Here is a 57,671-nt window from a genome sequence, read left to right on the forward strand (position 1 = left end):
GCATTTCGCTCTCGCCGGCGCTGAGCGGCACTGACGGATTTTACTTCTGCGCCATGCGCCGGGCGAACTGACGCTGCCGTTGACAGGTGCCGGCCGCGCCCCACTTGCAGATGCGCGGCGTCGGGCCGCCATGGGGTAAGGTCTTGCAAAGATATCCGTCGCTTCTGCTTTTTCTCGTTCTGGTGCTGGGCGGCGGCCTGCTGATCGGCTACGCCAATTTGCCGGGTGCCTGGTATGCATCGCTGGCCAAGCCTTCCTTCAATCCGCCCAACTGGGCCTTCGCGCCGGCCTGGACGCTGCTCTATGTGCTGATCGCCGTGGCCGGCTGGCGGACATGGCGGCGAGAGCCGGCGGGCACTGCGATGAAGATCTGGGGCGCCCAGCTCGTGCTGAATTTCCTATGGTCGCCAACCTTCTTCGGCGCGAAAATGATGGAACTGGCTCTGGTCGTCATCGTGTTTCTTCTCGCGAGCATCGTGCTGTTCATTGTGAGTGTCTCGACCCGCGATCGGCTTTCCGGCTGGCTGTTCGCGCCGTATGCGGCATGGGTGGCGTTCGCCACTCTGCTCAACGCTTCGCTTCTCTGGTTGAACTAGTTTTTCGTATAGTCAGGCCCAAACCGTGTCGGCAGGCCGTCGGCGAGTTTCAACCAAGGGAGCTTCTCCTCAAAAGCGACATGCAGCGTCGGTGCGAATTTTTCCGGCTCCTCCATCGCTGCCGAGAAAAAATGCATGACATTGGACATCTTCTTCGAGCGGAAGGACAGCGGCGTACCACAGTGATCGCAAAATGTTCTTTCCACACCGGGAGAAGAGTTGAACACCTTTGGCGGCTTGCTTAGCCATCGCCATTGGCCTTCCAGGACGCCAATGTAGGCGGTCATCGGCGCGGAACATTGCCGCCGACAACTTTCACAATGACAGACCACGCATGCTTGTGCCGGGCCGTCGACTTCAAAAGCAATAGCGCCACATAAGCAGTGACCACGCATGCAAATTCTCCTTGAGCCAACTGACCTGACCAATAATTTGTACCGGGCGTGGTGAGAGGGTCGACATGAGATGCGCCGAACTGGCGCTCAATTGCGACATTCGCGTGAGCGATTGTGCTCGCGTGCGCGAGCATGGCCTTGGCGGCCATCAGATTGTCGCTTCGCTTTCATGAGTCCGCAGCCCAGGACGCCTCGATGTCGTTTTGTTGCAGTGCAGCAAAAGCATTTGCCTGCCGCTTATGCCTCTGCGATAAGCTTTCCCGGCAAACGTGAAGGCAATGGCGATGGCAGCGAAGATCGTACCGGCTCCGGACTATGAGGATCGCGTCAGGGCGTCCTTCGCGCGCCAGCAGGCGATGGCGACGATCGGCGCCGAACTGACATTGGTGACGCCCGGCATCATCGAGATCGAGATGCCCTATTCGGCGGCGCTGACCCAGCAGCATGGCTTCCTGCATGCGGGGGTCATCTCGACGGCGCTGGACTCGGCTTGCGGCTATGCGGCGTTCTCGCTGATGCCGGAAAATTCCGGCGTGCTGACCATCGAGTTCAAGGTCAACCTTTTGGCGCCGGGCCGGGGCGAGCGCTTTCTGTTCCGCGGGTCGGTGACCAAACCCGGCCGCACCATCATCGTTGCCGACGGCCAGGCCTATGCCTTCGCCGCCGACGGTGAGGCCAAGCTGATCGCCACCATGACCGGGACGATGATGACGGTGGTCGGTCGCGACGGCATAGCAGGGTGAGGAGCGGTCCGCGCAGCGGACAAAAAGCCCCCAAATGGGCTTTTCGAGCGGCGAACGCCCGGAGCCATAGCGAAGGGCCGGGACAGGGAGAAGCAGATCATGACCGGCAACGTCGTGCGAATTGGTGGCAAGGATGTCCTCTTCGTCATGGCGGCGAAGGCCGAATACGGCCCGCATTTGCAGCGGCTGTTCACCCCGCTGATGACGGGTGTCGGGCCGGTCGAAGCCGGCGTACGGCTGGGTGCCGAGCTTTCCTGGTTGAAATCCGCAAAAGCATTGCCGGACCTTGTCGTATCGCTCGGCTCGGCCGGCAGCCGGACCCTGGAACAGACGGAAATCTACCAGGCGGTCTCGGCCGCCTATCGCGACATCGATGCCTCGCCGCTGGGCTTCGAGAAGGGCGCCACGCCGTTTCTCGACCTGCCGGTGACCGTACCGCTGCCGCTGCGTATTCCCGAAATCAAGCAGGCGACACTGTCGACCGGCGGCGCCATCATTACCGGCGCGGCGTACGAAGCGATCGCCGCCGACATGGTCGACATGGAAACCTTCGCCTGCTTGCGTGCCTGCCAGCTGTTCGACATCCCGCTCATCGGGCTGCGCGGCATTTCCGACGGTGCGGCTGATCTGAGGCACGTCGGCGACTGGACCGAATATCTCCATGTCATCGACGAGAAGCTGGCCGACGCCGTCATGCGCCTCGAACAGGCGATCGGTTCGGGTTTGCTGCGGGCGGCTTCATCCGACGATCAGCCCAGACCAGTCTGAAAGTCAGGCTACGCAACCCATTGCGCAGACTCGTTTCTTTCTCTAAACGCTCGCCATGACAACAGCCAATCACCCCGACACCGTCCTGATTGTCGATTTCGGCAGCCAGTTTACGCAGCTCATCGCCCGCCGCATCCGTGAGGCTGGCGTGTTTTCCGAGATCGTGCCGTTCCAGTCGGCCGAGGCGGCATTCAAGCGCATCAATCCGAAAGCGGTGATCCTGTCCGGCGGTCCGGCCTCGACATCCGATATCGGCAGCCCGCGCGCGCCCCAGATCGTCTTCGACGCCGGCGTGCCGGTGCTTGGCATCTGCTATGGCCAGATGGCCATGTGCGTGCAGATGGGCGGCGTCGCCGAAAGCTCCAACCATCGCGAATTCGGCCGCGCCTTCGTCGAGATCGAGAAGGACAGCCCGCTGTTCGAGGGCCTGTGGGCGACCGGCCAGCGCCATCAGGTGTGGATGAGCCATGGTGACCGCGTCATCGCCCTGCCACCGGGCTTCGAGGTGTTCGGCAAATCGGAAAGCTCGCCCTTCGCCATCTTCGGCAATGTCGAGCGCAGGATGTACGGCATCATGTTCCATCCGGAGGTGGTGCACACGCCGGACGGCGCGAGGCTGCTGAGGAATTTCGTCCACAACATCGCCGGCATCGAAGGCGACTGGACGATGCGCGCCTACCGCGAGCACGCGGTCGAGGCGATCCGCAAGCAGGTCGGCAAGGGCAAGGTCATCTGCGCGCTCTCGGGCGGCGTGGATTCCTCGGTCGCCGCCCTTCTGATCCACGAGGCGGTCGGCGATCAGCTCACCTGCATCCTCGTCGACCACGGCCTGATGCGCAAGGACGAGGCCGCCGGTGTGGTGGCGATGTTCCGCCAGCACTATAATCTGCCGCTGATCCTGGTCGATGCTTCGGAAAAGTTCATCACCGCGCTGGAAGGCGAGTCGGACCCGGAAAAGAAGCGCAAGACGATCGGCCGGCTGTTCATCGAGGTGTTCGAGGAAGAGGCGAAAAAGCTCGGCGGTGCCGATTTCCTGGCGCAGGGCACGCTCTATCCAGACGTCATCGAGAGCGTCTCCTTCACCGGCGGCCCGTCGGTGACGATCAAGTCGCACCACAATGTCGGCGGTCTGCCGGAGCGCATGAACATGCAGCTGGTCGAGCCGCTGCGCGAACTGTTCAAGGACGAGGTGAGGGCGCTGGGCAAGGAGCTCGGCCTGCCCGAAAGCTTCATAGGCCGCCATCCGTTTCCAGGCCCCGGTCTTGCCATACGCTGTCCCGGTGGCATCACGCGCGAGAAGCTGGAGATCCTGCGCGAGGCCGACGCCATCTATCTCGACGAGATCCGCAAGGCCGGCCTCTATGACGCCATCTGGCAAGCCTTCGCCGTGTTGTTGCCGGTGCAGACCGTCGGCGTGATGGGCGACGGCCGCACCTACGAATTCGTCTGTGCGCTGCGCGCCGTCACTTCGGTCGACGGCATGACGGCTGACTTCTACCACTACGACATGGCCTTCCTGGGTGCCGCCGCAACCCGCATCATCAACGAAGTGCGCGGCATTAACCGCGTGGTCTATGACGTCACCTCGAAGCCGCCTGGGACAATCGAGTGGGAATGATTCAGGCCTATCCGAACGCCGCCGAAAATACGCTGTAGTTCGACGCAAGCCATTGAAATCAAAAATAAATCCTCTCTAAGACATTCGGCATCTATCGGCAGGCAGGTTTTGGCGCTGGCGGTCCGCCTGACGGACCTCGCCCATTATTGCTCCCACCAATTTTTCAAAGTACCGTCACGACCAATGAGGCTCGTGACGGTACTTTTTTCGTTTTAACCTATTGAAGACAATAGGAAATCCCTGCCAAGAGCCCCCGAAATTGCGCTGACGGTACTTTTCAGGAGGCAGCAGGAATGCTGACGGACACAGCCCTCAAGGCATTGAAACCAAAAGATAAAATCTACAAGATTGCGGACCGCGATGGCATGTACATTCGCGTCATGCCGAGTGGCGCGATCTCGTTCCGGCTGGATTACAGGCTCAACGGCCGTCGGGAGACTGTCTACCTAGGCAAATACGGACGCGACGGCATCTCACTTGCCCTGGCGCGAGAGCGGTGCCTCGATGCAAGACGAGACATTCGCGACGGCCGATCTCCTGCGATTGAGAAGCAGCGGGAGAAGCGCCGTATCAAGGAGGCAAAGAGCTTCGGCGAGTTCGGTGAAAAGTGGTTGACTGCCGGACCCATGGCCGACAGCACGCGCGCGATGCGGCGTTCAATCTTCGAACGTGAACTGCTCCCGGTCTGGAGGAACCGCCTTCTGACGGAAATCACGCCTGACGACCTCAGGGTACTTTGCGGCAAGATCGTTGATCGTGGTGCTCCTGCCACAGCGATCCACGTGCGCGATATCCTCAAGCAGATCTACAGCTTCGCGGTTCTTCATGGCGAGAAGGTCGCCAATCCGGCTGACGACGTAGGGCCGGCCTCCATCGCCAACTTCGTTCCACGGGATCGCTCACTCACCCCTTCAGAAATTCGAGTGATGCTGAAGCAACTCGAGCATGTCGCAACGCTTCCGACCATCCGCTTGGGGATGCGCCTCTACCTCCTGACCATGGTGCGCAAGAGCGAGCTGCAGGACGCCGTCTGGGACGAAGTCGATTTTGAGAACGCAGTCTGGACGATCCCGAAGGAGAGGATGAAGCGTTCGAAGGCGCACAACGTCTATCTGTCGCGCCAGACGCTCGACATCATGATCGCCTTGAAGACCTGTGCAGGCAATTCAAGATATCTGCTGCCGTCTCGATATGACGCGGATGCATCGATGTCGCGCGCGACCTTCAACCGCGTGACCTATGCTGTCGTCGAACGGGCCAAGATGGAGGGGCTGCCCCTTGAGCCGTTTACGGTTCACGACCTGCGACGGACAGGTTCGACGCTGCTGAACGAACTTGGTTTCAACAGCGACTGGATAGAAAAGTGCTTGGCGCACGAAGACGGACGCTCGTCGCGTGGCGTTTACAACAAAGCCGAATATGAGGTGCAGCGCCGCCATATGATGCAGGAATGGTCGGACATCATTGATGCCTGGGTGGATGGCAAGAGGTACCTGCCGACGCTCGTTCCGCCGTCGCTGCCGATCCTGGCGCCCGATCCGGCGCTTTGACTGAACGAGCCCGTGCCGGTCTGAATGCGCGGAGAATTGGTTTTGGCGATGGACTGCAAGCCAGCGGTGGAATCTAGAGCACCTCGGTCTGAACAGCTTAAATACTAGCTATTATATTCTGATTTTCCTGAAAGAGCTGATATTTTAGTCGTTTGCTCGTGTTTCGTCCAAAACCCCCATCATGTGGATCGTCTTTCCCTGGCAAAGCGAGCGCACTCCGGCCTGCCATTCCCTAAGCATGTCTTCGCCGACCTCAGGGAAGCGGGATCCTTCAAAATAGGCCTTCACCCTTCCCGAAACGTCTGAGAGCGAGTCGCAGGTCTGCTCCACGATCTCTGCTACGCGCCCCGGTCGGAGGTTCGCGCGGGTGACGCCCAACCGGTCAAGCCTCTTTCGGTCGGGCCAGGCAGTGGTGCCGTCGAGGGTAAGCGCCATGGCATCGTTCTTGATGTAGGCCCTAGTCGTGATGAGGTCATACACGGGAGCCAGCCGTACCGGACTTTCCGCGTCTTTGTAGACGACGCCGAAATTCTTCAGGTGGGCATCGCCATTGCGGATGGCGCAGTTAATCACAAACAGGCGGAAAGCGGCTTCCAATGACCCGACGGCATTTTCGGGAGAGACGAACTCCCTGATCCGCTTGAAGAGCTTTGTTTCATACCCTCCGTTGTATTTGTCCTTGCTGGTTACGCCGTTCAGCGCACAGAAGTCCTCATATCCGAAGTACGATTCGTCGGTCAGGTCGAATCGCTCGACCACTAGGGCAAGCCCATCCTCGGATAGCCGGAAATCCGGCACCTCGAGGCCAACTTCCCGAGCTGCCATAAGACAGAAGAACTCATTTGCAGCCAATTCGGGATACTCGTCGGGATCCCACATTTTGACGATGTGGGTAGCTCCGCGGACGCTGAGCGACTGGCGTCCGTCCGACGGACCATCCTCCCTGGCTCGCACCAGGACCTTCGGCTGCACTCCGGCGACCCCTGAATGGACTGCGTATGTTTCCAGGAGTTCGTTATAGAGATCACCCGCCCGACGGGCACGCAGCAAGTCGTCAATGCTTCGGAAAGGGACGTCCTCCACCAGCTCCTCTTCCATGCCAGTGAAGCGGATACGGCCGATCTGCGACCGGCCGACTACGGCCAGCAGGTCGATGTCGTCGAACCGGCCCAATGCCTTCGCGAAGGCCGTCCTGATCTTCCCTTCAAGTGCCCCCTCAGGAAGGTTCATGTCGAAAATGGGAAGGAGCCCGAACTCCGAATTCCACGATTCGGTCCGCTTGGGCATTGTGAGCGACACGGCGTCACGACCATCGGTCTTCACATCGTACACGAAAGTCGAACCACGCTTGCCGGATCTGTCCAGGACGCCGACTGGCTTGCTACCTACCCAAACGCGCAGCATCGTCTTCCTCCATGATGTCTTCCAGTGTGGGGCGCTTGTTGTTGAAGGTCGTCAGTCGGAAATCGAGCCCTACAATGTTCATGAGCGTGAGCACGCCTTTGAACCCCATGTCGGATACCCTGCCGTTTTCAAACGCCTCGATCCTCGCCCGACTGACCCCGGAAAGTTCTGCGAGCTTTTCGCGTGTCAGCTTACGCTGCTTTCTGGCATTCTTGATCTCATTGCCAAGATCGTTCAGGTCGATCATTTTCGCCTCACAAATTAGCTGTTTATAGCTATAATGAGGAAAATAGCTTATATACTGGCTGTTTTCAAGGGTGCAATGACCGTAACCTTGAAACGGCATCATGCCTATCGTAAGCAGCAAGCCGTACGAGCTTTCCTGATCTTCGCCATCATCATCGGCATCATGCCGGCGACACGATCGTGCCGACATGACCATCGCTGATCTTCGGCAGGATGGATGGCCATGCGTCCGCGGCAACGGCAAATGTGCCCGAACGGATTGATCATCGACACCGTACCGTGGCGCTCGTCCCCCCTCAGCTTACGGTATTTGTGCCCGATCTCGCGCTCTGACACGAGAGGTTTTCCGTAAACGCACATCAGGAGGACTCGCACGGGAGATCGGAACCGCCCTGCGAGCCTGGAGCCAGGCTTCTACTTCGGCCAGATCCCAAACCACGCACCGAGGGGTGAGAGCGAAGCGTCGTGGAAATTGCCCGCGTTGTTCCATTTCATAGATTGTGCTGTCGGCCAGAGGCACGATTTCGCGCAGTTCCTTGCGGCGGATCGTCCGCTTTAGTGCACTTTCCCTGGGACCTGTCATAGCGCGATTCCTCCTTCGGTAAGCAGACGATTGAAGCCGATAGTCTTCACCGGTGGAAAGGGCGAAAGCCGGCAAGCGTATGCCGGGCGGTGATTTCGTATATATCGGCCGGCGAGGGATAGCCGTGGCCCGGATCGACCATGCGTCATGCGCGACGGCTTGCTCCCTGCTCTGCGCTCAAGTTTCATATGGCGCCCTTCGCCGGGGGCTGTCGGTCCCGCATCCCGCCTCACGGCGGCGCTATGCTGATGCTCCTTCGGCCGCCCTGTTGAACCGGTCTCAGGGCCACGAACCTGCTCCAGCACCGAACTGACTTATTCCCGCTGACGGACATTTCGCTGCTTCCGCCTTGTACGCCCTTTTTTTCACACTGGTCGGGAGAGCAGAGGGCTCTCCCGACGGAGAGTGAGAGGAGGGTCGGGTTTTTCGCGACGGGTTGAAAGCGGAAGGAAAGGCCTTCGGCGCCCGTCGCGGAGAACCGCGATGTCTGTCCGGAGCAATCGAAACCATGCCGTCGCCGACCGGTCTAATCTCTACGACGAGATCACCGGCAAGATAATTGCCGAGCTGGAAGCGGGTCGTTTTCCTTGGGTTCAGCCATGGGGGACTTCCGCGGCAAAAGCGTCGCTTTCCCTGCCGAAGAATGCCAGCACGCATCGCACGTACAGCGGGATCAACGTCCTTATCCTCTGGGGTGCCGTCGTCGAACGCGGGTTCCCAACGCAGAGTTGGCTAACCTATCGACAGTCTGCCGCGCTCGGCGGGAACGTCCGTAGAGGCGAGCGTGGGACAACGGTCGTTTATGCCGATCGTTTTGTCCCGGATCATGAGAGGAAGCGCGCTCGCGAGACAGGCGAGGATGCCCAGGCGATCCCTTTCCTCAAGCGCTTCACCGTTTTCAATATCGAGCAATGTGAAGGGCTGCCTGATGAAGTCGCAGTTTCGGCTCCGCTGCCGGTGGCAAGCTTGATCGAACCGCGGGTCGAGGCTCTGATCAAGGCCACCGGTATCGACTTCCGTATTGGTGGCGACAGGGCGTTCTATATGCCTGGCCGCGATTATATACAGGTGCCTCCGCCCCAAGCTTATTTCGAGCCGATCAACTGGCACCGGACGGCCTTGCATGAACTCGGTCATGCCACCGGTCACAGTTCACGCTTGGCCCGCGACTGCTCCGGTTCCACCGGCTCCAGGAAATATGCGTTCGAGGAACTCGTGGCAGAGATCAACGCTGCCTTCTGCTGCGCCGCCTTGGGCATCATGCCCACCGTTAGGCATGCCGACTATATCGGCTCATGGCTAGAGGTTCTGCGCGAGGACAATCGCGCTATTGTGCGTGCCGCCAGCCAGGCAAGCAAGGCAGCTGAGTGGCTTCTCGGTCACCTGCCGGAGGAGGTCGAAGCATCCGTCGAGTTGGATGAAGGCAAGGAAAGAAGGGCAGCATAACCTTCTTTGTCCGGAGCAGCGCAAGCGTCTTCCTGTCCATTGCGGCTCGGCTGTCGATCAACGGCGTGCCGGATCGCGCGGGGCGGGAGAGGAAGAGGGTTGGAGGGGGTTTCATGACGGGTTCAGGACCGAGAGAGAGGCTCTCGGCGGCCCGTCGCGGAGAAACCTCAATGACCATTGCCGTTCAAAAGATCACGCTGTCGTCCTCGCGCGATATTCCTTTCAATAAGCTGGTGCTTGCCCAGACCAACGTGCGGCGCATAAAGGCTGGCGTCTCGATCGAGGACCTGGCTGAATCAATCGCCCGCCGCGGACTGATCCAGGGCATACACGTTCGCCCCTTGGTCGGTGCAGACGGCCAGGAGACCGGGATGTTCGAGGTGCCGGCCGGCGGCCGTCGCTACCGCGCCCTCGAAATGCTCGTCAAACAGAAGCGGCTTGCCAAGGTAGCGCCTGTCCCCTGTGTCATCGGGAGTTCGTCCAGCACGGTTCTCGCCGAGGAGGTGTCCTTGGCGGAAAACATCGAACGTGCGCCGCTTCATCCTTTGGATCAGTATCGCGCCTTCAAAGTTCTCTGCGACCAGGGCATGGCCGAGGAAGAGATTGCCGCCGCATTCTTCATCTCGGTCAACATCGTCAAGCAGCGTCTGAAGCTCACAACCGTATCGCCGGCGCTTCTCGATGTTTACGCCGAGGACGGCATGACGATCGCCCAACTGGAGGCATTTTCCGTCAGCACCGACCACACCCGACAGGAGCAGGTCTGGGAGGCGATCAAGAACAGCTGGTCGAAAGAGCCATACCAGATCCGCCGCATGCTGACCGAGAATACCGTCCGCGCCTCCGACAAGCGGGCCGTGTTCGTCGGCCTCGAGAGCTATGAGGCGGCAGGCGGCGAAGTGCTGCGTGATCTGTTCCAGTCGGATGATGGCGGTTGGCTACAGGACATTCCGCTGCTTGAGCGGCTCGTCATTGAGAAGCTGCAGATGATGGTTGACGAAATCGCCAACGAAGGTTGGAAGTGGATCGAGGTCGCGGTGAGTTTCCCTTATGGCGCGGCGGACGGTTTGCGTGAGCTCGAGGGCGCGCCAATCGACCTCGGCAGTGATGAGCAGGCAACGCTCGACGCGCTGCGCAATGAATTTGACCAGCTCCAGGCGCAGTATGAGGAGGCCGACGAGTTGCCTGACGAGGTCGACCAGCGGTTTGGCGAGATTGAAACCGCTATCAAGTCGATCGAGGCGCGCCCCGTCCGCTTCAATCCGGTCGAAATCGCGTGTGCGGGTGTCTTCGTCAGCGTCGACACGGACGGAGCGCTTCTCGTCGAACGCGGTTACGTGAAGCCGGAGGATGAGGCGCTCGTTCCGTCCGACGGCAACAACGATCCCGGCGTCGACGGATCCGGCGTCTCAGCCACAGGCCCGGGTCAGCGGGCCGTCATCACCATCGGTGGCCAACCGGCCGACACGCAGGATGATGACGACGATGGCATCAAGCCATTGCCCGATCGCCTGATCATGGAGCTGACCGCGGATCGCACGCTGGCTCTGCGCGACAAGCTCGCCAACGATCCCGCGACCGCCTTCCTGGCCGTGCTCAACAAATTCGTCCGCGACGCTTTCTCTCGCTACAGCGCGCAAGGCGTGGCGATGGAAGTCCTTGTCCGCGGCACGGTCTTTCCCGTCCAGTCCGAAGGGCTTCGGGATACGATTTATGCGCGCTCGATCCAGGCCCGCCACGAGGCCTGGGAAAAGCGTCTTCCAACTGACGTCGCCGACCTGTGGAACGCGCTCTCTGCACTGACGGGCACCGAGCAGACTGAGCTGTTCGCCCATTGCGCATCCTTGGGTGTCAACGCCCTCTACGAAAGGGCCGATCGCTACGGCAACGGCGCTATCTCCACACACGGTGTGCAACAGCGCCTTGCCGACGCCGATAATCTCGCCAGGGCAGTCGGACTCGACATGATTGATGCCGGGTGGCGACCCACTGTCGGCAACTATCTCGGCCGTGTCACCAAGGCGCGCATCCTGGAAGCCGTTCGCGAGGGCGCCGGCGAGCGCGCCTCCCAGCTCATTGACCACCTCAAGAAGGGCGACATGGCCAAGGAAGCCGAACGCCTGCTCGCCGATAGTGGCTGGCTGCCTGAGCCTCTGCGGCTTGTCGACGTTGATGTGGAAGCAGTGGACACCAACGCTGGCGACGAAGATGAAGCTTTGCCTGAATTCCTGGCAGGTGACAACGATGTCGCCTTGGTCGACCAGGATGAAAAACAGCTAGACGCCGCCGAATAGGCCGTCTCCTTCCGCGTCCCATCGCCCGGCTCTCGCAAGAGGGCCGGGCGTTTTTGCGTTCTGTCGTGAGAGTGAGTGTCCGGCCGGGACGAGTTGAGCCCGTGCGGTCAGAGAGAGCGCCGATGGGCTTTTCCTGGCCTCGCTCTCCAGAGGATCTCCAATGAACTTTTTGTCACCCGCAGTAATCGGCGGTTCGGCCTCTTCCGCCACGCCTCTCGATCCAGCCGCAGCCGTCTACGCGGCAGCCCTGGTTCTTCTCCCCCACATCGAATGCGGCCGGCGCGTAGATGCCGTTGTCCTGCGAGCGGCGATGGAAGCCTCATTCGGGGCGTCCGACACAAGCGGCGCCTGGGACTGGAAGACGGCCTATGAAGCCTGCGAAGCCGCGACCGTTCTGTTCCTTCGCAAATACGGCAGGTCGCTTCTGCGCAAAGCCGGTTCCGCGACATCCGTCTTGCCGCTTCTCAGCCGGATTGCGGACCTGCTGCCCACGCATACCCGCCGCTCCGAGGAAAGCCAGGCGCTGCAGCAATTCTCGACACCCATCCCGCTCGGCCTCGCGGCCGTCACGGCTGCGGCCATAACGTCGGCTGACCGGGTGCTTGAACCTTCTGCCGGCACCGGTCTGCTTGCGATCCTTGCTGAGATTGCCGGCGGCTCGCTTGTGCTAAACGAGCTCGCGGAGACGCGTGCCGGCCTTCTGTCCAATCTCTTCCCGGGCGTCACGGTCACACGCTTCGACGCGGCGCAGATCCACGACCATCTTGATCCGGCGCGCTTGCCCACCATCGTGCTGATGAACCCGCCGTTCTCGGTCCTCGCCAACGTGCGGGGGCGGGTCGCGGACGCAACCTATCGCCATATCGCCTCGGCACTCGCGCGGCTCGCCGACGGTGGTCGGCTGGTCACCATCACCAGCGCGGGCTTCGGACCGGAGATGCCGGCGTGGCGCAATTCATTCGAGCGCCTGCAGGAGCATGGCCGCGTCGTCTTCACCGCCACGATCAGTGGCGCCGTCTACGCCAGGCATGGCACGGCGATCGACACCCGACTGACGGTCATCGACAAGACATTGGCTGGCGATCCGTCATTCATTCCGGCCTCGCCTGGCTTTGCGCCGGATGTCGCCACATTGCTCAGCTGGATCGAGAAGCACGTTCCCGCACGGCCGCCGATCGCCGAAGCTGCCAGGGTCGTTCCGGCCATCACCGCGCCCAGGACGGTCCGCGGTTATCTCGCCCGCACTGTCGCAAGCCCGGCTCAGCGGCAGCTATCCGAGCCGGTCGGCGTTGAACTGTCGTACGAGACGGTCGATTGGACGCCCGACGACGGAGCACGGCTGACCGACGCGATTTACGAGGAATACGGATTGCAGACGATCCGTATTCCGGGCTCCCAGGCGCACCCGACAACGCTGGTCCAGTCCGCGGCAATGGCGTCTGTCGCGCCACCGAGGCCCAGCTATCGGCCGACCCTGCCCGGCGACATCCTGACATCGCTCTCCGACGCCCAGCTCGAAACGGTGATCATGGCCGGCGAGGCCCATTGCGGGTTTCTCGCCGGATCGTGGTCAGTCGACCACACGCTTGATGTTGTCAAAGCGGCACCCGAGGACGCGCCAGGGGCCGTGCGCTTCCGGCGTGGCTTCTTCATCGGCGACGGGACCGGCGTCGGCAAGGGCCGGCAGTCGGCGAGCATCATGCTCGACAACTGGCTGCAAGGTCGACGCAAGGCCGTGTGGATCTCCAAGTCAGACAGGCTGCTTGAGGACGCGCAGCGCGACTGGGCCGCGCTCGGCATGGAGCGTCTGCTGGTCACGCCGCTGTCGCGCTTCCCGCAAGGGCGCACCATCACGCTTCCAGAAGGCATCCTGTTTACAACCTATGCCACGCTACGCTCCGACGACCGTGGCGAGAAGGTTTCGCGCGTCAGGCAGATCGTCGAATGGTTGGGTCCGGATTTCGACGGAGTGCTTATATTCGACGAGGCGCACGCCATGCAGAATGCCGGCGGCGGCAAGGGAGAGCGTGGCGATGTCGCGCCCTCACAGCAAGGCCGCGCCGGTTTGCGTTTGCAACAAGCGCTGCCTAGCGCCCGTGTCGTCTATGTCTCCGCCACCGGCGCGACCACGGTCGCCAATCTCGCCTACGCCCAGAGGCTTGGCCTGTGGGGCGGCGAGGACTTCCCGTTCTCGACCCGCGCGGAGTTCGTCGAGGCGATCGAGGCGGGTGGCGTGGCGGCAATGGAGGTGCTCGCCCGGGACCTTCGAGCGCTTGGCCTCTACACGGCACGCTCGCTCTCCTTCGACGGCGTCGAATATGAACTGGTCGAGCACGAACTGACGCTTGAGCAGCGGCGGATCTACGATGCCTATGCCGGCGCCTTTGCCGTCATTCACAACAATCTCGACGCGGCCATGCAGGCCGCCAACATCACCGGCGACAGCGGCACCCTGAACCGCCAGGCCAAGTCCGCCGCGCGCTCGGCTTTCGAAAGCGCCAAGCAGCGCTTTTTCGGTCACCTGCTGACGTCGATGAAGACGCCGACACTGATCCGCTCGATCGAGCAGGATCTCCAGTCCGGGCATTCGGCCGTGGTTCAGATCGTCTCCACCGGCGAGGCACTGATGGAACGCCGGCTGGCGGAGGTGCCAACGCAGGAATGGAACGACGTCCGCGTCGACATCACGCCGCGCGAATATGTGCTCGATTACCTCGAGCATTCCTTCCCAGTGCAGCTCTACGAGCCCTTCACGGATTCGGAAGGCAACCTGTCGTCGAGGCCGGTGTTTCGCGACGGTCAACCCGTTGAAAGTCGTGAGGCGGTCGCGCGCCGCACGGCCCTGATCGAGAAGCTGGCGAGCCTGCCACCGGTCCCTGGCGCGCTCGACCAGATCGTCCAGCGCTTCGGCACCGACATGGTAGCGGAGGTGACGGGCCGGTCGCGACGCATCGTCAGGAAGGGCGAACGCCTGATGGTCGAGGGCCGCGCGGCCTCGGCCAATCTCGCCGAGACGCAGGCCTTCATGGATGACGTCAAGCGTATCCTGGTGTTCAGCGATGCCGGTGGGACAGGCCGCAGCTACCATGCGGAGCTTTCCGCGCGTAACACGCGCCTGCGCGTCCACTATCTCCTCGAACCTGGCTGGAAGGCCGACGCAGCCATCCAGGGACTTGGCCGCACGCATCGGACAAATCAGGCGCAGCCACCGCTGTTTCGACCGATCGCCACCAATGTGAAAGCCGAGAAACGCTTCCTCTCGACGATTGCCCGACGCCTCGACACGCTGGGCGCGATCACGCGTGGCCAGCGCCAGACCGGCGGGCAGGGTCTGTTTCGGCCAGAGGACAATCTGGAATCGCATCATGCGCGCGATGCGCTGCGGCAACTCTATCTGCTGATCGTCCGCGGCAAGGTGGAGGGCTGCTCACTCGAGCTGTTCGAGCAGACCACGGGGCTGAGGCTGACGGACGAGAACGGCATCAAGGACGAGCTGCCGCCGATCACCACTTTCCTTAATCGCCTGCTGGCGCTCACCATCGAACTGCAGAACATCCTGTTCGCGGCTTTCGAGCAGTTGCTCACCGCGAAGGTGGAAGGCGCCATCGCGGCTGGGGTCTACGACCTCGGGCTCGAAACGCTGCGAGCGGAGAGTTTCGTCGTCACCGATAGGCGGGCTATCTACACCCATCCTGGCACCGGCGCCGAGACACAGCTTCTCACTATCGATCAGCGCCAGCGCAACCGGCCGATGCCCGTCGAGGAAGCTGTCGCCGAGCTCGACGATCAGCGCGCCATCCTGTTGGTCAACGAACGCTCAGGACGTGCGGCCGTCCAGGTTCCCGCGCCATCGTTTATGCTCGACGATGGCGAGATCGAGCGGCGGGTCCGGCTGATCCGGCCGATGGAGCAACACCATGCCTCGCTGCGCATGATGGAGGACAGTCATTGGCAGCATGTTGATCGAGAGACCTTCAGCGCTGCCTGGAGCGCCGAGGTCGCGGGCGTCCCGGCATTCTCGGACTCGACCATCCACATCGTCGCAGGACTGCTGCTGCCGATCTGGAAGCGTCTTCCAAACGAATCGAGCCGGGTCTATCGGCTTCAGACCGATGCGGGAGAGCGCATCATAGGACGCAGGGTCTCAGTCGCCTGGGCCGCCGGCGCGCTGGCAACCGGCATCAGCACGCTGACAGCGCAAGATGCCTTCAACGCTCTTGTGGATGGACGAACGATGCTCGACCTCGCGGAAGGTCTTGATCTGCGCCGCGTCCGCGTCATGGGCGCCAATCGCATCGAGCTGTCGGGCTTCACCGATACCATGCGCGAGCGGCTCACGGCCTACGGACTTTTCCACGAGATCATATCCTGGAAGCTGCGCATGTTCGTGCCCGCGGACGCGAGCGGGCCTACGGTGCTCGCCAAGGTCATCGAGCGTTATCCGGTGCAGCGCATCAGCGAGCGGGAGGCCAGCTGATGGCGCCGCACGATGCGTCCGTACTGGCAAGCCGTCTCGCCCGACGGGCGGAGGCGGTGTGCCGCCAATACCTGTCCAATGGTCGCCGCGTCGGCAATTACTGGCTGGTGGGTGATGTCAGCAATGCGCCGGGGCGTTCGATGTTTGTCCGCCTCAAGGGATCGGATTCCGGCAAGGGCGCCGCCGGGAAATGGACCGACGCCGCCACCGGCGAGCACGGCGACCTTCTGGACGTTATTCGGGAGTCGCTTGGCCTTGTCGATTTCAAGGACGTTTCCGACGAGGCGCGCAGCTTTCTGTCCATGCCCCGGGCGACGAGCGAACCGGACGAACACAGGGTGCCAGCCGTTCCCGCTGCCGGCGGCTCCCCCGAAGCGGCCCGGCGTTTGGTCTCCATTTCGCAACCCATTGGGAGAACGCTTGTTGAGACGTATCTGCGTGGACGCGGGATCACAGCCTTGCATGCGACCGGGAGCCTTCGGTTTCATCCGCGCTGCTATTACAGTGCCGAGCACGGCCCGACCGAAACATGGCCGGCAATGATCGCGTCGGTCACCGACCTCAAAGGCAAGCTCACCGGCGCCCACCGCACCTGGCTCGATCCTGGCGGTTTCACCGAGGCCCATCTCGGCCGCGCTCCAATCGACACGCCGAGACGGGCCATGGGCGAACTGCTCGGTCACGCCGTCCGCTTCGGCTGCTGCTGCGATGTCATGGTCGCCGGCGAAGGCATCGAGACCATGCTGTCGCACCGCACTGTCCTGCCCGCCCTGCCGGCACTCGCGGCCCTGTCGGCGGCCCATCTGTCCGCAATCCTGTTTCCCGACACATTGCGGCGGCTCTATATCGCCCGCGACAATGATCCCGCCGGCGACGCAGCTGTGGCAACCCTCATTGAACGCACCAAAGCGGCCGGTATCGAGGCGATGGTCCTGGCGCCGCAACTCGGCGACTTCAACGAGGATCTGCGCCTGCTCGGTGCCGATGCCCTCAGGGCGATCCTGCGGATCCAGATCGCGCCACAGGATGTGGCTCGCTTCATGGCACTGGCGGCCTGACCGGAAAGGGGGAAGAGAGGGGCGGCATGCCAGGATGCGTGGCCCGAGTGCTTAAGGTGGACCTTCGCTGGGGCGAGGGCCGGCCCACGGCCTTCCAGAGGGCGATCGGGCGCCGGCCGATCCGGACAGGCAATGGCTGCGCCCGGCTATTTTCCGGCGGCCCTTGCCACCCCACGCGGCGGGCCGCGCGAGGCCCCGTCTTCGGGCCTTTCCATCGCGAGACAAAATAGCCGGGCTTCGCCATCCTCCACTTCCGTTCCGGCCCTGCGCTGGCGCTGCGGGTGCAAGTCCGGATCATCCATCGCCTTCGTCGCCATGAAGGCCGCGATGGGCGCGGCCGATCCCACGAAGGCAAGCCGCCATGAGCACCGAGCACGATACCGACTTCGAGCCGCAACCCGCATCATCACCCACCGACTACGTCCTTCAAGAGCTTCAGCTCTACGGCTACCGTCCCTTCGACGACGAGCCCGATCCGCGCCCGCTGCCCGAAGGCCGGGTCATAGCGGCCAGTATCGCCGACATATTCGATGCTCTCGTGGTGGCGATGGCCGACACACGCCTTGAACCAGACCTCGAGGAACTGCTGTGGGGGACGGTCAACCTGTTCCACCGCGCGACCAAGCGGATTGAACGCGAGCTCGATGAAAACGAGCTTTGCCAGCAACGGCTGCAGCGCGAACAGGACGGATCCGAGGTCAAGTCGGTCGAACTCGAGCGGCAGATCGCCCAAGGTCAGACACTGCTCGAACGCCGCAACGCCTTCGAATTGATGCGTGACCAGTCCGCCGAGCACTACGAGCGGCACACCCACTCGATCTGGCGTCCGCGTTCGGGTTCTGTCGTCAACCATCGTCACCTCACCGCGGCCATGATCGACAGTCGGGACTTCGTCGCCGCGAGGAAGCATGCGGACAGCCAGGTGCTGTTGCCACCCGGACCCAAAGTCGCCTTCACCGGGGGGCTCGATTTCAACGATCATCGGCTAATCTGGGCCAAGCTCGACCAGGTCCATACCAAGCATCCGGACATGGTCCTGCTACACGGCGGATCACCAAAAGGTGCCGAGTTGATCGCGGCCAAATGGGCTCATAGCCGCAAGGTGCCACAAATCGCCTTCAAACCGGACTGGACGGGGCACGCCAAGGCTGCGCCCTTCAAGCGCAACGATGCCATGCTCGACACCTTGCCGATTGGCGTCATTCATTTCCCCGGCTCTGGCATTCAGGACAACCTCGCCGACAAGGCACGCAAGCTGGGCATCCCGGTCATGAAATTCGGCGCCTTTTAAGGGGGCAGCACTCCGCGGCCAAGCCGACGAAGGCAACTTCGTTGGCATCTCTTCGAGACTTGGGACCGGCCGTGGCAAAGCTGGTTCGGCTGGGATGAATGCGAGGGAGCGTGCTCCGAGCGACGGATTTCGCCGGCTGCTATTCTGGAAACGGGGAGCGATCCCCGCGTTCATGGGCGCAATTCCTTGATCCGGTCCGTGGGCCTGATGCCATCAACCCGTAAAGGGTCGGACTACACAAAGCGTGCCGCCGCTCGGCTTCGCCTTCACGGTGATTGCGGCCCTCGGCCGGACACATAGGGCGCCTGTCACGCGGGATCGCTCCCCGCTTCCAGAACAGGAGCCGGAACGATGTCGCTCATGGAAGCCAACGCCTTCGCCTTCAGCCTCGCCACCAGCCTGATGGTCAGCATCGTCATCTTCCGCGCCGGCGACGGTACGCTGACCGTCGTGCCAGCCGACGAGTATGAAGGAGAAGCCTCCGAGATCGTCCGCGAAATCGATCCACACGCGCGCTGATCCGGAGAGCCTGCAGCCGGGCTATCCCCCCGGCGTAGAGACACCCTACAATTCGAACCGCAGCTGACGCCGATCGGGCGGTAGCACATCGCCGAGCGACGAAAGCGTGACACCCAACAGGCGGATTCCCTTCTGTACCGGAAATACCGGCCGCAGGAGATCGGCTGCAAGCGCCTCGAAATCAGGGAGTTCGATCGGCACGGCCACCGTGCGGCTGCGCGTGATCTGCTGGAAGTCGGCGAATTTGATCTTCAGCGTGACGGTCCGGCCCCGGATGCCTTTGCCTTCACAGTATCCCCAGACCTTGGCGACCAGCGGCTTGAGTTCGGCGAGCGATGCATCGAGATCGATAATGTCGGCTGCGAACGTATCCTCGGCGCCGATTGATTTGCGTGGCCGATCCGGGTCGACCGCGCGTTCGTCGATGGCGCGCGCGATCTGATAGTACCAGAGCCCGGACTTGCCGAAATGCTGCTGCAGGAAGGGGAGCGACCTGTCCTTGAGATCGGCGCCGGTCTCGATGCCGAGCGCTTCCATCTTCGCGGCTGTCGCGGGGCCGACACCGTGAAACTTCTTGACTGGCAAAGTCTCCACGAAGGCGGGGCCGTGGCGCGGCGTGATGACGAACTGACCGTTCGGCTTGTTCTGGTCGGACGCCATCTTGGCGAGAAATTTGTTGTACGAAATGCCGGCGGACGCGGTGAGACCGGTCACCAGCAGGATCTTTGCCCTGATCATCTCGGCGATCGTCGTGGCAGACGCAATGTCGAGCCGGTTCTGCGTCACGTCGAGATAGGCCTCGTCGAGCGACAGCGGCTCAATGAGGTCGGTATGTTCGGCAAACACCTCGCGGATCTGAGCCGAGACTGCCCGGTAGACCTCGAAGCGGGGCGGCACGAATATCAGCTCGGGGCATTTGCGCTTTGCCGTGACCGAAGGCATCGCGGAGCGAACGCCGAAGGCGCGGGCCTCGTAGCTCGCGGCCGCCACAACGCCGCGGGCAGCCGCTCCACCAACGGCAAGCGGCTTACCGCGGAGTTCCGGATCGTCGCGCTGTTCGACCGACGCGTAGAACGCATCCATGTCGACATGGATGATCTTGCGCGGGTCGGCGCTGTGTTCAGGGGCCATTTGCTTGCAATGTCATTTCGGCATGGTCTGAGCTTCGTGCTGAAGGATGCTACAATCTTCAGATCGCAAATTCAGCCTGCATACGACCCTGACGGAGACGCGAAATCGCAAAGCTTCTCCCGGGAAGGGGACGAAGGACTTCATGTTCCGGATGCGTCATGTCGAGCCAAGCCGTGCGCTCGTCCCGGCGCAGCACCGCCATCTGGCGGTCATGGTAGGGCGCAATATCATCGTTGGCCTGGATCGTGAGGGTTGCGTAGGCTTCCGGCCAATCGCGCGTCGCTGGCCGCCAGATGCCGGCGAAGTAGAACCAGTCACCGTTTGCGAGGCGAAAGCTGTAGTTCTTCCCCTGGCTGCGGTGCCGGAATTCGGACGCCGGCACCAGGCAGCGATGGCTCGGAAACGATCGGTCTTCTGTGCGCACGACCGTGAAGGGTCGCCCGCCCGGGTCCCTGGGTTGAAGTCCCCACGGCAGCTCTAGCATCTCAACATCGCCGCCGTAGCGTCTTATGATGACGCGGCGTTCGTCGAGCGGTGCGTCGGAATCAAAAACTCTTGCGCTCATAGCCAAAAGAACATAACAGGAACATAATTGCCGCGCAACGCCGGGAAACAGGTGACACATGTGCAATGATTATCGGCTGATGGTGGATGTCGCCTCGATCGTCGAGGACTTCGCCGATCTCAAGATCAAGATCCGCTTCAGCGACGGCGCGCCGAACATCGAGGCACGCGAGGACATCAAGATAACGGATATCGGGCCGATTATCCGCGCGGTCGACGGCGCGAGCGGCGAGGGTGACCTGATTCAGCGCCGGTGGAGCTGGCCCGGACAGAACAAACGGCCGGTCTACAACTTCCGCTCGGATGGTCGCGAGTTCGCAGCGAACCGCTGCCTGATCCCTGCCGATGGCTTTTACGAATTCACCGATCCAACGGAGAAGGGCAAGAAGCGCAAGGACAAGTGGCTCTTCACCAAGCGCGACGAGCCGATCTTCTGCATCGCCGGAATCTGGCCAGACCAATGATGTCGGTGAAGCGTTTACGATGCTTACGATGGAACCCGGTCCGGACATCGCCCCCTATCATGACCGGCAGATCGTGATACTAGACCGGAAGGACTGGGCGAGCTGGCTCGATCCGCTGGTCTCGGCAAAGTCGTTGATCAGGTCGCTCCAAGCTGGCTCGCTCACCGTCGAGCAGGTCGGCTAACGTCGAGTCGGGGTTGGCTACGGCAGCTCATCTGCGGCGGGCTGCAGCGCTGGGTGCAAAATCATGAACGGACGCCACGCGCTTGTGATCGGAGCAATCGCTTATCCGGGTCAGGAGTTGGAGAACGCGACAAGCGATGCAGGTCACGCCGCTGACGCGCTGCGCGATCGCGGCTTTGCCGTGACGACCGTCTTTGACCCTAGCCTGGCGGCTATAGACGCCGCCCTCACCAACTTTAAGGAGTTGGCGCAGACAGCGGAACTCGCGGTGATCTTTTTGGCCGGGCATGCCGTCGAACGCCATGGTCGGGGCTATTTCCTCCCGATCGACTTCTGTTTCCCGCCAACCGCCGCTGGCCTGCGCTACACCGCCACAAGTTTGAACACCTTCGTGGAGGCCACGGGCGGCGCTGCGTCCCGCATAATCGTGCTCGATGCGTGCCGGAACTGGCCGCACGATCCCGACGAAGCCAGGCGCACGTCGAACGATCTGGAGGAGCTGGTCGCTGACGAACGCAGTTGGTCAAACCTTCTGCTGGCCTATGCTACGAGCGCCACGAGGGACGCTGGCGACGGCGCCAAAGGGATGGGCAGCGCATTCTCAAACGCTCTCTGCCGCCATCTGCTGGATCACAGCCTCACTGTGGATGAGTGCTTCCGGCGCGTGTCGCAGGACGTCGTCGCTCAACGAAATGATCAGCAGCCCTGGACCTATTCCAGCCTCGCACGAACCCTTTCATTTACCGACCTGCCGCGTTTCGCAGCGATCCAACGACATGGCGTGCCCAACCCCGAGCATTTCAGTGTCGGCGCCTGGGCAGCGGCCGACACTACGCGCCGTACCCTCATCGTTGGAGTTGGCGACGCAATGTCCTGGAGCGTTGGCATCGGTGGCTTTGCGAAAGTTCGATATCACGGCAAGGACCACCTCATGGGGGCGGCATATTGCGACAAGCTGCTTCTGCTCGCCGGCTCAAGCGGCGCGCTGTACGTAGCGGGCGCTGGCAATAAACCTCTACTGGACCTCCAAATGGAGCATTCGTTCGGGTTGACTGCCTCCCCGTCGGCGAATGGCATTACCTACTTCGGCAACGGTATTGTCAGTTGCCTCAGAGTTGATATCCACCATATCGAGGAGGTCGCTCGCTATGAGGTAGGCTTTGACGTCTACTGCTGCACTTACATGCCTGGTGGTCTTGTCTGGGTCGCTGGCGGCGATGGCAGAATCTGCGAAATCGATCCGCAAAATCTGAACACACCCATAAGCGAGATCGCTACGGTCAGGCATCATGTCAACGCGATGGCGGTCGCCCCAGACGGCGACTGCGTTTTTGTTGTAGGCCAAGGGGGCGTCGCATTGAAGCTGGACCGGTCGGGGCAGGTGATTGCGGAACTCCTTCCAGACCGGGGTTTCAAAACTGCCGCAGGCATTCGTGCGCGGTTGCTTAACTTCGCGGAGGACGAGGCTATCCGCCTGTTCATCTTCGAGCCGTCGAAATTAAAGCGGCGCGTGCACAGGGCACTCACCGAGAGTTTGAAAGTCCCGGACTATCACGCGTGCGCCCACGCGCCCACGCTGCCGATCCTTGCGATCGCGACGCAAGAGAGCAGCGTGGTTCTGCTCGACACGCGCGATCTTCAAGTGATTCAAGAACTCGATGTCGGCTCCGGTAATTCAACGATCGTGTCTGGCGTCCATTTTTTCTCCGATCACGAGCTCGCGGTGGTCGGCGGCAGCGGCGATGTCACCTTCTTCGAAGCTTGATCCGGCAAAGGCTTGAATTGGTTCCGGTCCGATACAATCCCGCTTGATATGCAATCCAGCTGGGAGAGGAGCTTCGTCTGTCGGGCAAAAGATCGTTAGAATCTAACCCGGGATTCCAACGCCTTCAAATGATCCCGAGCTGTCGGACCCAGCCTACCTGAAATCCCGCGTTTTGACCTTGATGTTGTCGATGTGAAGATCGGGAATATAGATATCGCGGCTGCGCAGCCCCTTGGGCGGTAGCTCGCGCGGATCGGGCCCGGAGCCGCCATTGGGTATCTGGTCGCCGCGGGCGTACGGCACCGGAAAGCTGCCCTCGCGTTCGCCGACGCTGGCGAGCTCGGTTGATAGATCGCTGATCTTGCGAGCGACGAGGTGGACCACCCCGCCTTCGCGCTGGATGCGCCCCCGGACCGCGACCATGCCCGCCGACAGCACCGTGCGCCGGTGCTGCTCGAACACTTTCGCCCAGACGACGAGGTTCGCGATTCCGGTCTCGTCCTCTATCGTGATGAACATCACACCCTTTGCCGAGCCCGGGCGCTGCCGGACAAGCACTATGCCCGCCGCTTCCAGCCATCGACCGTCGCGGGCTTCCATCGCCTCTGCGCAGGAAACTATGCTGCGGCGGCGCAGGTCATTAGGAAGGAAAGAGATCGGATGGCTGCGCAGCGTCAGGCCGATGTGGCGGTAGTCTTCCACGACCTCGCCGCCGGCGGTCATCGGTCGCAGCGCCACCGCCGGTTCGTTGATCTCGGGCACGATCTTGGCCTCTTTGGCCGACGCAGCAGCGAATAGAGGCAGGGGTTCGTCGCGCAGTGCCTTGATCGCCCACAGCGCCTCGCGCCGCGCGAGACCAAGTGCTGGCCGGAACGCGTCGGCCTCCGCGAGCTGGACAAGTGCGGCCTGCGGCACGCCGGCGCGGCGCCAGAGATCGTCGACGGAGGCAAACGGCTGATCGGCGCGTGTCGTGACGATCTTGCTGGCGTGGGTGTTGGCAAGTCCGCGCACCATACGCAGCCCAAGCCGAACGGCGAAGCCTGCGTCATCGGAAACAGGCTCGAGCGTGCACTCCCAGCGCGAGGCGTTGACGCAGGCCGGCCGGATGTCGATGCCGTGCGCGGCCGCGTCGCGCACGATCTGCGCCGGTGCGTAGAAGCCCATCGGTTGGCTGTTCAGGAGTGCAGCGCAGAAAACGTCCGGGTGCCAGCATTTGAGCCAGGCCGAGGCATAGGCGATCAGCGCGAATGAGGCGGCGTGGCTCTCAGGAAAACCATAAGAGCCGAAACCTTCGAGCTGCCTGAAGGTCTGCTCGGCGAACCCCCGCTCATAGCCATTGTCTACCATGCCCTCAATCAGCTTCGTCTTGAATGACGAAACCCCGCCCGTGAACTTGAAGGTGGCCATCGATTTGCGAAGCATGTCCGCTTCACCCGGCGTGAAGCCGGCGCATTCGATGGCGACGCGCATTGCTTGCTCCTGGAACAGCGGCACGCCGAGCGTCTTGCCGAGCACCTTTTCGAGCTCCGGCTTCGGATAATGCACCGGCTCCAGGCCTTCCCGCCGGCGCAGATAGGGATGGACCATATCGCCCTGTATCGGCCCGGGACGAACGATCGCGACCTGCACCACCAGATCGTAGAAGGTCCTCGGCTTCAGCCGCGGCAGCATGGACATCTGCGCCCGGCTCTCGATCTGGAAGGTGCCGAGCGTATCGGCCTTGCGGATCATGGCATAGGTGCGCGGATCCTCCGCCGGGATGGTCGCAAGGTCGAGCCGGATGTCCTTGCAGTCAGCGAGAAGATCAAGGCCCTTCTTCATACAGGTCAGCATGCCGAGCGCCAGCACGTCGACCTTCATGAATTTGAGCGCGTCGATATCGTCCTTGTCCCATTCGATCACCTGGCGGTCCTTCATGCTGGCCGGTTCGATAGGCACCAGGTCGTCGAGGCGGTCGTGGGTAAGCACGAAGCCGCCGGGATGCTGGCTGAGATGGCGGGGGGCGCCCATCAACTGACGGGCGAGGTCGAGCGTCAGCCGCAGGCGGCGATCGGCGAGGTTGAGGTTTAGATCCTCGACATGGCGTTCCTCGACGCCCTCTTCAGACCAGCCCCAAACTTGGCCGGACAAAGTGCGGATGAGATCTTCCGGCAGGCCGAGCGCCTTGCCGACATCGCGCAGCGCGCCCTTGGTGCGATAGCGGACCACCGTCGAGCACAATGCCGCGTGGTCACGGCCATAGGTGTCGAACACCCACTGCATGACGATCTCGCGCCGCTCGTGCTCGAAATCGACGTCGATATCCGGGGGCTCGCGGCGTTCCTCGGAGACGAAACGCTCGAACAAGAGATCGTTGCGGCCGGGATCGATCGAGGTGATGCCGAGCACATAGCAGACCGCGGAGTTGGCGGCCGAGCCACGGCCTTGGCAAAGGATGTCCTTCGACCGCGCGAAGCGAACGATGGCGTTCACGGTCAGGAAGTAGGGCGCATAATCGAGCTTCTCGATCAGCCGCAATTCGTGGCGCAGTGACGCGATGACGCTGTCAGGCAAACCCTCGGGGTAACGGGAGTCGGCGCCCTGCCAGGTCAGCTTTTCGAGCGCCTGCTGCGGTGTCAAAGACGGGTCGTCGCGCTCCTCCGGATATTGGTAGGCGAGTTCGTCGAGCGAAAAGCGGCAGCGGTTGGCGATCTCGATGGTGCGCGCCAGCGCCTCCGGGTAGCGCGCGAAAAGCCGGTGCATCTCCTGCGGCGGCTTGAGATGGCGGTCTGCATGCCGCTCGCGGCGGTCGCCGAGCGCGTCAATGGTAACATTGTGCCGGATCGCGGTGACAACGTCCTGCATGGTGCGGCGGCCTGGCTCGTGGAAGAGCACGTCGTTGGTGACGACCCACGCCACCTTCATCTTGAGGGCAAGTGCCGCCAGGTCGTGGATGCGAAGCTGATCGTTGGGCCGGCGCCTGAGCGTCAGCGCCATGTACGCCCGATCGCCGAATGCCTCGCGCAGGTGCCTGAGGCGCAGCGCCAGGGTCTCATCGGCCAGATCGGGCAGGAGAACGGCGATGAGGCCGGCGCCATAGGCGACGACGTCGCTCCACGCCAGCCGGCATTTCGCTTTTCCGGCGCGTCCCTTGCCAAGCGAGAGCAGCCGACACAGCCTGGAATAGGCGTCGCGATCCGTTGGGTAGACAAGCAGCGACGTGCCGTCATCGAGGTCAAGCCGGCAGCCGACGATGAGCCGCACGCCAGTCGTCCTGGCGGCCTCATGGGCACGCACGATGCCGGCGAGGCTGTTGCGATCAGCGACGGCCAGCGCCTCGATGCCGAGCAGCGCTGCCTGCGAAAACAACTCCTCGGCCGAGGAGGCGCCGCGCAGGAAGCTGAAATGCGAGGTGACCTGCAATTCGGCATAACGGACCTCGCTCATCCGAACACTCCGTGCAGGAACCAGCGGTGCGAGCCCGTTGCCGCATCCTCGCCGTCGCCGGCGCGGTAGAGCCAGTAGCGCTCGCCGGCTTCGTCCTCGACCCTGAAATAGTCGCGCACCGCGACAAGCTCGGCGTCGCGCTTCCACCATTCGCCGAAGACCCGCTCCGGACCGTCCGCGCGCTTCACGCGTCGGCGCACCCCTCGCCAGGTGAAGGACACTGGCGGATGGTCGGGCAACAGCGCCACCGTCTCGACCGGATCCGGCTGCGCCAGCAAGCGCGAGGGCCGCGGCCAGTGACCGGGCCAGCTCGCGCCGGTGTCGGCCGCCATCGCCGGAATCTTGCCAACCGAACGCTCCGGCACGTCGCTGGCGACGGGTGCAAGCCGATAGACGGCGCGCTCGCCGACGCGGTTCATCAGCGTATCGATGAGTTCGGAGACGTCGGGCACGGTCTCCTCGACGAGGGAACTCACGGCCTGGCTGCGCTCCAGAGGCTCAGCCGCCGTCGCCGCCAAGATCATCATCTCGATGCCGAAGCCGGCCGCGATGGTCTCGATCTTGTCCAGAGCAGCCGCGTCAACCGTTTGGCATCGCGAACGGGCATCGCCATGCCGACACGGATCGCCTGGGCATGGCTGTCGACGCGCCGGCAGATGAGATCGAGACGGCGCGCGCCGATGCCGCGCTGTTCCATCAGGTTGCAGAGCTGGGCGACGAGCTTGCCGATGTAGCGCGCGATTGTCTCGGCCGCGCCGATAGGCTCGGCGAAGGCGCGGCGGACTTCGATGATGTCCGGCGGACGAACCGGGTCGATCGGCTCGGCGACGGCGCCAAGGGCCTGATCGATACGACGGCCGATCTCCGGACCGAAGCGCAACGCAAGCGGGGCGCGCGGCTGTTTCAGGAGATCGCCGATCCGTTGGAAGCCTAGCTTGCGCAGTTCGGCCGCCGTCGAAGGCGCGATCCGCAACGCCTCGAGCGCGAGCGGTTCGAGGATCGATTGACCATGGCCGGCCGGTGCGATGCGGATGGGATGGCCGCCATAGCGGGCCATTGCATGCGCCGCACCCCAGCTGTCCGCGATCGCGGCGCGGGCGACGATGCCGGACATGGCCAGACGTCCGACCATGCCCTCGAGCATCATGGCCTCGCCGCCATGGAGATGGTCGGCGCCGGTCGTGTCGATGACGATCCCGTCGGGAGGGTCGGGCGCTAGGATCGGTGCAAATCGAAGCATCCAGACGGCGAGCCGCTCGAGCGCCTTGGCATCCGCTTGCGGATCGGCGTCCTGGATCGCGAGGCCCGGCACCAGCACCTGCGCCTTCGTCACGGGCATGCCGGGGCGCAGGCCGGCGACGAGTGCGGCGGCGTCGGCGGCGAGCACCAAGCGCCTGTTTTTATCGCGGCCGATCAGGACGAGCGGAGCCTCAGCTGGAGGCGCCCCATCGCCGGCCTTGCGCCGCACCCTGTCGGTCGGCCAGGTCGGCAGGAACAGCGAGACAACCCGTGCCATCGCACGCCTCCAATTCGAAATCGGCACTTTCGCCCGCGCGGGCGCGGATCAATTCGACCAGCCATCGGTGACGGCCGACGCCAGGTACAGGCAATGGCGCCGATGGCAGGACCGAGACGCGCCAGCGTGTCATGGCTGCCGTCGGCTGCCCGAAATCGGCCGCCTCCGCCTGCCGCCGCCATCTCCGCAGCGCGATGCCGATCGTGTGCGCTTCCTCGGCGGCAAGCTGCAGCCGCCGCGAAGCGGTCATGGTCAGGCGCGCGACCTCGCCGACGACCGCGCCCAGCCCGCCATGCCGGATGCCTTCCTCCATGCAGGCGAGGATCGTCTTGTCGTCGCCGGCCTCAACATAGATGACCCGGTCAGGTTTGAGGCCGGCCTGCGCCAGCGCCGGGGCGAACAAGTCTGGGCGGGTGATGCACCACAAGACCTTGCCCCGCGTTCGCGCCGCCACACCGCCGGCGAACAGCGCTGCTGCCGCACCATCGATGGCGCCATTGCCGCCGCCTGCGATTTCATGCAGCGCGCCGAGCGCCAGTCCGCCGCCCGGGAGTCGTGCGTCGATTTCGGCTATTCCGAAAGGAAGTACAGATATGGCGCGCCGGCCTCGGCCCTCGATCTTCTCGATCCGCGCGCGCAATGACTCTATGGCGGGCTCCGGCCGCAAGATGGTGGTTGACCTCCAAGAAAGCGTATATAAGCGTGTTCTCTATTTGTTCTACGATTGGTGAACGAGAGTCAAGTGGGCATCAGCGAGCCGCTGGCGTGTTTCGCGGCGCCGCTTGCGAAATTACAGGCTGCTTCGACAACACAAGGGCGGCGTTAAGCCTCATCTCAGCCGTTCAGCCCGTCATAGCGCGACTCCAGAAGCAGACGATCGTTCAGTATTCCTGCCGCATTCACTCGTTCACTGTTTTTTTGGGCGTTCCCAATCGTAGCTTTGGGCCGATTGACGTGTGAAGCCGTAGTCGCAGCATAATCTGATCGATTTCTCCTCCATTTCGAGAGTACGCATCATTCCACTGAAAGCGCGACTCAATTGCTTTGCCAACGATGTGCAATTCGCTACAAACTCTCCAGGGGGAGATTCCGTGCGCGAGACGATATTTGAACATGTTACGGTGTGGTGCCGATGAACCTGCTCGGCCTGCGCCTTATTGCGCAAATCATGAACTGGACCGATGACGGCGTGGCGACGGCCGAGTATACTTGGCTGCGGCTAATGGCCTCGACTAAATATGACGGCTACAGCGATTTCCGAGCGGGATCCCGCTTTATCGAAAACCTGGCAATCTGGCTGAAACAGTTCGATGCCGAGGACCGCCAGACGGCCTATGATTTCATTAAGCACCGGCTCGTCTACATCTCCAATGCAGAGCTTTATCGCGTGATCGAGGCCTTTTATCCAGAAACGGTGACGCCGCATCTGCGGCGCCTTGCCGCCAAGCAGGCCGGCATCCCACCCCATGAGGTTTGGGGCAGCAGCGATGGGGTCGCAGCCTTCAAGCGGATTAAGCGACGCTCGCTATTCATAGGCATGAGCGACGGCAGCCGCATCGACATCATGCGGCGCGCCAACAGCGGCCGCATCACCCAGGAGCAGGTCGTGCCGATGATGAATATCGGCATCGAGAAATGGCTCGATCTTGCGAAGAAAATCAAGGAAGCCGACGCTGGCGACGAGCAGTTCGAGCATGTCTACCTGATCGACGATTTCACCGGCTCAGGTACGACCTTCATTCGCTTCAAGGATGGCGAGTGGAAGGGCAAGCTGCAAAAATTCAACGACATGCTGATCGGTGCGCGCAAGGCGGTTGAGGCACAGGGAAAGACCTTTCCGATCGTCGAGAATTACGCGCTGCATATTCATCATTATATCTCGACCACCCAGGCGCACGAGGCGCTACTCCAACGCACCAAATTGGCCAATCTCGAATGGGCGGACCGAACCTTCGGGTCAATCGATGTGACCCAGGGCACCTTGCTGCCCGCCTCGCTCAAACTCAATCCAGGCGCTGACGACGCCGTCATCGCGCTTTGCGAAAAGTACTATAATCACGCTCTCTACCTTCGGCTGATCGAACATGCTGGCGAGGCAGAGCAGGCCGATCTCAAGATGGGTTATGCCGACTGCGCCTTGCCGCTTATCCTTGAGCACAACACACCTAACAACAGCATTCCACTACTCTGGGCGGAAACGACCAATGAAAATGGTCACGCGATGCAGCCCTTGTTTCGTCGGCGTGATAGGCACGGCTGACCATGGCAAATCCATTTCTCCGCCGCGCCACCGAATACATTCGTGACGACACTACTTTCCTGGAGATCGTGAGTCCGGCGCCACTCACCACATTCCTGGCCGAGCATCCTCGCAAGGCCGACATTTTTGATCTGCCCATCCGCATTGTCGGCGCGCCGGGAAGCGGCAAAACCATGCTGGCCATGCTGGCCGAGTTTCGCCTCGTCGAAACGATCCTGCGCGACCCCACCAACGACACTAACAAGCAGCTTTCCATAGCCCTCGCCGGCGCTGGGTTTCTGCAAGACGGGAAACCCGGGGTCGCAGCTGTCCGCATTCCTATGGAATCCGAGTATCGCGACTTCTGGGAGTTGCCCTATGAGGACAGCGTCAAAACCAAACTCGCCCTGTGGCTGGTCCAGGCGCGCACTATGCTCGCTCTGCTGCGCGGCCTAACCAATGGCGACCATCGCCGGCTCGAGGAGATTCGCTTCATCGCCCGGGACGCATCGGAAGCGCACCTCGAGCAGATCGGCGGGCTGACCGCGACCGGCATTCGCGACCGCGCGCTCGAAGTGCAGCGCGCCATCTATTCAATCGGAGCGAGCTTGCTGCCGCCCGACATCGACAAATTGCCGAAGGCAGCGACTGAACCCTATCAGCCTTTCGAATGCATCCAGGAGATCGATATTCCGTGGATGGGAGAGCGTCTGACGGTCAAGCCGCTCGCTATCCTAGACGACGTACACGCGCTTCACCCAGACCAGTTCGAGCAGATCTTCACCGCGCTCGCGCGACGAGAGATCAAATTCGGACGCTGGCTGATGATGCGGCTCGACGCCCTCAGCCCTGGCGCCGTGTTCCGGTCGGCTCGTAGTGTCGCCACGCATAATCTCAAGCCCGACCGCGACTATGTCGATATCTTCATGCAGGGCGGCGAAAGCCGCGACAAGGAGCGGCGGCGCTTCCGCGACATGGCGGCGGACATGGCAGACCGCTACCTCCCGCGCGTCACCGCCTTCCGCAATCGCAACCTTCCGCCATTTCGACGGCTTGTCCCCGACGAACCACCACGCCTGTCTGAGGCGAAGCTGCGCGAACTCGCGGCTCTCGTCGAGCGCGACCAGCAGCGCTTCGACGTAACTCCGGCGCGGCGCATCTCGATCGAGGAACTGGTGGCCGGCTATCTTGCGGGGACGCAATCTGGCGACCGTGAGCCGGAGGTCGCCCTTGCCATGGTCCGAGTCCTGATGGCGCGTTACGCCAACCGCGTTTCCGATCAGCAGGTATCACTGTTCGAGGACTTTGATCCAGAGCCGCGGACACCGCTCAAGGCGAATGCGCCGGTCGCCGAGGCCGCCAGGCTGCACCTCCACGCGCTGAGCGGGCGTGCCTTCCACTACGGTTTCGACACGCTGTGCGACGCAAGCAACGAAAATGCCGAGCTGTTCCTCCAACTCGCCGGCGCGTTAGTCGCACGCATGGAAACCCAAGCGATCCGGGGACGAGCGCTGGCGCTCCCGGCGAGTGCACAACAGGATGTGCTGAGCGCCAAGGCTGTAGAAATAATGGATGGTTGGGCGTTCCCCTTCGCACGCCGTGTCCGCGCGATGGTCGATGGCATCGCGTCGGACTGCCGTGAAGTCTCGCTGCTGCCCCACGCCCGTCTCGGTGCCGGCGCGAATGCGGTTGGTGTTCTGGAAGAGGAGATGGCCAAGCTTCTACTCTCAAACGACGAGCTTGCGCTCATCCTCAAATATGCCGTCGCCCATGGCGCGATCGAGGTCACTCGGGACTATGGCCAAGGAAGCAAGAACTGGTGCCTCATCGAGCTCAGCGGCGTGGTCGCACTCTCGCATGGGCTGACCTTGCACCGGGGCGGCTTCCTCGAGCGCGATGTTGGCTATCTGCGCGAGCAGGGGGGCTAGGATGGCGCATAACCATTGGGAAAACTGCATCGCCCACTTCGATGCGCAGGTCGACGTGTTCGCAGGGGAATACTTTGGGCGCACAGACGTCCATTGCTTGCTGGTGGCCGCCGCGGGCTTCGACCCCCGATCGCTCGGTATCGCGACGCTTCTCGCCGGTCATCTTGGTGAACGTCTCAAGGGCCTATTCATCCGGGAGGAGCGAGGTACCCCGGACGCGAGTCTCGTCGCGGCGGCCGATCAGAACGCTGTACTACTTAGAGGCCTAGTGCCCGGTTGCGAAATTGCCACGGTTGATATTTTCGGCAACGATAATGCGCCGATCGCCGGAGCGCGCATCGCTTCGGTCATCCGTGGTCACAGCATCGCCGCTGAAACCACCGACATCGTGCTCGACATGACAGCGCTCTCGATCGGCGTCGCGTTTCCCGCCGCGCGCCTCCTGCTCGACTATTGTGAGAGCTGCGGCATCGCTTTCCACATCATGATCGCGTCTAACCCAGAGCTGGACGATGCCATTGCGAGCGAACCGGGTGATCGTCCGATTGCCGTTCGTGGCTTTGCCGGCACCGACCAAAGCGACGCGAAGCTGGAGATCGCGCGAATCTGGGTCCCACAACTGGCCAAAGGGCGCACACGCGCGCTCACTGATATCGGCCGTTCGATCCGCGGCACCTATAAGATCTGTCCGGTAGTGCCGTTCCCGGCACGCGATCCGCGCCGGGCGGACGCGCTGATCGCCGAATATGAGGCTCAGCTCGTAGACGAGTGGCAGGTGGACCCGCGTGATCTCGTATATGTCTCCGAATCCAACCCGTTGGATTGCTATCGGACCTTGAGCATACTCACCAAACGCTACTCCGACGCGGTCGAGCAGGTATTCGTACCGTCGATCATCCTCTCCCCCGTCGGCAGCCGTGTAATGGCCGCAGGGGCGCTCATGGCCGCGATCGAACATGACCTTCCCGTCCAGTATATCGAGACTGTGCGCTACGACTTCGATCCGGAAAAGCCCGCGGTCGCGGCGACACCCGACATGCGCGTCCACCTGCTCCTGTCCGGCCCTGCCTATAGCGAACTTGGCGCTGCATCCGCCGCACCGGCGCCAGATACCGCTGAGACAGTGAGGGACAAAGCAGTATGACCCGATTCGCCGAAAAGCTCGACACGCTGCTGCGCACCGCCGAGTTGGTCGCGAGCGCGGATTTGCGCGTGCTGGCCGAGGCGCTTCGGCAAAGTCGGCACCGCCAGGTGGTCGCGATTGGGTCCGGTGGCTCGGCGATCACAGCGCAGTACTTCGCGCGGTGTAGGGAAACGCTGTTCGAAGCAGCAACCCACGTAGTGACCCCAGCCGAATTCGTCCTCGCCAACGACGAACTTAAGCAGAGTGATGTCTGGTTATTCAGCGCCGGCGCCGACAATGCCGATAGCATCGCCAGTGTGGCCGCCGCTCGCTCGCGCGGTGCCGCACAAATCCATCTACTGACGCGCAACGCCACTGGCGCTGCGGTTCAGGCCATCTCCGCAGACCCTGGCAACACAGTGACCAGCATTCCGGTCGCCGATGCGAAGGACGGGTTTCTCGCCACCCATTCGCTCATTGGTTCGGTCCTCGCACTCTTGTTCGCCAGCGATCTGGTATCGGCCGATCCATTGGGCGAGGCGCTCGTTGCAGCTGTAATCAAACGTCTGCGCGAGTGGATGCACCCAGCAACCCGGCAGGCCATGCAGGCTCAACTCGCCGATGTGCGGAGTGACGATGTCCTGCTGATCGTCGCCGATCCCCAGCTTCGTGCCGTCGCCGAGCTTATCGAGACCTCCGCCTGGGAGGCTGCGCTGTGCCCGATCCAGCGAACCGACCTCCGCAACTTCGCCCATGGTCGCCACACCTGGCTGCATCATAGAGGCGAACGAACCGTCATCCTCGGGCTGATCGGCGATGATAGCCGCGAGATATGGGAGCGCGCGATCTCCCTGTTGCCACAGGCGCTACGGCGCCATGTCTTCGACTTCGGCAATGCCGGGCGCATGCGCACAGCGGCCGGGATTGTCGAAGGCCTAGTAATCGTCGAGGCGATCGGGGCCGCGACCGGCATCGATCCAGGAAAGCCGGGTATCGGCGATTTTGGCCGAAACCTCTACGAGGAAGACGGATTACTCGCTCTTGCGCGTGAGCTTGGGCCAGCGGTCCGACAAAAGCGCTCGGCCGCACTCGAGCGCGATGATGTGACCGACAATCACGTCTGTATCCGGGCTGCCTGCGCCGCGCGACGCGGCGTGCTTGCGGACGCTCGGGTCGGCGCGATCGTCCTCGACTATGACGGCACGATCATTTCTGATGACGAGCGTTTCGGACATCCCCGGACTGCTATCGTCGATGAGCTTGTACGCCTCCATGCGATTGGCGTGCGCATTGCGATCGCCACCGGGCGCGGCGGGTCGGGTGGCAAGGCGCTGAGCGCCGTACTTCCGGTGACGATGCGCGATCACGTGCTCGTCGGCTATTACAACGGTGCTTATATACAGCCTCTCAGCATCGACATCGAGGTGGATCGACCAGCGTCCGATCCAGACCTGGCGCAAAGCTACGCTTGGCTCGAATCACATCCCGAATTATTCTCTGGAGCTTTCGAGGGGCGGTTCAGCGACGTGCAAATTTCGATCAAGCTCGATAATCTCGCTGATCGCTTGGCCTTTCCGGCGGCTCTCGCAGACTGTCCGTCCATCGCGTCCGGCGCCGTTCGGTTTAGGCGCTCAGGCCACAGCATCGATTTCTTTGCGGCCGGCACCAGCAAGCTCAGCGTCGTCGACCGCGTGCGGCAGACGTTGCCGAACGACTTAGCAATTTTGTGCATCGGCGATAGTGGCGGGCGCGATGGTAATGACAATGAGTTGCTATCGCACGCCCATGGGATCAGCGTTGGAACGGTCTGCGACCGCCACGACGGTTGCTGGACTCTGTTCGGCAAGACGCTAACCGGTCCCGAGGCGCTGCTGCGCCTGCTCCAGGCCTTGGAACGTGATGGTGACGGATGCGTTCGTATAGATGTGTCTTCATTGGGACTCGACAGCTTTGCCGAAATAAGTGCAATTGCAGAACATTATGATCCCACAACGTGACGTGATTGATGTCGTCGGCACCGGTTTTACGGTGCTCGATCGGCTTTACGCCGACGGCGATCTTACCGCCGAGGCGCTTGGCGGGTCGTGTGGCAACGTGCTCGTGTCGCTTGCCATGCTTCAAAGGCAGGTCACGCCGGTTTTGGCACTTGGGCTGGATGAGATCGGTGAGCAGTTGCTTGCCGAGTTTGAGATCGCCGGCGCCGATACACGCTACATCCATCGTCATCCTGGACGCCGCTCTCCGGTCTTGCGCCAGGAACTCGACACCCGTTCAGGCCATCACAGCTTCAGTTTCACCTGCTGCGACACTTTCGAGGAATATCCGCGCTATCAGCCGATCGGCCACGAGGAGCTGCAATCTGCGATGGTCGCGTTAGAAAATTGCACACTCTTTTACACTGATCGCCTGTCGCCGGCGATCCTCGACGCGATGGCGCAGGCTTACCATGGCGGTGCGATAATCTATTTCGAACCGTCCGACATCGATCACGCGCTATTCGACGAAGCGCTCGCGATCACTAGCGTGCTTAAATATTCCTCGGATCGTTTGGGCCCCGAGCTCGACGATAAGGTAGCTGCCAGCGCGGCAATGGCGATCGTTACTTACGGCGCCGATGGCCTCGAACTCCGTCACGGTCGTGAGCGGATCTGGTGTGCGGCCTATCCTGCCAAGCAGGTGACGGACACTTGCGGATCAGGCGACATGGTGAGCGTCGGGCTGATCGACTGGCTATTGGCCCGAGCCACGCCGCGGCTCGCGGCCCTGGATATCCATGACCTGATGGGCGGCGTAGTCGCCGGCCAGCGGCTCGCGGCGGAAAATTGCGCATTTGCCGGCGCGCGGGGCGTGTTCCGGCAGCGCGACGTCTCTTATGTGCGGTCCATCCTAGAGCATGCGCGTCGCGATTTCCCGACCTAGGCCGCCGCCGCCACCGGCGTTTCGCGGCGGAACTCCGCGCGCAACTCCATCAACAGCACGCCGAGCATATTCTTGCCGACCCCGTTCACTTCGCCCCAAAGGCGATTGACATCATTGTCGACGGTGGCGCTCTCCACCAAACGAGCATCGCCTGTAGAGAGCAGCAGATTGCGCAGGTCGGGATGCTGCTCGAACTTGGCCCGGAGCACCCCGCGCATTCGGTCGAATTTGCCGACCGACCAGCCTGGCGCGACATCCCAATAATACAGGCCGTGCGCGGCCATCGCTAGTAATGCCGGGGACGGCGCACTCATCAGCCAGTCGCGGACAGCCTTCTTGCGCGGCTTCCCCGCCTGGTAGGCATGCTCGCTCGTGGCGAAGCGCTGACCCTCAAACTCGATTTCGCACCGATAAAGATTGCTGAACGCACCGTAGGGCCGCTCGCTGGCTCGATAGAAGCGGATTTCATCTGCCATCATGTGCCTCTTGCAAATTTGCACATTTTGTTACATGCAAATCTGCATGAAGGCAAATGAAAATCAGATTTCTGTACTCCGCGCAAGAATCGTCGCAGCGCGCACCGATTGCGCACTCACTGACACGCAGATCGGCGCTGTAGTTGGGGTGCATGCCAGCCAGGTCGGCCGCATCACGCGTGGCAAGTTTCGCCGCATCAGCGAAAGCGTGGTGCAAATTTGCAAGGTATTGGGGCTGGAAATGGACTCAACCGTGATCGAGCCCAACGCCGAAACTGCCGCCTGGACGAAGTTGCAGGCGAGCTTACGCGGCCTATGGGACAAGACCCCTGAGGGTGCCGACAAGATCGTACGAGTGCTCGATACCATCGGGGCGCTTCGCGAGCGCTAACCTCTTGCTGTCGCTCGTCTGGGATTCGGTGAGATAGATCAGCCTGCGCCATCTGTGCGGACGTTTGGTCTCGCTGCGTCTTTCCGAAATCTGCCAAGCAGCTTCCGGCCCCAAACGAGACATTCGCTGTATACGACCGTGTGCGGCTGGTGCCGGATCGGCGCAAGCTTTCTTTTAGATCTCGCCAAATCGCCTTCGGTGGAGATATGGGCCACTAACGCGCTTCATATCTCTTGATGGCCAGTGCTGCCGTCGCCTCTCTCCCTCATTTCATAGAGCTCACCAACGACCTCTCGAACTGGCTGATCTGGCCCAAGGACGGCTGAAGCCTCGACCGCCTATGCCGCAACGGTGCGTCGCGCGTTTCTTCCCCTGGGCAAGGCCATTCCTCGCGGAACCAAGAAACGCGCGCCTGCGCCATCCTCCGCTTTGCTGCGGTCGCAAGCGATGCGGCGGCGGTCGCCTTCGGCCTCTCGATCGCCATCGAGGTCGCATGGTGCGGGCTCGGAAACGAAGAACGGAGACTGAAAATGGCTACCATCGGCACTTTCAAGAAGACCAATGCGAACGAGTTCACCGGCGAGATCGTCACCCTCAGCGTCCAGGCCAAGGGCGTGCGCATCATTCCCGACACCCGGGCCAGCGGCGAGAATGCTCCAAGCCACCGCGTGGTGGTCGGCAAGGCCGAAATCGGCGCCGCCTGGTCCAAGCGCTCCAACGAGGGTCGCGACTATCTCGGGCTCAAGCTCGACGATCCGAGCTTCACCGCTCCGATCTACGCCAACCTCTTCGCCGACGAAGAAGGCGAGGGCCACAGCCTCATCTGGTCCCGCCCCAACCGCCGCAACGGCGAGTAAATCGGCAGACGCCTCGCCCGGTACCGGGCGAGGCGTCTCCTGCCGGAGATCGCGGAAGTTTGCCTATGAATAATCGGAACGGCGGGAGAGGCGCACGCCCACACCGCCACCATTCTCTGGGATAAACTGAATACCTGCGGATTCGAATGCGCGTCGTAACGCGTCAATAGTGACTCTGTTTGCTCTTATCGGGCCGGCCTGAGGCTCTAGTCGCTTGATTGTCGCGAGGGAAACCTTCGACTGTTCCGCAAGCGTTTTTTGATCCCATTGAAGCAAAGCGCGTGCGGCTCGCATTTGTCCGCTTGTAAGTTCATCTATACCAAAAGTATCATTTGATGCCATGGGGCTTGATTTTTTGTCCGCGTTCATCTAAATCACCACTGTTACCGACGCATGTGGCCCGGGAGGGTGACCTCCAAGGTCTGCAATGCTGCGGCGAAACGGTCGAGCAGAGTGCAGGAACACCCGTGCCCGACCTGACCAAAACCAAGCTGTGTAGAGCTCGGATCATGGCTGATTCCGACATTACCACGACTTTGCCTTCCGTCACGCGTGGACGGAAATCGCGCAGTTCGTTGACCGCAGGGCATCCTAAGCCTTTGGCTGGCCATGGAGCCGAAAATCAGCCGTCAGCCGATCCCGCCCTCGTTCTGTCCCTTGCCTGGATTGAAGCGCACGTTGCGATGCTGGCTTCTTGTGTCCGGCAGCAGCAGGCGGACGAGGGGCTCTTAAGGCGCGGCGCGATCTTGTCTTCCGACGAAGTCATTGGGCGCGAGGAGGGGGCTGACGCCGACTGTGGCGGTCTCGATGCCCGGACGACGGAGCAGGATGACGCTGAAAAGGCAGACGCCTTGCTGGCTGAGATTGTGGCGACGCCAGCGCAGTCCTTGGCGGGCGTGGTCGCCAAGCTCGCGGTCATCCTTCGGGAGGCGACTGACAACACCGACCTTTGCGAATTTCCGCTGCCGCACATCCGCTCGGCCTTGGCCGATCTGCGGCGCCTCACGCATGAAACGATAAGCGACGAGCCTACCGGCTGGCCCGCAGGCGATCAGTCTATCGGCGTGCTGTTCGAGCAGCCTGCATCATCTTTCGCCGCCTGGCGCGCCTTCAGCGCTTGGAGCCAGGGCGATGATGACGCGTATCGCGCCTGGACGGACACTTTCAAGACACTGCAAGGCGCGAGCCAGTAGGCACCGCAAGTCTAGGCCTGACTGCTCGGCGCCGAGATCGCTCTTTGTTCATTCGTCAATGACGGAATCCAAGGATTTCGCTCAACGCCGCGTCCCCCTATCAAATCCTTGAGAAGGGAAGGATACGGATGAAGCCGGATACATCGCAGTGGCGTGACCCACAGGCATATGCGTTCGTTAAAGGGGCCGCCGCCGATGCGATTGCATGGGAGTTCCTGCGACGCAATCCCCAGTATCAGCAGGACTTCGCGGTCTCCCGCTCGGCCAAGGCGATGCGCGCATTGCGCAAGCGCTGGGGTTTGCAGTTTCGCCGCCAGGCCTGACCAATCCGCAGTCGAGCAGCCCGTATATTGGGCGCCTCAGATCGATCCTGGGGTCGTGAACCTAGTCGAAGTTCCGCCGGATCTGCGAGCGCGGGAGGTCCTCGACGTTCCGCTGGCCACGGGTCAGCGTGATGAAATCGGCCTTCACGTGCGCTCTACGTCAGGCGCTACGCAACTGGCGCTTCTCGGCGATGCGCAGGCAGGCGAACCGTTGGCCGCCATAATTCCACTCGATGACATGGCGCACGAAAGGCTTCAGGCGATCGAGCGGTTCATCCGCTCGATCCATAGGCAGCACCTTCCCGATGCCCGCTTGACCGGGGCACAGCGCCGGCGTCTTGGCCTGATGCTGCGATGCCTTGACGGCCGTGAGGAGCAGGCATCTCATTTCGACGTCGCAACCGCCTTGTTTGGCCGTCGGCTAGTCAGCGTCGCCGACTGGCACGACTCGGCCTTTCGCTATCAGACGCAACGCCTTGTGCGGGACGGCCTGAAAATGGTCGAGCGCGGCTATCGCCAGTTGCTGCGCGTTCGACGGCGCCTTTCCTGAAGAGGCTCCGTCCGGCGCCTGGTCCACTTATTGCGCTATCGGCAGGCGTACGATCCTGGAGTGAACGGCTGCTCAGCGCCAATCTCGGTCACTGCTTCCGATTTGACCACCCGCCGAATGCAGACGGGTGGTTAGCGATGCTGGCGCTGGGATCGCCGTTTGTGTTGGCCGTGAGATCAGTCTCGCGGTTTACTAAAGCCAGCATTGTCGGAATTTGGTGGGTGGGTCTTTCCGCCGAAGAATGAGGGGGCGCCAGTGCGGGGTAGTGCCGCTGTCTGTAAATACGAATCATTTCGGTGAAATTAATCCGCTGTAATGCGCAAGGCGTTCAGTGTCTCCGGCGTAATGGTGCCTGTTACCTTGAGATTGTAATCCGACTGCATTGTCAGGAGCCCAGATCGCATCGCAGGGCTCATCTTTCCATCCAACTCGCCATTGTAATAGCCGAACGATAGCATCGCGAACTGAACCTGGAGGACGATCTCCTTGAATTTGGCAGCGGTCCCTGGAAGCACGACCAGCGGCGACGCCGCAGCCGGCGGAGCGGCGGTCGGCGCCTGGTAGGTCGGCGCGGGCGCCTGATAGACTGGCGCCGGAGCTTGATAGACAGGCGCTGGAGATTGATAGACCGGGGCACGCGGCAAATAGGTGCCGCCCGTCGATGATCGATGGCTGCTGTGAGAGCTGTGACTGCTGTGGCTGGAGTGAGATCTGTGACCGGCCAAGGTGAACTTGTGGTCAAGCTTGAAAATGTCGAACAATGATTTCGACTTGCCTCCGTCAATGAACGGAGCAATCGGCATTGCGATACTTTCAATCGGCATGAAGCCGGCAGCGAGCAACGACGGGATCGTAAAGAGCCGCTTTTTCACGCGAGACCGAACCTTTCGTACCCATGCGTTTTCGGGTGCCATTCGAAGAAACCGCCGCAGTCGTCACGCAGTACGCAGCCAGCGCATTCCGAGAGGTAAGTTCGCTTCCAATCTGAAATCGTCGACGGGGCCAGCGTCCGATAGTTGGGCGGAAGCGTGCACAGCGGAAAATTGTACAGTATGGCGTCAATTCCGCGGCTGATGGCGAGATCGAGGGCCTTGCCAACCACGTCGAAACCTGTGGAGCTGTCGAAGAACAACGAGTGCCAGTTCTGCCTGCCGTAGCCGATGTTCTCGAGCTGCATGATCGCCCATTTGTCGATGAAGGGCAGCGATGTCGTCACAAACTTGGCCAAATCCGCCAGACCGAGGGCGTTCGGCTTCATAAGCACCGTACGCAATTCGATTTTTGCGCCGGCCTGGCAAAGGATTGACAGGCCTTCTCTAACTTTGTCGAACGCACCTGGCTTTGCCACGATCCGGTCATGAACCTCGGGGTCGCTCGAGTAGACGGGAACACCCCAAAGGACACGATTTAAATTCAGCTCGCCGAGCTTAGCCAGATCAACGCGGTCAAAGTGTTGCGCATTGGTCAGAACGTGGAAATCAATGTCGGGCCGCGCTGCCAGCATTCGCCCCAGGAACTCGAGCAGTTCCGATTTGAAGAGCGTCGGCTCTCCGCCAGATAGACCGATCGTTGCGTTTTCTGGCGAGAGAAGGACTGCCGTCTCAAAAAACGGAAACATGTCTACGTGGTGCGCTTTCGGCGGCTGCGAACACATCAGACAAAGCTGGTCGCATCGTTCGGTAACCAGCAGCGTGTTGTGACGGGAATTTGCCCGGATGAGACGGTGTGCAGTCCCCCGTCGAGGCACAACAAACAGCACGTCGCCATTTACGTCACTGGGGTCGATTCCGTAGACACGGAGCGTTCCCTCTCCGCCCGAAAAGTCTGCACTTTCGCCGGATGCGTTACCCAGCACCGCATCGAACGAGCTGAGCGTTGGCGTGTCGTGGGCAACGCCCTCGAAGGACCGGAGTCGAACCACATATGGATCGATCGCGTTAGTCTCAATTTTGAGGCGAAGCGGGATCATGCGTGGACCGGGACCATGTGATCTCCCCAGGAGGGAACTCCGGCCCATTTGGCGACGGATTGCCGAGCTGCGTCGTCGCAACGCGTCATCACCTCTACGACTTTGTCGAATAGAGAAATATGCCGTCTGCAGAACCACGTCTCACTGCGAATGAGATCGATATGGCCGTCGCGAGACAGATCGTCGACGACGTCCGTGCCGCAAAAAGGCTGATAAACACAGTGGATGCAATCGGCATCGAAGTTGTTCATCGATGCTTGATTGAGTAGCTGCACCTTTTGCTGATTGATGCCGTCGGCCACTGTTCCAATCGAGAGATCGACACGTCCGATCCGCGACAGCATCCTGGCTTCGTCCGTCGGGTATAACTGCCCATCGTGATCGACAACGATGTAGTCGGACGCGAAGAAATTCGGATTGCGAAGATCGACATGATCATCGGTGCCTGATCTCAAGAATCGCCGCAGGCACTGGCTGAAATAGTACTCTTCAACGTATCGGCCGGTGCGGTGATTACGTTCGATGAGATAATCGATGAAACCTGAATGGAGCGCATTCCATCGAGCGATCGCATTGGCATCGCTCTTGCGCCGGCGCGCAAAGCCTTGGTGGTTTATCGGACGGAGATATATCGACGGTATGCCATGCCGCTCGAAGTTACCGATGAGATCCTCAAAATTCGGCGGACGCTCAACGTCGATGGTTGGCAGGGCGGAAACCTTGCCGGGGCCGAGACGCCTGACAGCTTCAGCCAAATTTCCGAGGAATGTATCGGTCGCCAGACTGTCGCCAGTCCGCTGCCGGGTGTGTGTCTCGTGGTTCCCATCCAGTGACGTGCTGACGAACGTGTCCGGCTGATCAAGAAAAGCCCACTCCACCTCACCCATGCGCTGGAGGTTGGTGCAAACGACAAACTGGCTGCGCGGAAATCTTGTGCGGGTGAAAGCTCTGATCTGCTCGAGCAGATCAACGCGAAGCAAAGGCTCCCCGCCCTGAAACTCGATCTTGATATCAGGACCATTCAAATTGCCGATGAAGTCGAGCGCCGCGTTCAATGTTTCGTTGGACCAGTCGAAGCCCCGTGCGGCCTCAGGGGCCCGGGAAACCTGGCAATAGCTGCAAGTCAGATTGCAACGCAAAGTCGGAACGAGAATGAGATACGACAGCTCTTGCTGCTTCGACTGCCTGCCCGCCCAACGATAGGCAAAGGATGTCCAATCAGGATCGCCTTCGCGTTCAAACGTATGTCCATTGCCACGAAGAAATCTCTGGTCGTCGGCCGAGAGCGCATCGCGTGCGTATCTCCCTAGAAACTCGTCGCTACCGAGAAAGAACCCACCGGCATCGTCGCTAAACAGAAGCTTTCCGTCCGGGCGATCTCTGAATTTGAGCGGCCATACGGTCATCTGGCGGTGACCGCCCCGATCAACGCTTGTCGCAGCGGAAGCGTTTCCGAGTAGATCTTCTCACGATAGATGGCGTGAAGGACATTCTTTCGCAAATCGTCCAGCCTCTCCGGCGGAATCTCTTCTACCGCTACGCCGTGACCCGAGGCCGAAAACCGTAGCGACGGATACTGGACTTGTAGTCGAATTAATGCGCCTTCCACAAAACACTGAAAGTTCTGCGGAATCTCGATTGTAGCCTGTCCGAGAAAGCGCGACGCCCCCACGTACCAAGTCCTCCCTCCCAACAAACTATACCCAAAACTGGATTATGGGAATTAGTGCAGTTGAACTTCGATTTTCAGTGACCACCGAAATCACTGATGGTTGGGCTTGTTGCTGAACGGACGGCAGTTTTGCGCCTATTTTCGGTCATTCAGGTTCGCTTGACGATTACCTAAACCTGTCATTCGGGGCCGATGTCCGCTCAGGTCCCTAAAGCTGGTTCCGCCATGTTCCGGGATCGGGCCACCTATTGTAGGCGGGTACAGTCCTTCTACCTGATCAGATGCAGGTGTGAATCTCGACTTCAATAAGCTTGGTGGCCGCCCACGTCGCGAAGCTTGCTCCTCCGACACCGATGAGACCAACTACCACGAAAACCACGCGGTGCCAGAAGGCACGATTCGTCAGCTGCTCGAACGCCGTGTTGAAGTCACCCCTTACCTCGGCAAAATCCTTGACCAGCCGATCTTGTTGGCGCCCGAACTCAAACGCTATGGCCTTGAGAGTCAGCCATTGGTTCACGATGCTCGCGAGAAGGAACAGGACGAATATCCAGGCGCCGGCTATCACCGCGATGTTCGTCCATACCTCAACTCCACAAGCCTTTGCGACCTTGAGTTGCGAAGCGACGACGATCGTGGCGATAGGGATGCCGAGTATCTGACCTTGAAGGTCCACGAAAGTCTTGTGGATGCGGGTGATGAATTCGGCCTGCGCGGTTTCGACCTCTCGCCGGATCTTGGAATAGGTGAAGCTGGAGGCGAATAGCCGGTAGCCTGCGGCCACCTTTTCGACGATCTCCCCGACCCCACGCATGACATGGCGGAACCTCTGTCCGGTCGGCAGACCTGCGACTAGGTCTATGACGGCCTCCGACAGGATCGTGAGCTTCTGCTCGAGATGCACTGGATCCGCGAACAGTCCGACGAGTTTTGCGACTTGGTCAGCCTTGAGGCTGGTCAGGTCCTTCTCATCGTAGTTTACCGGGATTGCTATGCGGCCATCGCGAAAGAAGACGAGTTCCTGCTGAACTCCATCGAGGAAGGCGGCAGCCCGCGCCAGCAATGCCACCAGCGAAAGAACTGATCGGTATCTCAGTTGTAGGTCCGACGGTGGTTGAGAGTGCCGGGTCAACCTGCCGTCCACGACGAAGTAATTGGCCGGCTCTTCCACACGGGCTTTCGGTCCAGCAATCAGGTTGGCGAAGGACAATGCGAACCTGCCGTGCGACGTCCGCGGCGCATTGAACTGGACATGCGCTTGCTTGCCCAGCTCGACCTGATCTCTTTCGGTGAGCAACGCCATGCCGGCATCGGCGGCTGCGTCCTCGTCCTGGTCAATCAGCAGAAGGGCGTTCAGTATGGGCTGCGTAGTGATGGTCAGCGTGCCGGTGCCATCATCGGCGAAGGCCGTGACGGCATAGATGGGCTCGATGTCTTGCCAACCGAGCCTAGGCATCTTCGAATTCACCGCTCAACCTGTCCTTCAATTCAGCAGGCAGATTGCGCAAGGTGAGCGTCTGCTTCTCTGGATCGTAGGTCACCTCGCCTTCCTGGATCGCCTTGCGGTCGAACTCAAGTGACCAGTGGTCCGTGCGCCCTTTGAAACGGACTAGGGTGTTCAGCACTGCCCTGTTGGGTATGAACCAGTCATTGAGCTTCAGGTCCGGGTTGGCGAGGTAATCGCGGAGGCTCCCTGGATCCTCGGGCAGCAACTCGTTGGTGAGTGCGTCGAATGAGAGTTCCTCCCGCTTGAACGCAGCGCGGTCGCAAATTTCCTTGGCTTTGGTCAGGAAGGCCGTCTTCGCCTCGGGCTTCAGGCTCTTATCGTCGGCGAAGGACATCAAGGCCTCCACCAGGTTCTTGGTGTCGGCCTTCTCCTGCACGGAGTCGATGCAGCCGAGGAAAGCCTGAAAATATTCGGCGACGTTCCCTTTGCCCTTGAGGAACCCTATGTAGCGATCCTCCTTGTTCGCCCATCCGGTGATGTTGATGCGCCCGGCGAACCTGAATCCTTCGATGTCGAGATGAGCCACATCGTGTACGTCGTTCTGCTGGGTAAGCGCAGCGCTGAGCGTATCGGTGACGATAGCGACCATGAGATAGTGCCGCTCGTCCCGGGTGAAGTGCGCGAAGAAAACGTGACCACCAGTGGCAGCCGCTTTGGTCTGGGCGTTTACCGCCAACGTCTTCATCAGCGATTCCGTAAGGGTAGCGAAATCCTTCTCCTCGGCCTCCACGTATTCTCGAAGATGCCGTTGAGTGGGGTAGTTGTCCTCATCATCGGAGAATTTACCATGGGACTTGGACGTGCGGCGGCCATAGAGCTTGTCCAGTACGTCCACGAGTCGCTGGACCGGTTCGGTGACCTTCAAATTCGATTTGCCCAACGCGATGTCGAACTTGTCGGCGTCCTTCTTCAGGTCATGCACGGCAACGCTGATGATGCTGTTTTCTGCCAATGGTCTCTCCCCCGTAGGCGACCAGATTACTTACACCGCCGACAACATGATAGTGGTAGACGGCGGCGTCCACTACGGGCGCCAGATAAAACTCCAGGAGGCGACCCAGTCCTACCAACTCGCCAACGTGGCTTTTCGGCGGCGCATCATAGACGGGCTCTTCCGCCTTCTCCGCAGCCCGTGCCGTAGTAGACTTGAAATAGAATGGGCCTTACGTAAGCGTTACTGTAAATGGAGTTTGTGGTGCGCAAGATTGGAGAAATTGCGATCGAAGGCAACGAGACGCTATGGAAGTATTTTCGTTTCGAGCGCTTCCTTTCAACGCTCGCGGAAAGCAGACTCTATTTTGCATCGGCCAATCAGTTTATCGATCCTTTCGAAGGCGCCGTCGCTGTCCAATTGAACGTGCCGCCGCCTGATCCGCGCTACGCCGAAGTGGAGGGCGTGGAGCGCGCCTTCTTCCAACTTAAACGGTTGACCAAGATAAGCTGCTGGCACCGTGCCGTCTATGAGAGTGACGCGATGTGGAAGCTCTACTCCGGTGAGCACAAGGGCATCGCGATCTGCACGACGCCCGATCGCATGCGCGCCGCCTTCAAACCCTTTCGGCTCAAACCGGAATATGGCGTCGAAGATCTGTGGGGCGGTCCGGTCCAATATGTAGACTTGACTCAGGTTCGGATGCGCGGCATCGGCATGCTCGACCGGTTCTTTTTCAAGCACCGAGCTTTTGAATGGGAGCGGGAATATCGGCTCGCCATTTCCGTTAGAATGGCTGAGGAATTTGGCGTCCGAGTTCCCGAACACGGCATCCTCGTCGACGTCGATCTTCCCACTCTGATTGAACGCATCGTGCTCGGCTCAACCACAACCGAAGCCGAGCGCGCCACCGTGTCTCAACATGTGGCTGCCGCCGGGCTAAGCGATCGCCTTGAGCTTTCCACCCTTCTCGGTCGACCTCGCTATGTCTAAGGCCCAGCAAGCAGGCGCCAGCGCAAGGCGAGGCTCGGCAGAATGATATCGTACTCGGACACCGCACTCACGATCTCGGAACCGCTGCAGACCAACGCGGTCGTCTGGATTCACTCGCTACCGGAACAGGAGATGGGCCCCAGCCGGCGTATCCTAGAAGACCTTGAGGGCCTCTCCACCGCCGGTGGTTTCCCCGTGTTCGAATATGCGGTTCGAGATCGTAGCGAACTGAGCGAGCTGTTCAGCCAGTTGACGACGAAGGCCGAGCAGGGATTGAGGCCGGTGCTCCATGTCGATGCTCACGGAACAATTGACGAGGGGCTCCTGCTAGCGCCGAGCGGCGAACGCGTCGGCTGGGCTGAGATCATCGAAGATCTCCGTGCCCTCAACGTTGCGGCGGCCAACAATCTCACCTGCATCTTCGCTCTTTGCTTCGGGTTGCATCTCTACAAACAAGTGAGCCTGAGGCGTCCCGTGCCGTCCTATCTCTTCTTCGCACCGCCCGCTGAAATCAGCGTCGGCTTCCTCGAGGCGCAAACGTTGGACTTCTATCGAGAGATGAACCGCACCTCGAATGTGACAGCCGCATTCGAGCAGACCCTGGGCGGCGTCATGCAGTCATTTCACTGCCAGGGTTTGTTCCTGCAGTCGCTGTTGCGATACATTCGAACCTACTGCATCGGGCGCATGCGGCAGGATCGCCTGGAGCGCATGGTCACGGCCGTTCTGCAACGCGACGGCATCGCAAATCCTTCCGGCGCACAACTGAAACAAGTCAGGCGCAAGATACGTGAATCTCTGAAACCCGGTCAGAAGGTGATCGATCTGTTCGCGCCGTCCTTCCTGATCGGCCGCGCCCCCGCCTTCACCTACGCCGATCTCGACCGGATCCTGAAGCGCTCTGTCCGCTCCGGGCGATCTCAACGGCGCTCGGCATCGAGCTGAAGGCCGAGCGATCTCAAGCTCGCGTCGCGATGGACAACCCGAAACCAGCCGGACGCCGGTTCGCCAAAACGCTCCACCATCACTTGGCCCATTCCACGCCTCACCCGCCGATCGACATACAGCTCGACCCGCAACATCGCCTTGTCGGCGGCGACCTGGGCGAGCAGATCGATCTGCCTGGTTCGTGCCGTCAAGCCTTCGCCGCTCTTGTCGATCTCTTCAATTGCCAGCGTGCAGTGATCGAGGGGACCAAAGATGACGAGGTGCGTCCCTGCGGGCATGCCCGGTCGCGGTGGAGGCGCATGCCCCATCTCGCCGAGCTCGACATGGGTCTCGACGCTCCGCAGGTCCTCGTCCTCCCCTAGAATCTCGCGTGCGAAGTCGAACGCATCGGTATCGGCATAAAGATAGCCAGCGCTTTGCGAGACCTGGAGACCATTGAGGTAGCGCACCATGTTGCCATCGATAGCGATCGGCTCACCGGACCGCAGGCCGTCCCGATAGCGGATCATTCTTGTCTTGCGTTCGGGCTCGATATCTGCGCTCGCCGCCAGTTCGTAACGTTGGACGATCGTCTGGCAATGCAGGGCAAGCGTCAGGCCAGGTGAAACCGGCAGCATCACCACTAGGCCCGGCGAAGTGAGCCCGACATTCCCATAGGGGAATGCGTTGATCCGGCTGACCGGATGGTCCGAGATGATGAAGCGATGCTCGCCGTCGCTCGCATAGATGGCGGGATGAAGATCAAGTAGCGCAACGGTGTGACCTTCCCGTTCAAGGAACGCCTTGACGGCGCCAAGTCTCACTGACGCATCAGATGGCATAGCCATGTGCGGATCGGCATCCCGGTCATAGCCGACCTGGCGCATCATCTCCCGCAATTGGCCCGCCAGATGCTTTGGTCCCGTTCGGCTAAAATGCGTCCGCAGCATCTGGGTCGCGAAGAAATCGGCCAGTGCAATACGGTCATCCGCCGTCATCCACGCGAGCGAACGTCGCGAGACGATTTCGACGACGAGGCGCGCGGAGCGCGCATCGACCTCCTGGAACAGATCCTCGAAGTTCCATTTGGTATCGCCCAGGCTCACCACATTGAAGTCATTCTCGGAGCCAGCATTGGCAATCGACGTCAGAAAAGATCGGTCGGACCGCTTGGCGAAAACGTAGATGGAGCGTCGTTCTGGATCGGCCGCAAAGTGCCGAAGCTGGGCCTGAGGAACAAAGTGATGCTTTCTGGATGGCCGGTTCATCGTTCCCTGCAGTGATGCGGTGCTTCGGCGCCGTTGAAAGTGCGGAGGTATTTCGTCGGGCACCACATGGCGGCAAGCCCGTCAGATTTTGTCCACTTGTGATATCCGACCGCAACTAACTCCTACGTGCACGGAATGTTAGCTTCTGTAAACGACTCAGCCAAAGTCAGAGTCGCCGTCAATTTGGGTCAACGGATGGCAAGTTTCGTGTATTCGCAAATTCGCTCCGAATGACTACGATGGAGTCGTAGACGGACGGCAAATTTTGCCTACTGGGTCCGAACGACCGCTATCCGCGGTACGCTCACCACATTCGGACCGTCCGGAGACGGCCCAAAATGAGACATTCGCGGTACTTCACCGTGTGCTGCTGGCAGCGGATGGCTCAAGCATTCATTCAGGTCATGCCAAGCTGTTGTCGGCTGACATCTCGGCCACCAATTCGCTTCATCTTTTTTGAAAACCAGTGGTGCCCTTGCCTCCACGTCGGCCATTTCGCGGAGCGCACCAACGACCTCTCGAACGGGCTGATCTGGCCGAAGGACGGCTGAAGCCTCAACCGCCTATGCCGCAATGGCGCGTCGCGCGTTTCTTCCCCTTGGCAAAGCCCATTCCTCGCGAAACCAAGAAACGCGCGCCTGCGCCATCCTCCGCTTTGCTGCGGTCGCAAGCGATGCGGCGGCGGTCGCCTTCGGCCCCACGATCGCCATCGAGGTCGCATGGTGCGGGCTCGGAAACGAGAAAACGGAGACTGAAAATGGCTACCATCGGCACCTTCAAGAAGAACAATGCGAACGAGTTCACCGGCGAGATCGTCACCCTCAGCGTCCAGGCCAAGGGCGTGCGCATCGTCCCCGACACAAGGGCCAGCGGCGAGAACGCTCCAAGCCACCGCGTCGTGGTCGGCAAGGCCGAGATCGGCGCCGCCTGGTCCAAGCGCTCCAACGAGGGTCGCGACTATCTCGGTCTCAAGCTCGACGATCCAAGCTTCACCGCTCCGATCTACGCCAACCTCTTCGCCGACGAGGAAGGCGAGGGCCACAGCCTCATCTGGTCCCGCCCCAACCGCCGCAACGGCGAGTAAGGTGGCAGACGCCTCGCCCCGGTACCGGGCGAGGCGTCTTCTGCCGGTGACCGCGGAAGCTCTCCGCACCGCCGGCCGCCATAGCCCGGCCTCTTGTCATCGGATGCGTTTCTGGATGCGCGATGGCGTGAAGATGGCGGAGCGCGGCCACCACCAATTGCTGCGCGCGCCGACGCACATCCTGAAGACCATCGGCGGTGCGAAATAGCGCCCCTCAATTGCGCACCTGATCACCGTCCCCACGCTCCTCCATCCTGGCCATCTATCGCCGTTCAACCGCAACGGCCGGAAGGAGAGACCTCATGAACGCCGACGCCGCGCCATTGCCGCCGCGCTACCTGCGCACTTCGGAAGCCGCGCATTTCCTCAGTCTTTCCGCGCGCACGCTAGAAAAACACCGCACCTACGGCACCGGGCCTGCCTATCGCAAACTTGGCGGCCGCGTCGTCTACGCGGTCGACGACCTCCAGGCCTGGGCGCAGCGCGGCGCCATGACATCGACATCCGATCCGCATGGCTCGGTGCTGCCCGCCAAGCCTCAGGCGGCGCGCCTGATCGCCTATGCCGGGCGCGAGAGGCGCTGAGCCCGCTGATCTCTCCTATGTCTGGACGCACACGCCAACCGTCAGAACGCCGACAGCTTGATCTGTTCCACGCGCTGCCCGGTGTCGTCGCGCCACGCGATGCGCAGGACCTCATGGCCTATCCCTTCTTCTCGCTTGCCAAATCCAGGCGCATCGCGCCGATCGATTTTCGCGCCGGCGATGTCGTTATCTGCGTCGAAGCGATGCCCGACCACGGCATGGCGACGATCTGGGACGCCGATATCCTGATCTGGGCCGCGAGCCAGATCGTCAGCGCGCGGGATGCCGGATTGCGCACCTCGCGCCTGATGGCCGCGACGCCATACGAAATCCTTACCTTCATCGGCCGCGGCGTCTCGAAGCGGGACTATCTGCGCCTCAAGGCGGCGCTCGACCGCCTGCAGTCGACAAGCGTCGTCACCTCCATTCGCCAGCCCGCGGAAGGCCGGCGCCATCGCTTCTCGTGGATCAATGAATGGCAGGAACTGTCCGGTCGAAACGGCCGCCCGCTCGGCGTCGAACTGGTCCTGCCTGACTGGTTCTATCGCGCCGTCATGGACGATGCGCTGATCCTGACCATCGACCGCGCCTATTTCGGGCTGACGGGCGGCCTGGAGCGCTGGCTTTATCGGCTGGTGCGCAAGCATGGCGGACGCCAGCGCGCCGGCTGGCGTTTCGACATCAGCCACCTGCATCGCAAGTCCGGCAGCCTCTCGCCGCTCAAGCGCTTCGCCTTCGAGCTGCGTGACATCGTGCGCCGCCAACCTTTGCCGGGATATCTGCTGTTCACGGAGGTCGAAGCCAGCGGTCGCGTGCTGTTGGCTTTCGAACCGGCGCCCGCGCCTGTTGACAGGATCGTGCCATCGGGAACCCGAACTATCGTGCCATCGGGAACCGCAGCCTCGTGCTTTCGGGAACCGCGACCGGCCTTAAGGGACGGGCCCGGAACGGAAAATCGCGCTCCTAACTTAGAGTCTAACTCACAAACTAACCTTCTTGCGCGCGAGACGCGGGCCGGCGATGGCGACCAGAAATGGCGGTGGGTTGGCCGGCGCGAGGGAGACGACACATGACGTCGTCTACCCGATCGACGCCGCGCAGCAACTTCACGACGGTCGAGTTGATCTGGATCGAGAAGCGGATCGAGCACTGGATACGCTTCGGACGCCATGCACATGAGACAATCGTCGACGAGCGGCGCCGCGTCGTCGGATTTGCGCCGGGCAGTGTTTTTGCGTTCGTGCGCTGGGCGGCGAATGACTTTGGCACCATCGTTTCGCGCGTCGACATCGTGCGCGCCGTCTTGCCCGCTGAACCATATCAGACGCTGCCCTATATCCGGCCAGGCGGCGAGTCCCTGCTCAAGATCGCAGGCTGGGACAAGGTCGAGCGGGTTCTCCAACTGATCGATGCGATCGAGGCGATCGGCCTCGATCCAGTCGAGGCCGCACCGGACTATTGGCGTCAAACCAACAACCGTCTGGTCGCCGGCGGAACGCCGCGCGCCTATTCGCTCGAGCAGCACCAAGCCTTCCTGCTGCGCAAGCGAGCCACATCATGAGCCGCGCCGCTTGCCTAGCCGCGGCCCTTGCGGCGGTCATCGCGACGGTCGCTCCGGCTGTCATGGAGATGCCGCCGCTGCTGCTATGGAACGCATCGGCCAGCACGCCGATCGGGCTCTATGCGATCAGGGAAATAGGCGCTCCGACGGCTGGCGTGCTCACTGTCATCGAACCGCCAGAGGCGGTCGCCCGGTTCACCGCCGAGCGTGGCTACCTTCCGCTCGGTGTGCCGATGCTGAAGCACGTCGAGGGACTTCCTGGAGAAGAAGTCTGCCGCGTCGGTCGCGTCATCACGGTGAACGGGCTTGCGGTGGGTGCCGCACTCGAGCGCGACCGCATTGGCCGCGCGCTGCCCGACTGGCAGGGCTGCCGCATCATCGCGGCCGACGAAATCTTCGTCATGAATCCAAAGGTCCAGGACAGTCTCGACGGCCGCTATTTCGGCCCGTTCCCGGCGAGTTCGATCGTCGGTCGCGCGCTGCCGCTTTGGACCGACGAGGGGGGCGATGGCCACTACGCCTGGCTCGCGCCAGTGAACTGAATTCACCCAGCCAACAAGAAAAAGGAGCTACTTCATGGCCGAGATCGGCGTCTTCCAGGAAACAGAATCCGGTTACTCCGGGCGCATTCGAACGTTGCTCGTGGATGCCGAACTGGTGCTCGTCCCCACCAGCGCGTCCGACGGCAAGGCGCCGGATTTTCGCATCCACATCGGCGACGGCAGCGGCCCCGAGGTCGGCGCGGCCTGGAAGGAAACCGGACAGACGGCTGGCGACTATCTGTCTTGCCGATTGGAAGATCCGCTGTTTGGCCGGCGCTTTCGCGCCAGTCTCTTCCGATCCGATGACGGCTCCTGGTCGCTGCGCTGGATGCGGCCGAAATCGCGGCCGGAGCGCGCTCGATGAGTGGGCCATCGGCGCCGAAATGTGCGGAAGAAAGCCGCCCCGTCTGTTGGTTGCCTGCGCGGCGTGAGACACTTTTCCTTATCGGTGGCATGCTGATCTTCTGTCACGCAATGACAGGAGCGCTCGCACAATCCGCGCCGGTCTCCCGCAAATCCGCGGACGATCCTTATGCCGCGCATATCGCCGAGGCTTCGCATCGCTTCCGCGTTCCTGAGCGCTGGATACGGGCAATCATGCACCTCGAAAGCGCCCGCGACGCGCGCGCGATCTCGCGAAAGGGGGCAGTGGGTTTGATGCAGATCATGCCCGGAACCTTTGCCGAGCTGCGCCTTCGCCATCAACTCGGCCGCGATCCTTATGATCCGCACGACAACATCCTTGCCGGCACCGCCTATCTTCGCGAGCTCTATGATCGATACGGCTCACCGGGCTTCCTTGCCGCCTACAATGCCGGGCCAGGACGCTACGAAGCCTCCTTGAAGGGCCGACGGCTGCCGGCCGAGACGCGGGACTATGTTGCGAAGCTTCGCCCTTTCTGGGGCGGCGGTGATGTTCCCGGCCCGCTCACCGCCGGCTATGCCAAGGCCGTCACTTGGAAGGCCGCGCCGCTGTTCGTAGAGCGGTCCGGGTCCATGGCCGCTTCCCGTCTTTCGTCCGGCGATGACGCTTCCGTCGAGGTCTGGTCGTCACCTTTGGTGCGCGAACTTTTCGCTGCCGGTTCGCAGCCGCGCCGACTGTTCATGGGGTCCGACGTCGCGACATCGCAGCGATGACGAAGTCTCCGTCAAATCGCGCCCTGGCGTCTCTTTGGACGTCGCGGCCTGCGGGGCGCGTCGGGCACAGGGCAACAACCGAGGGATGGCAAGATAAAAGGGGGCACATTGTGCTGATGTCGGTTGGTTGTTTTTGCTGGGTTTTTCGCCGCTTCCCGCACATTGCAGCGCCTCGGCGCAATGTGCTGGGACCATGCAAATCATTGTGTTTGTTTCGCTTTTGGCAGTGTGTGCGGCGTTGCCATGGCCGATGAGCGCGAATTCCGCGTCCGTCCGGGGCGCATTCGCTCGACGCGATCCCAATCGTCGCGGCCTTTCATCGCCCAGGCGCTCGCGGCCGCCCAGAAGGCTGGCGGCGGCGTGTCGCGGGCCGGCAGGATCAGTTCAGGCAAGCGCTCGCAATTCGGACGCGGCAGGGCAGCGAGCGTTCAGGCCAACCGTTTGCTTACCGGCCGCTCCCGCTTCGCCACGATCAAGACCCGGGTGGTTCGCCATTCGAAGCGTGGCGCGCCGCTGGCTACCCACCTCCACTATCTGCGCCGCGAGGGTGTCACGCGCGACGACGCCAAAGCCCGCATGTTCGGACCGGAGGGTGACGATGCGTCGACCGAGGATTTCGTCGCACGCTGCAAGGACGACCGGCATCATTTCCGCTTCATCGTCTCGCCCGAGGATGCGCTCGAGATGGCCGATCTGAAATCCTTCACCCGTGATCTCATGGATCGCATGCAGAAGGATCTCGGCACGCCGCTCGACTGGGTCGCGGTCGAGCACTGGAACACCGACAATCCGCACGTCCACGTCATCCTGCGCGGCCGGGCCGACGACGGCCAGGACCTAGTGATCTCACGCGACTACATTAGCCGCGGCATGCGCGATCGCGCCAGCGATCTCGTCACGCAGGAACTCGGCCCGCGGTCTGATCTTGAAATCCGCCGGCATGTCGAGCGGCAGGTCGAGGCCGAGCGGTGGACCGGGCTCGACCGCCAGATGCTCCGCGACGCACGCGACAACGGTGTCATCGATCTCGCGCCGCATGCCGATCGCCAGCCTGATGAATTTATCGCGCTCAAGGTGGGTCGGCTGCGCAGACTGGAAACGCTCGGCCTCGCCGATCAGATCGGGCCTGGCCAATGGATCGTCAGCGACAGAGCCGAGGCCACGCTGCGCGAAATGGGTGAGCGCGGCGATATCATCAGACGCATGCATCGCGCCCTCTCGGCCCGCGACATTGAACGCGCGAGCGCCAGCTATGTGCTGGCCGCCGAGAGCGTCGATGAGAAGATTATCGGCCGTCTGATCGAGCGCGGACTGGATGACGAACTCAAGGGCACGGCCTATGCGGTCATCGATGGCATCGACGGTCGTTGCCACCACGTCCGGCTCGCCGACCTCGAGGCGGCGGGCGACGGCGCGCCGGGCTCGATCGTCGAATTGCGCAAATTTGACGACGCGCAGGGACGCCGTCGACTGGCGCTTGCCGTGCGCTCGGATCTCGACATCGAACGTCAGGTCGTTGCGGAAGGGGCGACCTGGCTCGACCGGCAGGCTCTCGTCCGTCCTGCGGTGGCACTATCGGATGGCGGCTTCGGCGCCGAGGTGCGCCAGGCGCTTGATCGGCGCGCCGAGCACCTGGTCGGATTGGGGCTGGCAGAGCGGCAGCCGCGCGGAACTGTCTTTGCCGGCAACTTGATCGGCACGCTGCGCCAAAGGGAACTCGACGCGCTGGGAAACAGGCTGTCGGTCCAAACCGGCCGGTCGTTCAACCGTGCCGGCAAAGGCGAATTCGTGGCCGGCACCTATAGCCAACGCCTTGCGCTTGCGTCCGGCCGTTTCGCGATGATCGATGACGGGCTCGGCTTCCAGCTCGTACCCTGGACGCCGTCGTTGGAGCGCCATCTCGGCAACCACGTCTCCGGTGTTGTTCGCGGTGATGGCGGCGCCGATTGGAGCTTCGGCCGCAAGCCCGGTCTCGGCTTGTGAGAGTGCTGCCCATGGATCTGGAATCTTGGGTTGCCGATCGCCTGTTTTCCTTGCCGGCAGTGCGAGACGACACGATCAGCGTCAGCCCGCTGTTGAACCTCACTTCGACCTTGCCGACCTCTCGGCACAAAGGAGAAACGAATGTCGGGAACGAAAGTCCTTTGGGGGCAGATTGTTGCTGTCTTCCTGATCGTGCTCTTCACCATCTGGGGATCGACGCAATGGTCGGCGTGGCAGCTGGGTTATCAGGAGGGGCTGGGGGCGCCTTGGTTCGTCATCGGCGGCCTTCCAGTCTATTATCCGCCGGCCATCTTCTGGTGGTGGTATTTCTACGACGCCTATGCGCCTGGCATCTTCATGCGCGGCGGTCTGATTGCCGCCTCGGGCGGCTTCATCGCGATCGCCGTGGCGATCGGCATGTCGCTCTGGCGTGCGCGCGAGGCGACGAAGGTCGCGACCTATGGCTCTGCGCGCTGGGCCGACAGGAGCGAGGTGCAGGCGGCAGGCCTGCTTGCCCCCGACGGCGTGGTGCTGGGTCGGTACGGACCACACTATCTGCGCCACGATGGGCCCGAGCATGTGCTTTGCTTTGCGCCGACGCGTTCGGGAAAGGGTGTCGGCTTGGTCGTGCCGTCGCTGCTCACCTGGCCTGGCTCGGCGATCGTCCATGACATCAAGGGCGAGAACTGGGGCCTCACCGCCGGGTTTCGCGCCCGCCACGGCCGGGTGCTGCTGTTTGATCCGACCAATGCCAGATCGGACGCATACAATCCTTTGCTCGAGGTTCGCCGCGGGGAATGGGAGGTCCGCGACGTGCAGAACATCGCCGATATCCTTGTCGACCCGGAAGGCTCGCTTGAACGACGCAATCATTGGGAAAAGACGAGCCACGCGCTTCTGGTTGGCGCGATCCTGCATGTGCTTTATGCCGGACCGGACAAGACCCTGGCCGGCGTCGCCGCATTCCTGTCCGATCCGAAGCGACCGATCGAATCGACCTTGGCAGCCATGATGACGACGCCGCATCTGGGCGAGGGCGGTCCGCACCCGGTCATTGCAAGTGCTGCCCGTGAGTTGCTGAACAAGTCCGACAACGAACGTTCCGGCGTGCTCTCGACGGCGATGTCCTTCCTTGGGCTCTATCGCGATCCGGTGGTGGCGCAGGTGACCCGCGCCTGCGGCTGGCGCATCGCCGATTTGGTCGGGGATACCCGTCCGGCGACGCTCTATCTGGTCGTTCCGCCCTCCGACATCAGTCGCACCAAACCGCTGATCCGTCTCATCCTCAACCAGATCGGCCGCCGTCTGACCGAGGATCTGCAGGCGAGGGCGGAACGCCATCGCCTGCTTCTGATGCTGGACGAGTTCCCGGCGCTCGGGCGGCTCGACTTCTTCGAATCCGCGCTCGCTTTCATGGCCGGCTATGGGTTGAAGGCTTTCCTGATCGCGCAGTCTCTCAATCAGATCGAGAAGGCCT

The 57,671-nt window shown here is 61.7% G+C and carries 51 protein-coding genes and 2 pseudogenes (2 of these 53 cut by a window edge); 35 read left to right on the forward strand and 18 right to left on the reverse strand.

Features of this window, described 5'->3' with window-relative positions:
* Together EN845_RS05885 and EN845_RS05890 are read left to right on the forward strand one after the other, a co-directional pair.
* Positions 1-71, forward strand: partial view of an RsmB/NOP family class I SAM-dependent RNA methyltransferase gene (locus tag EN845_RS05885; RefSeq protein WP_127277876.1) — the 3' portion only. Its footprint begins 1,219 nt before the window's first position; 71 of the gene's 1,290 nt are visible here — the last part of the coding sequence; its start codon lies off the left edge, out of view; it ends in the stop codon at positions 69-71.
* 39 nt (positions 72-110) lie between these two features.
* A complete protein-coding gene (locus EN845_RS05890; RefSeq protein ID WP_127277884.1) occupies positions 111-596 on the forward strand; it encodes a TspO/MBR family protein in 486 nt (161 codons plus the stop codon).
* On the opposite strand, the gene EN845_RS05895 is transcribed toward EN845_RS05890, so the two are convergent.
* Both EN845_RS05895 and EN845_RS35330 read right to left on the reverse strand, forming a co-directional pair.
* Complete coding sequence (locus EN845_RS05895; protein WP_245464331.1) at positions 593-883, reverse strand: GFA family protein; 291 nt, start codon at positions 881-883, stop codon at positions 593-595. The two genes, EN845_RS05890 and EN845_RS05895, sit on opposite strands and share 4 nt — an antisense overlap.
* On the reverse strand, positions 880-1,140 hold the full coding sequence (locus tag EN845_RS35330; RefSeq protein ID WP_167531250.1) for a hypothetical protein: 261 nt from the start codon (positions 1,138-1,140) through the stop codon (positions 880-882). Before EN845_RS35330 ends, EN845_RS05895 begins: the two co-directional genes overlap by 4 nt.
* A gap of 135 nt (positions 1,141-1,275) precedes the next feature.
* On the opposite strand from EN845_RS35330, the gene EN845_RS05900 reads away from it, so the two are divergent.
* From EN845_RS05900 to EN845_RS05915, 4 genes are all read left to right on the forward strand, one after another.
* Positions 1,276-1,734: a PaaI family thioesterase gene (locus tag EN845_RS05900; RefSeq protein ID WP_023686843.1), complete on the forward strand. Its 459-nt coding sequence runs from the start codon at positions 1,276-1,278 to the stop codon at positions 1,732-1,734.
* Positions 1,735-1,833: 99 nt separating this feature from the next.
* Positions 1,834-2,502, forward strand: coding sequence for a 5'-methylthioadenosine/S-adenosylhomocysteine nucleosidase (locus EN845_RS05905; RefSeq protein ID WP_127870947.1), 669 nt, complete (start codon positions 1,834-1,836; stop codon positions 2,500-2,502).
* Positions 2,503-2,557: 55 nt separating this feature from the next.
* Complete coding sequence (gene guaA, locus EN845_RS05910) at positions 2,558-4,120, forward strand: glutamine-hydrolyzing GMP synthase (protein ID WP_127278505.1); 1,563 nt, start codon at positions 2,558-2,560, stop codon at positions 4,118-4,120.
* 293 nt (positions 4,121-4,413) lie between these two features.
* Complete coding sequence (locus EN845_RS05915; protein ID WP_135906793.1) at positions 4,414-5,670, forward strand: tyrosine-type recombinase/integrase; 1,257 nt, start codon at positions 4,414-4,416, stop codon at positions 5,668-5,670.
* Between the two features lie 144 nt (positions 5,671-5,814).
* Here EN845_RS05915 and EN845_RS05920 read toward each other — a convergent pair whose 3' ends face one another.
* From EN845_RS05920 to EN845_RS05930, 3 genes are all read right to left on the reverse strand, one after another.
* Positions 5,815-7,074: a type II toxin-antitoxin system HipA family toxin gene (locus EN845_RS05920; RefSeq protein WP_135906794.1), complete on the reverse strand. Its 1,260-nt coding sequence runs from the start codon at positions 7,072-7,074 to the stop codon at positions 5,815-5,817.
* The gene (locus EN845_RS05925; protein ID WP_135906795.1) at positions 7,052-7,516 is read right to left on the reverse strand and encodes a helix-turn-helix transcriptional regulator; all 465 of its coding nucleotides are present in this window, start codon (positions 7,514-7,516) and stop codon (positions 7,052-7,054) included. The genes EN845_RS05920 and EN845_RS05925 overlap by 23 nt, the downstream gene beginning before the upstream one ends.
* A gap of 105 nt (positions 7,517-7,621) precedes the next feature.
* Entirely contained in the window at positions 7,622-7,903 is a 282-nt protein-coding gene (locus EN845_RS05930) for an AlpA family phage regulatory protein (protein ID WP_135906796.1), read from the reverse strand.
* 483 nt (positions 7,904-8,386) lie between these two features.
* Here EN845_RS05930 and EN845_RS05935 point away from each other — a divergent pair, with 483 nt between their 5' ends.
* From EN845_RS05935 to EN845_RS35335, 6 genes are all read left to right on the forward strand, one after another.
* Positions 8,387-9,349, forward strand: a complete 963-nt coding sequence (locus EN845_RS05935) for an ArdC family protein (RefSeq protein ID WP_135906797.1) — start codon at positions 8,387-8,389, stop codon at positions 9,347-9,349.
* Positions 9,350-9,519: 170 nt separating this feature from the next.
* The gene (locus EN845_RS05940) at positions 9,520-11,643 is read left to right on the forward strand and encodes a ParB/RepB/Spo0J family partition protein (protein WP_135906798.1); all 2,124 of its coding nucleotides are present in this window, start codon (positions 9,520-9,522) and stop codon (positions 11,641-11,643) included.
* A gap of 160 nt (positions 11,644-11,803) precedes the next feature.
* Positions 11,804-16,120 (forward strand): strawberry notch-like NTP hydrolase domain-containing protein, encoded by a 4,317-nt coding sequence (locus tag EN845_RS05945; protein WP_135906799.1) that lies wholly within the window; start codon positions 11,804-11,806, stop codon positions 16,118-16,120.
* Positions 16,120-17,178: a toprim domain-containing protein gene (locus EN845_RS05950; protein ID WP_135906800.1), complete on the forward strand. Its 1,059-nt coding sequence runs from the start codon at positions 16,120-16,122 to the stop codon at positions 17,176-17,178. The genes EN845_RS05945 and EN845_RS05950 overlap by 1 nt, the downstream gene beginning before the upstream one ends.
* A gap of 361 nt (positions 17,179-17,539) precedes the next feature.
* On the forward strand, positions 17,540-18,469 hold the full coding sequence (locus tag EN845_RS05955; protein WP_135906801.1) for a DUF2493 domain-containing protein: 930 nt from the start codon (positions 17,540-17,542) through the stop codon (positions 18,467-18,469).
* Between the two features lie 351 nt (positions 18,470-18,820).
* Complete coding sequence (locus tag EN845_RS35335; RefSeq protein WP_167531259.1) at positions 18,821-18,988, forward strand: hypothetical protein; 168 nt, start codon at positions 18,821-18,823, stop codon at positions 18,986-18,988.
* 45 nt (positions 18,989-19,033) lie between these two features.
* On the opposite strand, the gene dinB is transcribed toward EN845_RS35335, so the two are convergent.
* Both dinB and EN845_RS05965 read right to left on the reverse strand, forming a co-directional pair.
* Positions 19,034-20,119 carry a DNA polymerase IV gene (gene dinB / locus EN845_RS05960; RefSeq protein ID WP_135906802.1) on the reverse strand — a complete coding sequence of 362 codons (1,086 nt, stop codon included), beginning with the start codon at positions 20,117-20,119 and terminating at the stop codon, positions 19,034-19,036.
* 58 nt (positions 20,120-20,177) lie between these two features.
* A complete protein-coding gene (locus tag EN845_RS05965) occupies positions 20,178-20,684 on the reverse strand; it encodes an SOS response-associated peptidase (RefSeq protein ID WP_135907069.1) in 507 nt (168 codons plus the stop codon).
* A 58-nt stretch (positions 20,685-20,742) separates the two neighbouring features.
* Between EN845_RS05965 and EN845_RS05970 the strand changes: the two are divergent.
* Positions 20,743-21,331, forward strand: a pseudogene (locus EN845_RS05970) (SOS response-associated peptidase).
* A 63-nt stretch (positions 21,332-21,394) separates the two neighbouring features.
* Positions 21,395-23,095, forward strand: a complete 1,701-nt coding sequence (locus tag EN845_RS05975; RefSeq protein WP_135906803.1) for a caspase family protein — start codon at positions 21,395-21,397, stop codon at positions 23,093-23,095.
* A 153-nt stretch (positions 23,096-23,248) separates the two neighbouring features.
* On the opposite strand, the gene EN845_RS05980 is transcribed toward EN845_RS05975, so the two are convergent.
* From EN845_RS05980 to EN845_RS05990, 3 genes and pseudogenes are all read right to left on the reverse strand, one after another.
* A complete protein-coding gene (locus EN845_RS05980) occupies positions 23,249-26,521 on the reverse strand; it encodes an error-prone DNA polymerase (RefSeq protein WP_135906804.1) in 3,273 nt (1,090 codons plus the stop codon).
* Positions 26,518-28,037 (reverse strand): annotated as a pseudogene (locus EN845_RS05985) (DUF6504 family protein). The gene EN845_RS05980 and the pseudogene EN845_RS05985 overlap by 4 nt, the downstream one beginning before the upstream one ends.
* Complete coding sequence (locus tag EN845_RS05990; protein WP_135906805.1) at positions 27,952-28,704, reverse strand: ImuA family protein; 753 nt, start codon at positions 28,702-28,704, stop codon at positions 27,952-27,954. The pseudogene EN845_RS05985 and the gene EN845_RS05990 overlap by 86 nt, the downstream one beginning before the upstream one ends.
* Positions 28,705-29,169: 465 nt before the next feature.
* Between EN845_RS05990 and EN845_RS05995 the strand changes: the two genes are divergently transcribed.
* From EN845_RS05995 to EN845_RS06015, 5 genes are read left to right on the forward strand one after another with little or no spacing between them, the layout of a single operon-like run.
* Positions 29,170-30,297, forward strand: a complete 1,128-nt coding sequence (locus tag EN845_RS05995; protein WP_135906806.1) for a hypothetical protein — start codon at positions 29,170-29,172, stop codon at positions 30,295-30,297.
* 2 nt (positions 30,298-30,299) lie between these two features.
* A complete protein-coding gene (locus EN845_RS06000) occupies positions 30,300-32,204 on the forward strand; it encodes a hypothetical protein (protein WP_135906807.1) in 1,905 nt (634 codons plus the stop codon).
* A 1-nt stretch (position 32,205) separates the two neighbouring features.
* Positions 32,206-33,348 (forward strand): hypothetical protein, encoded by a 1,143-nt coding sequence (locus tag EN845_RS06005; RefSeq protein WP_135906808.1) that lies wholly within the window; start codon positions 32,206-32,208, stop codon positions 33,346-33,348.
* The gene (locus EN845_RS06010; RefSeq protein ID WP_135906809.1) at positions 33,345-35,324 is read left to right on the forward strand and encodes an HAD hydrolase family protein; all 1,980 of its coding nucleotides are present in this window, start codon (positions 33,345-33,347) and stop codon (positions 35,322-35,324) included. The genes EN845_RS06005 and EN845_RS06010 overlap by 4 nt, the downstream gene beginning before the upstream one ends.
* On the forward strand, positions 35,308-36,246 hold the full coding sequence (locus EN845_RS06015; protein ID WP_135906810.1) for a PfkB family carbohydrate kinase: 939 nt from the start codon (positions 35,308-35,310) through the stop codon (positions 36,244-36,246). Before EN845_RS06010 ends, EN845_RS06015 begins: the two co-directional genes overlap by 17 nt.
* On the opposite strand, the gene EN845_RS06020 is transcribed toward EN845_RS06015, so the two are convergent.
* Positions 36,243-36,722: an NADAR family protein gene (locus EN845_RS06020; protein WP_135906811.1), complete on the reverse strand. Its 480-nt coding sequence runs from the start codon at positions 36,720-36,722 to the stop codon at positions 36,243-36,245. The two genes, EN845_RS06015 and EN845_RS06020, sit on opposite strands and share 4 nt — an antisense overlap.
* A 46-nt stretch (positions 36,723-36,768) precedes the next feature.
* Between EN845_RS06020 and EN845_RS06025 the strand changes: the two genes are divergently transcribed.
* Positions 36,769-37,113 carry a hypothetical protein gene (locus tag EN845_RS06025; RefSeq protein ID WP_135906812.1) on the forward strand — a complete coding sequence of 115 codons (345 nt, stop codon included), beginning with the start codon at positions 36,769-36,771 and terminating at the stop codon, positions 37,111-37,113.
* A gap of 530 nt (positions 37,114-37,643) precedes the next feature.
* Positions 37,644-37,970, forward strand: a complete 327-nt coding sequence (locus tag EN845_RS06030; protein ID WP_135906813.1) for a DUF736 domain-containing protein — start codon at positions 37,644-37,646, stop codon at positions 37,968-37,970.
* A 63-nt stretch (positions 37,971-38,033) separates the two neighbouring features.
* On the opposite strand, the gene EN845_RS06035 is transcribed toward EN845_RS06030, so the two are convergent.
* Positions 38,034-38,339, reverse strand: coding sequence for a transcriptional regulator (locus EN845_RS06035; RefSeq protein WP_245511644.1), 306 nt, complete (start codon positions 38,337-38,339; stop codon positions 38,034-38,036).
* Between the two features lie 98 nt (positions 38,340-38,437).
* Here EN845_RS06035 and EN845_RS06040 point away from each other — a divergent pair, with 98 nt between their 5' ends.
* From EN845_RS06040 to EN845_RS06050, 3 genes are all read left to right on the forward strand, one after another.
* Positions 38,438-39,163 carry a hypothetical protein gene (locus tag EN845_RS06040; protein WP_245511645.1) on the forward strand — a complete coding sequence of 242 codons (726 nt, stop codon included), beginning with the start codon at positions 38,438-38,440 and terminating at the stop codon, positions 39,161-39,163.
* 128 nt (positions 39,164-39,291) lie between these two features.
* The gene (locus EN845_RS06045) at positions 39,292-39,486 is read left to right on the forward strand and encodes a DUF6499 domain-containing protein (RefSeq protein WP_135906814.1); all 195 of its coding nucleotides are present in this window, start codon (positions 39,292-39,294) and stop codon (positions 39,484-39,486) included.
* Between the two features lie 55 nt (positions 39,487-39,541).
* Positions 39,542-40,036, forward strand: a complete 495-nt coding sequence (locus EN845_RS06050) for a DUF2285 domain-containing protein (RefSeq protein ID WP_135906815.1) — start codon at positions 39,542-39,544, stop codon at positions 40,034-40,036.
* Positions 40,037-40,338: 302 nt separating this feature from the next.
* Here EN845_RS06050 and hxsA read toward each other — a convergent pair whose 3' ends face one another.
* From hxsA to EN845_RS06075, 5 genes are all read right to left on the reverse strand, one after another.
* Positions 40,339-40,908 carry a His-Xaa-Ser repeat protein HxsA gene (gene hxsA / locus EN845_RS06055; protein WP_135906816.1) on the reverse strand — a complete coding sequence of 190 codons (570 nt, stop codon included), beginning with the start codon at positions 40,906-40,908 and terminating at the stop codon, positions 40,339-40,341.
* Entirely contained in the window at positions 40,905-42,005 is a 1,101-nt protein-coding gene (gene hxsC / locus EN845_RS06060; RefSeq protein WP_135906817.1) for a His-Xaa-Ser system radical SAM maturase HxsC, read from the reverse strand. The genes hxsA and hxsC overlap by 4 nt, the downstream gene beginning before the upstream one ends.
* Positions 42,002-43,411: a His-Xaa-Ser system radical SAM maturase HxsB gene (gene hxsB, locus EN845_RS06065; protein WP_135906818.1), complete on the reverse strand. Its 1,410-nt coding sequence runs from the start codon at positions 43,409-43,411 to the stop codon at positions 42,002-42,004. Before hxsB ends, hxsC begins: the two co-directional genes overlap by 4 nt.
* 543 nt (positions 43,412-43,954) lie before the next feature.
* Positions 43,955-45,145, reverse strand: coding sequence for a hypothetical protein (locus tag EN845_RS06070; protein WP_135906819.1), 1,191 nt, complete (start codon positions 45,143-45,145; stop codon positions 43,955-43,957).
* The gene (locus EN845_RS06075; RefSeq protein ID WP_167531260.1) at positions 45,126-46,136 is read right to left on the reverse strand and encodes a nucleoid-associated protein; all 1,011 of its coding nucleotides are present in this window, start codon (positions 46,134-46,136) and stop codon (positions 45,126-45,128) included. Before EN845_RS06075 ends, EN845_RS06070 begins: the two co-directional genes overlap by 20 nt.
* A gap of 243 nt (positions 46,137-46,379) precedes the next feature.
* Between EN845_RS06075 and EN845_RS06080 the strand changes: the two genes are divergently transcribed.
* Positions 46,380-47,108 carry a DUF2971 domain-containing protein gene (locus EN845_RS06080; RefSeq protein WP_210234929.1) on the forward strand — a complete coding sequence of 243 codons (729 nt, stop codon included), beginning with the start codon at positions 46,380-46,382 and terminating at the stop codon, positions 47,106-47,108.
* A 42-nt stretch (positions 47,109-47,150) separates the two neighbouring features.
* Positions 47,151-48,053: a hypothetical protein gene (locus EN845_RS06085; RefSeq protein ID WP_135906822.1), complete on the forward strand. Its 903-nt coding sequence runs from the start codon at positions 47,151-47,153 to the stop codon at positions 48,051-48,053.
* Here EN845_RS06085 and EN845_RS06090 read toward each other — a convergent pair.
* Complete coding sequence (locus EN845_RS06090; RefSeq protein ID WP_135906823.1) at positions 48,029-49,303, reverse strand: DUF4238 domain-containing protein; 1,275 nt, start codon at positions 49,301-49,303, stop codon at positions 48,029-48,031. The genes EN845_RS06085 and EN845_RS06090 overlap by 25 nt on opposite strands.
* A 757-nt stretch (positions 49,304-50,060) precedes the next feature.
* On the opposite strand from EN845_RS06090, the gene EN845_RS06095 reads away from it, so the two are divergent.
* From EN845_RS06095 to EN845_RS06135, 9 genes are all read left to right on the forward strand, one after another.
* Positions 50,061-50,387, forward strand: a complete 327-nt coding sequence (locus tag EN845_RS06095; protein ID WP_135906824.1) for a DUF736 domain-containing protein — start codon at positions 50,061-50,063, stop codon at positions 50,385-50,387.
* A gap of 302 nt (positions 50,388-50,689) precedes the next feature.
* Positions 50,690-50,971, forward strand: a complete 282-nt coding sequence (locus EN845_RS06100) for a helix-turn-helix domain-containing protein (protein ID WP_135906825.1) — start codon at positions 50,690-50,692, stop codon at positions 50,969-50,971.
* Positions 50,972-50,988: 17 nt separating this feature from the next.
* On the forward strand, positions 50,989-52,044 hold the full coding sequence (locus tag EN845_RS06105; protein ID WP_135906826.1) for a replication initiator protein A: 1,056 nt from the start codon (positions 50,989-50,991) through the stop codon (positions 52,042-52,044).
* Positions 52,041-52,532, forward strand: coding sequence for a DUF2840 domain-containing protein (locus EN845_RS06110; RefSeq protein WP_135906827.1), 492 nt, complete (start codon positions 52,041-52,043; stop codon positions 52,530-52,532). The genes EN845_RS06105 and EN845_RS06110 overlap by 4 nt, the downstream gene beginning before the upstream one ends.
* On the forward strand, positions 52,529-53,074 hold the full coding sequence (locus tag EN845_RS06115) for a S26 family signal peptidase (protein ID WP_135906828.1): 546 nt from the start codon (positions 52,529-52,531) through the stop codon (positions 53,072-53,074). Before EN845_RS06110 ends, EN845_RS06115 begins: the two co-directional genes overlap by 4 nt.
* 34 nt (positions 53,075-53,108) lie before the next feature.
* Positions 53,109-53,438, forward strand: a complete 330-nt coding sequence (locus tag EN845_RS06120) for a DUF736 family protein (protein WP_135906829.1) — start codon at positions 53,109-53,111, stop codon at positions 53,436-53,438.
* A gap of 110 nt (positions 53,439-53,548) precedes the next feature.
* On the forward strand, positions 53,549-54,211 hold the full coding sequence (locus EN845_RS06125) for a lytic transglycosylase domain-containing protein (RefSeq protein ID WP_135906830.1): 663 nt from the start codon (positions 53,549-53,551) through the stop codon (positions 54,209-54,211).
* Between the two features lie 243 nt (positions 54,212-54,454).
* Entirely contained in the window at positions 54,455-56,194 is a 1,740-nt protein-coding gene (locus tag EN845_RS06130) for a VirD2 family relaxase/mobilization nuclease (protein WP_135906831.1), read from the forward strand.
* Positions 56,195-56,335: 141 nt separating this feature from the next.
* Positions 56,336-57,671: the 5' portion of a conjugal transfer protein TraG gene (locus EN845_RS06135; RefSeq protein ID WP_135906832.1), read on the forward strand. The gene runs 650 nt beyond the window's last position; the window shows 1,336 of its 1,986 coding nt (coding positions 1-1,336); the start codon lies at positions 56,336-56,338; its stop codon lies beyond the right edge, outside the window.

Origin of the sequence: Mesorhizobium sp. M8A.F.Ca.ET.202.01.1.1 (genome assembly GCF_004791595.1) — a bacterium.
Taxonomy (GTDB): domain Bacteria; phylum Pseudomonadota; class Alphaproteobacteria; order Rhizobiales; family Rhizobiaceae; genus Mesorhizobium.

Bases quoted from the DNA above. Each gene is read 5' to 3' on its own strand.
- EN845_RS05900 (WP_023686843.1), top strand. From the start codon at position 1,276: ATGGCAGCGAAGATCGTACCGGCTCCGGACTATGAGGATCGCGTCAGG.
- EN845_RS05955 (WP_135906801.1), top strand. From the start codon at position 17,540: ATGAGCACCGAGCACGATACCGACTTCGAGCCGCAACCCGCATCATCA.
- EN845_RS06005 (WP_135906808.1), top strand. From the start codon at position 32,206: ATGGCGCATAACCATTGGGAAAACTGCATCGCCCACTTCGATGCGCAG.
- EN845_RS06085 (WP_135906822.1), top strand. From the start codon at position 47,151: ATGATATCGTACTCGGACACCGCACTCACGATCTCGGAACCGCTGCAG.
- EN845_RS05980 (WP_135906804.1), bottom strand. From the start codon at position 26,521: ATGAGCGAGGTCCGTTATGCCGAATTGCAGGTCACCTCGCATTTCAGC.
- EN845_RS05950 (WP_135906800.1), top strand. From the start codon at position 16,120: ATGGCGCCGCACGATGCGTCCGTACTGGCAAGCCGTCTCGCCCGACGG.
- hxsC (WP_135906817.1), bottom strand. From the start codon at position 42,005: ATGATCCCGCTTCGCCTCAAAATTGAGACTAACGCGATCGATCCATAT.
- EN845_RS05995 (WP_135906806.1), top strand. From the start codon at position 29,170: ATGAACCTGCTCGGCCTGCGCCTTATTGCGCAAATCATGAACTGGACC.
- EN845_RS05905 (WP_127870947.1), top strand. From the start codon at position 1,834: ATGACCGGCAACGTCGTGCGAATTGGTGGCAAGGATGTCCTCTTCGTC.
- EN845_RS06035 (WP_245511644.1), bottom strand. From the start codon at position 38,339: ATGAACGCGGACAAAAAATCAAGCCCCATGGCATCAAATGATACTTTT.
- EN845_RS05975 (WP_135906803.1), top strand. From the start codon at position 21,395: ATGAACGGACGCCACGCGCTTGTGATCGGAGCAATCGCTTATCCGGGT.
- EN845_RS06105 (WP_135906826.1), top strand. From the start codon at position 50,989: ATGTCTGGACGCACACGCCAACCGTCAGAACGCCGACAGCTTGATCTG.
- EN845_RS06095 (WP_135906824.1), top strand. From the start codon at position 50,061: ATGGCTACCATCGGCACCTTCAAGAAGAACAATGCGAACGAGTTCACC.
- EN845_RS06025 (WP_135906812.1), top strand. From the start codon at position 36,769: ATGAAGGCAAATGAAAATCAGATTTCTGTACTCCGCGCAAGAATCGTC.
- EN845_RS06130 (WP_135906831.1), top strand. From the start codon at position 54,455: ATGGCCGATGAGCGCGAATTCCGCGTCCGTCCGGGGCGCATTCGCTCG.
- EN845_RS05920 (WP_135906794.1), bottom strand. From the start codon at position 7,074: ATGCTGCGCGTTTGGGTAGGTAGCAAGCCAGTCGGCGTCCTGGACAGA.
- EN845_RS05890 (WP_127277884.1), top strand. From the start codon at position 111: ATGCGCGGCGTCGGGCCGCCATGGGGTAAGGTCTTGCAAAGATATCCG.
- EN845_RS05895 (WP_245464331.1), bottom strand. From the start codon at position 883: ATGACCGCCTACATTGGCGTCCTGGAAGGCCAATGGCGATGGCTAAGC.
- EN845_RS06125 (WP_135906830.1), top strand. From the start codon at position 53,549: ATGACAGGAGCGCTCGCACAATCCGCGCCGGTCTCCCGCAAATCCGCG.
- EN845_RS06015 (WP_135906810.1), top strand. From the start codon at position 35,308: ATGATCCCACAACGTGACGTGATTGATGTCGTCGGCACCGGTTTTACG.
- EN845_RS35335 (WP_167531259.1), top strand. From the start codon at position 18,821: ATGTCGCTCATGGAAGCCAACGCCTTCGCCTTCAGCCTCGCCACCAGC.
- EN845_RS06010 (WP_135906809.1), top strand. From the start codon at position 33,345: ATGACCCGATTCGCCGAAAAGCTCGACACGCTGCTGCGCACCGCCGAG.
- EN845_RS06110 (WP_135906827.1), top strand. From the start codon at position 52,041: ATGACGTCGTCTACCCGATCGACGCCGCGCAGCAACTTCACGACGGTC.
- EN845_RS05940 (WP_135906798.1), top strand. From the start codon at position 9,520: ATGACCATTGCCGTTCAAAAGATCACGCTGTCGTCCTCGCGCGATATT.
- EN845_RS06020 (WP_135906811.1), bottom strand. From the start codon at position 36,722: ATGGCAGATGAAATCCGCTTCTATCGAGCCAGCGAGCGGCCCTACGGT.
- hxsB (WP_135906818.1), bottom strand. From the start codon at position 43,411: ATGACCGTATGGCCGCTCAAATTCAGAGATCGCCCGGACGGAAAGCTT.
- guaA (WP_127278505.1), top strand. From the start codon at position 2,558: ATGACAACAGCCAATCACCCCGACACCGTCCTGATTGTCGATTTCGGC.
- EN845_RS06090 (WP_135906823.1), bottom strand. From the start codon at position 49,303: ATGAACCGGCCATCCAGAAAGCATCACTTTGTTCCTCAGGCCCAGCTT.
- EN845_RS05945 (WP_135906799.1), top strand. From the start codon at position 11,804: ATGAACTTTTTGTCACCCGCAGTAATCGGCGGTTCGGCCTCTTCCGCC.
- EN845_RS05935 (WP_135906797.1), top strand. From the start codon at position 8,387: ATGTCTGTCCGGAGCAATCGAAACCATGCCGTCGCCGACCGGTCTAAT.
- EN845_RS35330 (WP_167531250.1), bottom strand. From the start codon at position 1,140: ATGGCCGCCAAGGCCATGCTCGCGCACGCGAGCACAATCGCTCACGCG.
- EN845_RS06000 (WP_135906807.1), top strand. From the start codon at position 30,300: ATGGCAAATCCATTTCTCCGCCGCGCCACCGAATACATTCGTGACGAC.
- EN845_RS06100 (WP_135906825.1), top strand. From the start codon at position 50,690: ATGAACGCCGACGCCGCGCCATTGCCGCCGCGCTACCTGCGCACTTCG.
- EN845_RS05925 (WP_135906795.1), bottom strand. From the start codon at position 7,516: ATGGTCATGTCGGCACGATCGTGTCGCCGGCATGATGCCGATGATGAT.
- dinB (WP_135906802.1), bottom strand. From the start codon at position 20,119: ATGGCCCCTGAACACAGCGCCGACCCGCGCAAGATCATCCATGTCGAC.
- EN845_RS06120 (WP_135906829.1), top strand. From the start codon at position 53,109: ATGGCCGAGATCGGCGTCTTCCAGGAAACAGAATCCGGTTACTCCGGG.
- EN845_RS06030 (WP_135906813.1), top strand. From the start codon at position 37,644: ATGGCTACCATCGGCACTTTCAAGAAGACCAATGCGAACGAGTTCACC.
- EN845_RS05930 (WP_135906796.1), bottom strand. From the start codon at position 7,903: ATGACAGGTCCCAGGGAAAGTGCACTAAAGCGGACGATCCGCCGCAAG.
- EN845_RS06115 (WP_135906828.1), top strand. From the start codon at position 52,529: ATGAGCCGCGCCGCTTGCCTAGCCGCGGCCCTTGCGGCGGTCATCGCG.
- EN845_RS05965 (WP_135907069.1), bottom strand. From the start codon at position 20,684: ATGAGCGCAAGAGTTTTTGATTCCGACGCACCGCTCGACGAACGCCGC.
- EN845_RS06045 (WP_135906814.1), top strand. From the start codon at position 39,292: ATGAAGCCGGATACATCGCAGTGGCGTGACCCACAGGCATATGCGTTC.
- EN845_RS05915 (WP_135906793.1), top strand. From the start codon at position 4,414: ATGCTGACGGACACAGCCCTCAAGGCATTGAAACCAAAAGATAAAATC.